Here is a 57,671-nt window from a genome sequence, read left to right on the forward strand (position 1 = left end):
TTAGTAGGGGTGACAGCGTGCCTTTTGAAGAATGAGCCTGCGAGTTAGCGATATGTGGCGAGGTTAACCCGTGTGGGGTAGCCGTAGCGAAAGCGAGTCCGAATAGGGCGATCCAGTCGCATGTCCTAGACCCGAAGCGAAGTGATCTATCCATGGCCAGGTTGAAGCGACGGTAAGACGTCGTGGAGGACCGAACCCACTTCAGTTGAAAATGGAGGGGATGAGCTGTGGATAGGGGTGAAAGGCCAATCAAACTTCGTGATAGCTGGTTCTCTCCGAAATGCATTTAGGTGCAGCGTTGCGTGTTTCTTGCCGGAGGTAGAGCTACTGGATGGCCGATGGGCCCCAAAAGGTTACTGACGTCAGCCAAACTCCGAATGCCGGTAAGTGAGAGCGCAGCAGTGAGACGGTGGGGGATAAGCTTCATCGTCGAGAGGGAAACAACCCAGACTACCGACTAAGGCCCCTAAGCGTGTGCTAAGTGGGAAAGGATGTGGAGTTGCACAGACAACCAGGAGGTTGGCTTAGAAGCAGCCACCCTTGAAAGAGTGCGTAATAGCTCACTGGTCAAGTGATTCCGCGCCGACAATGTAACGGGGCTCAAGCACACCGCCGAAGTCGTAGATTTCATACTTTAGGTTAGCCTTCGTGGTTCAGCCGTATGGAGTGGTAGGAGAGCGTCGTGTGGCGAGTGAAGCGGCGGAGTGATCCAGCCGTGGACGCCACACGAGTGAGAATGCAGGCATGAGTAGCGAAAGACATGTGAGAAACATGTCCTCCGAAAGACCAAGGGTTCCAGGGTCAAGCTAATCTTCCCTGGGTAAGTCGGGACCTAAGGCGAGGCCGACAGGCGTAGTCGATGGACAACGGGTTGATATTCCCGTACCGGCGAAGAACCGCCCAAGCTAATCCAGTAGTGCTAAGAGTCCGAATCCCTTGACGGATCCCTTCGGGGCTATGTCTTGGGGCTAGCACTCGACCCCATGCTGGTGCGGCTAGCGTATTAACAGGTGTGACGCAGGAAGGTAGCTGAGCCGGGCGATGGTTGTCCCGGTGTAAGGACGTAGGGCGAGAGATAGGCAAATCCGTCTCTCACATAGCCTGAGATCCGATGCGTACCCCTCACGGGGGAAATCAGTGATCCTATGCTGCCGAGAAAAGCATCGACGCGAGGTTCTAGCCGCCCGTACCCCAAACCGACTCAGGTGGTCAGGTAGAGAATACCAAGGAGATCGAGAGAATCGTGGTTAAGGAACTCGGCAAAATGCCCCCGTAACTTCGGGAGAAGGGGGGCCTGAGGCGTGACGGAACTTGCTTCCCGAGCGCTGTACGGCCGCAGAGACCAGTGGGAAGCGACTGTTTACTAAAAACACAGGTCCGTGCCAAGTCGCAAGACGATGTATACGGACTGACGCCTGCCCGGTGCTGGAAGGTTAAGAGGAAGGGTTAGCGCAAGCGAAGCTCAGAATTTAAGCCCCAGTAAACGGCGGTGGTAACTATAACCATCCTAAGGTAGCGAAATTCCTTGTCGGGTAAGTTCCGACCTGCACGAATGGCGTAACGACTTCCCAGCTGTCTCAACCGCGAACTCGGCGAAATTGCACTACGAGTAAAGATGCTCGTTACGCGCAGCAGGACGGAAAGACCCCGTGACCTTTACTACAGCTTGGTATTGGTGTTCGGTGTGGCTTGTGTAGGATAGGTGGGAGACTATGAAGCGGGCACGCTAGTGTTCGTGGAGTCGTTGTTGAAATACCACTCTGGTCACTCTGGATATCTAACTTCGAACCGTAATCCGGTTCAGGGACAGTGCCTGGTGGGTAGTTTAACTGGGGCGGTTGCCTCCCAAAAAGTAACGGAGGCGCCCAAAGGTTCCCTCAACCTGGTTGGCAATCAGGTGTCGAGTGTAAGTGCACAAGGGAGCTTGACTGTGAGACTGACAGGTCGAGCAGGGACGAAAGTCGGGACTAGTGATCCGGCAGTGGCTTGTGGAAGCGCTGTCGCTCAACGGATAAAAGGTACCTCGGGGATAACAGGCTGATCTTGCCCAAGAGTCCATATCGACGGCATGGTTTGGCACCTCGATGTCGGCTCGTCGCATCCTGGGGCTGGAGTAGGTCCCAAGGGTTGGGCTGTTCGCCCATTAAAGCGGTACGCGAGCTGGGTTTAGAACGTCGTGAGACAGTTCGGTCCCTATCCGCTGCGCGCGTAGGAAATTTGAGAAGATCTATCCCTAGTACGAGAGGACCGGGATGGACGAACCTCTGGTGTGTCAGTTGTTCCGCCAGGAGCACCGCTGATTAGCTACGTTCGGACCGGATAACCGCTGAAAGCATCTAAGCGGGAAGCCGTCTTCAAGATGAGATTTCCATCCCTTAGGGGGAGAGGCTCGCAGCCAGACGACTGCGTTGATAGGCCGGATGTGGAAGTGGGGACTAAAGACCCATGGAGCTGACCGGTACTAATAAGCCGATAACTTGACAACAACATGTTTTCTGTTGCTGCTCGCGTCCACTTTGTGGTTCTCGATTTACGGTCGGGAACCGCTGCACTCAATCGAGTGCCGCAGACTATAAATCAATAGTGTTTCGGCGGCCATAGCGAAGGGGAAACGCCCGGTCACATTCCGAACCCGGAAGCTAAGACCTTCTGCGCCGATGGTACTGCAAGGGTGACCTTGTGGGAGAGTAGGACACCGCCGGACTTCTTCGAGAAATGGCCACCCATAGCTGGGTGGCCATTTTCTCGTTTAAGGACTTACGCTGCGCAGGCAGCCGATCGAGGAGAGCACCGTGTCGGATACCTCTGAGCCCGGGCGCACGCCCGGCGGCAAGCCGCGCAGCAACAAGCCGCGCTCGTCGACGCCGGACAACCGCGCCCCGCGTCGTGGCGCACCGAACGACCGAGGCGCCGGCCCGTTCCGTCCGGGCGCCGGCGATGCCGATCGCTCCGCCGCTCGTGGCGACCGCGATGATCGGCCCCGTCGTGATCGGGACGACCGTCCCCGCCGTGACCGGGACGACAAGTCGGCCGAACGTGGCGGCGCCGCCCGTCCGCGTCGCGATGGTGACGCGCGCCCGCGCCGGGAGGGAGACGCACGTCCGCGTCGAGATGGTGACGCCCGTCCGCGTCGCGATGGAGAAGCGCGTCCGCGTCGTGATGGAGAAGCGCGTCCGCGTCGTGATGGTGACGCGCGTCCGCGTCGAGATGGTGACGCCCGCCCGCAACGCGGCGGTGACGCGCGTCCGCGCCGCGAAGGTGACGACCGTCCGCGCAGCCAGGGCGGCGACCGTGCACGATCCGGCGATCAGCGTCATCCCAAGACCGGTGGCGATCGGCCGTACCGCGAGGGAGACCGCCGCGGAAGCGACGACCGTCGGGGCGGAGCGTCCCGCCGCGAGGGCGAGTCATACCGTGGGCGTCCGTCCGGTCCCCGTGACGGCGCCGGCTCGTACCGCGATCGCAACTCTGCTCCGCGGGAGGGTGGTTCGTACCGGGACCGCAACTCTGCTCCGCGGGAGGGTGGCTCGTACCGGGACCGCTCCTCCGCTCCTCGGGGAGACGGCGAACGCCGTCCGTTCCGCGACGGGCCCCGCTCCGGTGAGGGCCGCGGAGGCTTCCGGGCGCCCGAACGCGGTCGACCCGACCGCGGTGGAGTGGAACGCGAGCGCCCCGAATTCGATACGCGATCGGTGCGTCCGCGTCATGACGATCCGGAGCTGCCCGAGGATGTGAAGCCGAACCAGCTCGAGCGCGCCGCGCGCGCGGAGCTGAAGACCCTCAGCAAGGAGAACGCGGACGACGTCGCCCGCCACCTCGTGATGGTCGCCCGGCTCATCGAGGACGACCCGGAGCTCGCGCACCGCCACGCGGTCTCGGCCGCGCGGCGGGCCGGACGCATCGGCGTCGTGCGCGAGACGCTCGCGATCACCGCCTACGGGCTCGGGGACTTCGCCCTCGCCCTCCGCGAGTTGCGCACCTACCGCCGGATCTCGGGCAGCAACGACCAGCTGCCGATGATGGTGGACAGCGAACGCGGTCTCGGACGACCGGACCGTGCCCTCGAACTCGGACGTTCGGTCGACCGCTCGACACTGCCGCCGGCCGTGCAGGTGGAACTCGCGATCGCCATGTCCGGCGCGAGACTCGACCTGGGCCAGCCCGAGGCGGCTCTCGCGGAACTCGAGATCCCGCAGCTCGACCCCACCACCGCCTACCCGTACAGTCCCGCGCTGTTCGACTCGTACGCGACGGTGCTCGACGAGCTCGGACGCACGGAGGACGCCGAGCGCTGGGGTCGCCTCGCCGACCGCGCCGCCCAGGCGCTCGCGGAGCTCGACCCCGACGGCGACGTCATCGAGGTCGTGGAGGAGGACGTCGAGCTCGACGACTCCGATCTGGACGGCATCCCGCTCGACGCCGCGGATGACGACGCCGCGGATGACGACGCCGCGGACGACGACGACGAAGACGACGGCGACGGGGATGACGACGACCCCATCGACGAAGCGCACGGCGAAGAGGACTGGCCCGGCTCGCCCATCACCGACGACGAAGAGGACGGACCCGAGTTGATGCGGTCCGATGACGCCTCGCCCGGGCACGCCGAGCCGCAGACCGCTGAAGCCGCAGACGACGAGGAGGACGGCTCGCGTGGCCCTGTTCAGGCGTAGGAACGGGTCGACCCCGCTCGACGGCGTCGACGTGGTGCTCGCCGACCTCGACGGCGTCGTCTACAAGGGACCGAACGCGATCCCGCACGCGGTCGACAGCCTCAACCGGGTCGCCCGCGACCGCCGCGTCGGGTACATCACCAACAACGCCTCGCGCACCGACGCCTCCGTGGCCGAGCACCTCACCGAGCTCGGCCTGCGCGTCGCGCCCGACGAGGTCGTCACCTCGCCGCAGGCGGCCATGCGTCTGCTCCAGCAGCTCGTCGAGCCCGGGTCCCTCGTGCTCGTCGTGGGCGGCGACGGCCTGACGCACGAGCTCGACCGCGCCGGATTCCGGGTGACCCGATCCGCCGACGACCGACCCGATGCCGTCGTGCAGGGTTTCGCCCCCGAGGTCGGATGGACGCAGCTCGCCGAAGCGGCGTTCGCGCTGCAGAAGCGCGAACCCGAGATCCCCTGGGTCGCGACCAACACCGACTGGACGATCCCCGTCGCCCGCGGCACCGCGCCCGGCAACGGCACCCTCGTGTCCGCCGTGCATACGGCGGTCGGTCGACTGCCCACCGTCGCCGGTAAGCCGGAGGTCGCCATCTTCGAGGAGGCCCGCGCTCGGTTCGGCGCCGAGCATCCGCTGTTCATCGGCGACCGGCTCGACACCGACATCCTCGGCGCGAACCGGGCCGGCATCGACTCGGTGCTCGTGCTGACCGGGATCGACCAGGCGAAGCAGGTGCTCGCCGCCAACGCCGATTCGCGTCCCACGTACCTGCTCGAGGACCTGCGCCAACTGCACGAGCCGTATCCCACGGTCGAGCATCAGGAGACCCCGGATGGGGCGGTCACCACGGTCGGAAAGGCCGTCGTGCGCCGCACCGCCAACGTGCTCGAGGTCGAACGCGGTACCGGGATCGACCTGTTGCGCGCCGGGTCCGCGGCGATCTGGCGTTCCGGACTCGCGATCTACGGGCTCGTCGTGCCGCCGGAGCTATATTCGTGAGCATGTCCGACGAGCACGAGCCGCGAAGCGATGAGTCCGACCACGACGGTCTCGTCTCGCGCCTGCGCGTGATCGAGGACCAGCCCCTCGAGACCCGGGCGGAGGCGTTCGGCCAGCTCTATGCGGAGCTGCGCGCCGAGCTCGACGGGCCGGACCAGCCCGCCCGCTGAGCTCCGAGCCCCTTCAGCGCTCGTCGGCGTGGTGCCGGCCGATCGGCAGCACGAGCGGAGTGCCCGCGACCGGGTCGACGATGACCCGCGAGCGCATCCCGAACACCTCGAGCACCATCTGCTCGGTCACGACGTCCTGCGGTGCGCCGTGCGAGTGCAGTCGCCCGTCGCGCATCGCCACGAGGTGCGTCGCATAGCGCGCCGCGAGGTTGAGGTCATGCAGCACCATGACGATCGTCGTGCCGCGCTCCCGGTTGAGGTCGGTGAGCAGGTCGAGCACCTCGATCTGGTGGGTCACGTCGAGGAAGGTCGTGGGCTCGTCGAGCAGCAGCACATCCGTCTGCTGCGCGAGCGCCATCGCGATCCACACCCGCTGCCGCTGACCGCCGGACAACTCGTCGACCGGCCGATCGGCGAGTTCGAGCGTGTCCGTCGCCGCGAGCGCGCTCGCGACCGCGGCGTCGTCCTCCGCGCTCCAGCGGCGGAACCATCCCTGATGCGGATATCGTCCGCGGCCCACGAGATCGGCGACCGCGATGCCGTCGGGCGCCACCGGCGTCTGCGGCAGGAGTCCGAGCATCCGGGCGACATCGCGCGTCGACAGCTCGGCGATCGCCCGGCCGTCGAGCAGCACCGTGCCCTCGCGGGGGGCGAGCAGGCGGGCCATGGCGCGCAGCAGCGTCGACTTGCCGCACGCGTTCGCGCCGACGACCACGCTCACCCCGCCGCGGGGCAGGGCGAGGCTGAGCTCGTGCACGACGGTGCGATCGTCGTAGGCGAGCGTGACGTCGCTCAGTTCGAGGGCATGCGCGGGGACGGTCACAACCGCCCTCCTTTCCGATTCGAGCGGGCCAGCAGCCAGAGCAGATAGGGCGCACCGACCGCGCCGGTGATCACGCCGACCGGCAGCGAGATCGGCAGCAGCCGGTCCCCGACGAAGTCAGCGGCGAGCACGAGCGCCGCCCCCACGAGGGCGGCGGGCACGAGAGGCAGCCGTCCGGGCACGAGCCGGGCCGCGATGGGGCCGCTGAGGAATGCGACGAACGCGACCGGCCCCGCGGCCGCCGTGGCGACCGAGGTGAGGCCCACCGCGACGATCAGGATGAACAACCGCGTGCCGTCCGCAGGCACGCCCAGCGCGGTGGAGCTGTCGTCGCCGAGCTGCAGCACCTCGAGCCGGCGCCCGAGCACCAGCGCGGCGGGGACCAGCACGGCGACCGCGACCGCGAGCGGATACACGTCGTCCCAGAATGAGCTGTTGAGGCTGCCGGTGAGCCAGCGCAGCGCCTCGTTCGCCTTGTACACGTCGGCGCGGGTGAGCACCCAGTCGATGACGGCGAGCAGCATCATGCCGACGGCGATCCCGATGAGCACGAGCCGCGAGCCGAGGATGCCGCCCCGGTACGACAGCAGGTACACCGCGAACGCGACGGCGAGTCCGCTCACGACGGCGATGACCGACACGATCGGTCCGCCCAGGCCGAGCAGCGCGATCGCGACCACCGCGGCGGCGCTCGACCCGTAGCTGATGCCGATGATGTCGGGGCTCGCGAGCGGGTTGCGCAGCATCGTCTGGAACAGGGACCCCGACAGCCCGAGCGCGAGTCCGACGAGCACCGCGGTCACCGCGCGCGGCAACCGCAGCCGGCCGACGGTGAACGACGCACCGGGCACGTCCTGACCCGTGATGACGGCGAGAACCTCGCCGAGCGGCGTGATCGACCTGCCGACGCTCAAGGTGAGCAGGAACAGCGCGACGATGACGACGGCGAGCGCGACGGCGACGACGAGCGAGCGGCGGCGCCGCCGCACCCGACCGGCCGCGATCACGCTCACAGCTCCCGCACCTTCGAACGCCGGATGAGCCAGATGAAGACGGGCGCGCCGATCACGGCGGTCATGATGCCGACCTGGATGTCGCTGGGGCGGCTGATGACGCGACCCACCACATCCGCCGCGACGAGCAGCACGGCGCCGAACAGGGCCGAATACGGCAACAGCCAGCGGTGTGCGGGCCCGGTGAAGAACCGTGCCGCGTGCGGCACGACGAGGCCGACGAACCCGATGGGCCCGGCGATGGCCGTCGCCGCCCCGCACAACAGCACGATCGCGAGCCCGGACCCGGCGCGGGCGAGCCCGACCCGTCCGCCGAGTCCGCGAGCGAGGTCGTCGCCGAGCGAGAGCAGATCCAGGCTGCGAATGCTCAGCACGGCGAGCACCGCGCCGGCGCCGACGAACGGCAGCACGTGCGTCATCTCGCCGAAGTCGGCGCCGCCGACGCCGCCCACCTGCCAGAACCGGAACACGTCGAACACGTCGGTGCGGGTGAGCAGCACGGCGCTCACGAACGACGACAGCGCGGCGGAGATGGCCGCCCCGGCGAGGGCGAGCTTGAGCGGGGTGGCGCCCTCACGCCCGATCGACCCGATCGCGTAGACGAGCACGGATGCGGCGGCGGCGCCGGCGAAGGCGAACCAGACGTACTCCTGCACCGATGCGATGCCGAACACCGCGATCCCGATGACGACCGCGAGGGCACTGCCCAGGTTGACGCCGAGGATGCCCGGGTCGGCCAGCGGGTTGCGGGTGAGACCCTGCATGATGGCGCCGGCGAGACCGAGTGCCGCGCCGACGAGCACGGCGAGCACCGTGCGGGGCACGCGGGTCGCGACGGCCGCCTCACCGAACCCGGTCGCATCCGGGTCCGTGAGCCCGCCGAGCACCTCGTCGAGGCTGACAGTGCGCGAGCCCAAGACGAGCGAGAGCGCGCACGCGACGACGAGCAGTCCCGCACCCACGGCGACGCCGGCGAGCAGGCGCCGTCGACGCGACGCCGGCCGCCCCGTGACGGGGGCGGCCGGCGTGGTCGACGGAGTGGGTGTCACTGCACCTTCGCGGCCGCGTCGCCGAACGCCGCGGCGTAGTCCTCGATCGCCCAGGGGATCGAGAGCACGGTGGGCGACGAGGTGGCAGAGGCGAGCGAGGTGCTGTCGTCGATCATCACGACGGAGCCGCGCTGGATGGCCGGGATGGCGCCGATGAGCGGGTCGGCCTGCAGCGTCGTGAGGGTGTCGGCGTCGCCGTAGCTCACGATGATGTCGGCGTCGGCCAGCACGTCGGCGTTCTCGGCGCTCAGCGTCACGAAGAACGCGGACTCGTCCTCGGAGCCGAGCTCCACGACGCTCGGGGCGTGCTCCATGCCGAGGTCGGTCATGAAGGCCGCCCGCGAATCGAGCGGCGTGTACACGTAGAACTGGCTCGTGTCGCTCGGGTCCATCCAGGTGTAGGCGACGGTCTTGCCGACGACGTCCGGGTACTGCGCCATCGTGTCGTCGATGAGCGCGTCGACCTCATCGATCTTCGCCTGCGCCTCGTCCTCGAGTCCGAGGGCCTCCGCATCGATGAGGGTCGTCTCCCGCCAATCGGTGCCGAACGGAGCGGTCGGCCACGACACGGTCGGCGCGATCTCGCTGAGCGTGTCGTAGTCCTCCTCGGTGAGACCGGAGAACGCGCCGAGCACCAGGTCGGGCTCGGTCTCGGCCACCGCCTCGAAGTCGATGCCGTCGACCTCGTCGAAGAGCACGGGCAGGTCGTCGCCGACCGCGCCGAGCTCCTCGAGCGCGTCGTACGTCCACGGAAGCACGCCGTCGCCGTTGTCGTCCGCGTAGGTCGAGAAGGCCATGCCGACCGGCACGACGCCGAGGGCGATCGCGACATCGTGATTGCCCCACGCGATGCTCGCGACGCGTTCCGGCTTCGCCGGGATCTCGGTCGTGCCGAAGCTGTTCTCGATCCGGACGGGGAATCCCTCGCCCGCGGAGGCCGCGTCGTCGGCCCCGCCGGTGGGGCCGCTCGCACAGCCGGCGAGCAGGGCGGCGGCGCCGAGCAGGGCGGCGGTGGACAGGATGGCGCGGCGGGCGGATCTCACGGGGGCCTCTCGTTCGATCGGACCCGGTCGGTCCGATTCGCTAGGTAAGGCTAACCTAACCGCGCCGATGCGCGCCATTCGAGGCGGTCGTCGCACAGGTACCGTGAACGGATGGCCCCGGATGACGCGTCGCTCGTGCGACTCGACGCCCTGCTCGCGGAACTCGGATCGGCGCGGAGCCGCACCCACGCCGCCCGCCTCATCGCCGACGGCCTCGTCTCGGTCGACGGGCGGCCCGCCCTCAAGCCCTCCCTGCGGGTCGCGCGATCCGCCGCCGTCGAGGTCGCCGCATCCGACCACTACGTCAGCCGCGCCGCGCACAAGCTCATCGCCGCACTCGACGGCTTCGGGGTCGACCCTCGCGGGAGCCGTGCTCTCGACGTCGGCGCCTCGACCGGCGGGTTCACGCAAGTGCTGCTCGAACGCGGTGCCCGGCACGTCGTCGCCCTCGACGTCGGTCACGGCCAGCTCCATCCGAGCATCGCGGGCGACGACCGGGTGCTCGTACTCGAAGGGGTGAACGCACGCCACCTCACCGCCGAGCAGTTGCGCGGATTCGCGGGGGAGGACGCAGAGGTCGACCTCGTCGTCGGCGACCTCTCCTTCATCTCGCTCACCCAGGTGCTCCCCGCGCTCGCGGCGACGGTCGGCACCGACGCGGAGTACGTCATGTTGATCAAGCCGCAGTTCGAGGTCGGCCGCGGCAACGTGCGCGAGGGGATCGTGCGCGACCGCGATCTGCGACTGGATGCGGTGCGCGACGTCGTCTGGGCCGCCTTCGATCTGGGGCTGCCCACCGCGGGCCTCATGTCCTCCCCACTCCCGGGCGGAGCGGGCAATCACGAGTACCTCGTGCGGCTCTCGGCGACTCACGGCATCGATCCGACAGAATGGGAGTCGCAGATCGCTGCGCTCGACTGACGACGAAGCTCGACCGACGAAGGAGTGCCGATGGGTTCGGACGACCGGCGCATCCTCGTCGTCGCGCACACCGGCCGGGAGGACTCCCTGCGCGCGGGCGCCGAGACGTGCCGCCGGCTGCTCGACGCGGGCGTCGGGGTCGTGGTGCCCGAGTCCGACCGCGACGACCTCGTCGCCGCCGACCCGGCGCTGTCGGCGACCGCCGTCTTCGGTCGCGACGCGTCCGCGGGTGACCTCGAACTCGCGATCGTGCTCGGCGGCGACGGCACGATCCTGCGCGCCGCGGAACTGACCCGCGGCTCGTCCGTGCCGCTTCTCGGCGTCAACCTCGGTCACGTCGGCTTCCTCGCCGAGAGCGAGCGCGACGACCTCGAGGCGACGCTCGCCCGCGCGCTCGACCGCGACTACCTCGTCGAGGAGCGCATGACACTCTGGGTGCGGGTCAAGGTCGACGCCGAGGTCGTCTACGAGACCTGGGCCCTCAACGAGGCGACCGTCGAGAAGGCGAGCCGCGAGCGGATGCTCGAGGTCGTCATCGAGGTCGACGGGCGACCGCTCTCGAGCTTCGGCTGCGACGGCGTCGTCATGGCGACCCCCACCGGGTCGACCGCCTACTCGTTCTCCGCCGGCGGACCGGTCGTCTGGCCGAGTCTCGAGGCCATGGTGCTCGTGCCGCTCTCCGCGCACGCCCTCTTCGCGCGGCCCCTCGTCGTCGGTCCCGACTCGTCGCTCGCCGTCGAGGTCGTGCACCGCAATCAGGGCACCGGCGTGCTCTGGTGCGACGGTCGGCGCACCCACGACCTCCCGCCGGGCGCTCGCGTCGTCGTGCGACGCTCACCCACCCCGGTGCGCCTCGCCCGATTGCGGCCCGGCCCCTTCACCGACCGGCTGGTCGGCAAGTTCTCCCTCCCGGTCGCCGGGTGGCGCGGTCCCGTCGGCGACGAGGGGATGCGTCCGTGATCGAGGAGATCGACATCCGCGATCTCGGCGTCATCGGTCGTGCGACCCTGCCGCTCGGTCCCGGATTCACCGCCCTCACCGGCGAGACCGGTGCGGGCAAGACGATGGTCGTGACCGCGCTCGGCCTGCTGCTCGGCGCGCGCGCCGACGCCGCATCCGTGCGTTCGGGCAGCGACGGCGCCGTCGTCGAGGGGCGCTGGATCGTCCCCCCGGACGGTCCGGTCGCCGAACGCGTGCGCGACGCCGGCGGGCAGCTCGACGACGCCGGGAACGCGGGCGCCGAGCTCATCCTCGCGCGCTCCGTCTCGAGCGAGGGACGCAGCCGCGCCACGGTCGGCGGACGCACGAGCCCCGTCGGCGTGCTCGCCGAACTCGGGGAACGCCTCGTGGTCGTGCACGGGCAGTCGGATCAGGTGCGCCTGCGCTCCTCGACCGCTCAGCGCGAGGCCCTCGACCGGTTCGGGGGCGCCGAGCTGGCGGCGGCGCTCGCCGCGTACCGCGATGCGTTCACGCGCTGGCAGTCGCTGCGCGGCGAACTCGACGTGCTCGAGGCGGAGCGAGACGACCGGGCCCGCGAAGCGGAGGAGCTGCGCGCCGCCCTCGAGGAGATCGAACGCGTGGCGCCTCAGCGCGGCGAGGACGACGAGCTCGCCGCCCGCGCCGAACGGCTCAGCAACCTCGAGGACCTCCGGCTCGCCGCCGCGCAGGCGCACGAGTACCTGTCGTCGCAGGCTCTCGACGACACCCCCGACGTGTCGACGCTCATCGACGCCGCGCGGCGCGCGGTCGACCGGGTGAGCGCACACGACGCGCAACTGCAGCCGCTCGCCGAGGCGCTCGCCGCGGTGTCGTTCCAGGTGGCTGAGATCTCCACCGATCTCGCCGGCTACCTCGCGGGGCTCGACACGGACTCCGGGCGCGAACTCGAGATCGTGCAGGAGCGGCGGGCAGAGCTCGCCTCCCTCGTGCGCAAGTACGGCGACTCCCTCGACGACGTCATCGACCGACTCGACAGCGGGAGCGGCCGGCTGCTCGAGCTCGACACCGACGAGGAGCGCATCGAGACGCTGCGCACCGGGGTCGAGGCGGAGCACGCCCGCGTGATCGAGCTCGGCGAACGGGTGAGCGCGCTGCGGCGGGATGCCGCGGAGCGCTTGGCGGAACGCGTCACCGCCGAACTCGGGGCGCTCGCGATGCCGGATGCCCGGCTGAGCGTGACCGTCACCGATCGCGCCGACCACGGCGCAACGGGCAAGGACGACGTCGCGATCCTGCTGCAGCCGCATCCGGGCGCCGAACCTCGGCCGCTCGGGCGGGGCGCGTCGGGCGGGGAGCTGTCGCGCGTCATGCTCGCGATCGAGGTGGTCGTCGCGGCCGACGACCCCGTGCCGACCTTCGTGTTCGACGAGGTCGACGCCGGCGTCGGCGGAGCGAGCGCGATCGAGATCGGCCGACGGCTCGCCCGCCTCGCCGCGAACGCGCAGGTGATCGTCGTCACCCACCTCGCGCAGGTCGCCGCGTTCGCGACGAACCACCTGCGTGTGGTGAAGGACGGCGACGGGAGCGTGACCACCTCGAGCGTGCAGCAGCTCACCGGCGACGAACGCGCCGCCGAGATGGCGCGCCTGCTGAGCGGGTTGCCCGACTCGGAGAGCGGCCTCGCCCACGCCCGCGAGCTGCTGGACCTCGCGCGGTCCACCGCCGCCTGACGCGTCGCCGCTTCTGCGCGCCCGGCGAACGGGGTACACCACGGCGCACTTCCGCGCACCATTTGCCGAAACGCGGATCCAGCCCTAGGGTCATAGTTTGTAAGTACAAAGCCCTCCACCGCCGATCGAAGAGGATCGTCCGCCTTGAGTTCACCGCCCGTCGTCGACCACCTCGACGTCCTCGCCATCGGTCGTCTCGGCGTCGACCTCTACCCGCTGCAAGACGGAGTGGGTCTCGAAGACGTCTCCTCCTTCGGCAAGTACCTCGGCGGGTCCGCCGCCAACGTGTCGGTCGCCGCGGCCCGCTACGGCCGCTCGGTGGCGCTCATCTCGCGCACGGGCGACGACCCCTTCGGCAGGTACCTGCGGCGCGAACTGACGCGGCTCCGCGTCTCCGACCGCTACCTCGGCGTCGAGCCCTCGCTCAACACGCCCATCACGTTCTGCGAGATCTTCCCGCCCGACGACTTCCCGCTCTACTTCTACCGCGACCCGATCGCGCCCGACCTCACGGTGCCGGCGGAGGATCTCGATCTCGACGCCGTGCGCGAGGCGGGCCTCTACTGGTCGACCGTCACCGGGCTCAGCCGGGAACCCAGCCGTTCCACGCACTTCGCGGCGTGGGAGGCGAGGGGACGACGCCGTCACACGGTGCTCGATCTCGACTACCGGCCCATGTTCTGGGCGAGCGCCGACGAGGCGCGCGCGCAGGTGGGCCTCGCGCTCGAGCACGTCACCGTCGCCGTGGGCAATCGCGAGGAATGCGAGATCGCGGTGGGGGAGACCGATCCCGAGCGGGCCGCCGACGCGCTCCTCGAGCGCGGGGTCGAGCTCGCCGTCGTGAAGCAGGGCCCCAAGGGCGTGCTCGCGAAGACCCGCGACGAACGTGTCGAGGTCGCTCCGTTCGCGGTCGACGTCGTCAACGGCCTCGGCGCCGGTGACGCCTTCGGCGGCGCGCTGTGTCACGGGCTGCTGGCCGGAGAGGGACTCGAGCGCATCATGCGCCGAGCGAATGCGGCCGGCGCGATCGTCGCCGGACGGCGCGAGTGCTCCACGGCGATGCCGGACCCGGCCGAGGTCGACGGGCTTCTCGCACGGGCGGCCGCAGATGTCTGACGTCGACGACCTGCGGAGGATCCGCGCGGAGGAGCCGGAACGCATCGCCGAGGCGCTGCGCGCCCGCCGGCGGCGCCCGCTGCTGACCGGCGACGGGCGGCTCTTCATCGTGGCGGCCGACCATCCCGCGCGCGGGGCTCTCGGAGTCGGGCGGCGCCCCGCCGCCATGGCGGACCGGGTCGACCTGCTCGAGCGGCTCGCGGTCGCGCTCGAGCGACCGGGCGTCGACGGCGTGCTCGGCACGCCCGACATCATCGACGACCTCGCGCTGCTCGGGGTGCTCTCCGACAAGATCGTCGTGGGCTCGATGAACCGCGGCGGACTGCAGGGCGCCTCCTTCGAGATGGACGACCGCTTCACCGCCTACGACGTGCCGGCGATGACCCGGGACGGCATCGACGCCGCGAAGCTCCTGCTGCGCATCAACCTCGACGACTCCGGCACCGCGACCACGCTCGAGTCGGCTGCGGCCGCGGTGAGCCGGGCCGCCGACGCGGGGTTGCCGATCATCCTCGAACCGTTCATGAGCCGGTGGGAGGACGGACGCATCTGCAACGACCTGACGACCGAGGCGGTCGTCAAGTCCATCGCGATCGCCGCGGGACTCGGCAACTCGTCGGCGTACACCTGGCTGAAGGTGCCGGTCGTGCCCGGCATGGAACGCGTGGCCGAGGCCTCGACCATGCCGACGCTCCTGCTCGGCGGCGACCCCGTATCCGGCCAGGATGAGACCTTCGCGTCGTGGGAGCAGGCCCTCGCGCTTCCCGGCGTGCGCGGACTCGTCGTCGGTCGCACCCTGCTCTACCCCGAAGACGACGACGTCGTCGGAGCCGTCGACACCGCCGCCGCACTGGTGCATGCCGGTGCGGTCGTGCCGCATCCTCGAAGAAGTTGAAGGAGAGAACATGACCACGACATCGGCCGAGGCCGAAGCCCCCGCCGCCGACGGGCTCCCCTCGGTACCGCACTGGATCGCGGGCGCCGTGACCGCAGGATCGGGCGAGCGCAGCGGCGAGGTCTACGACCCCGCCCTCGGCGTCGTGACCAAGCGCGTGGCCTTCGCCGAGCAGGCGGACATCGATGCGGCCGTCGCCGCGGCGTCGGCGGCGTATCCCGCATGGCGCGACCTGTCGCTCGCCCGTCGCCAGTCCATCATGTTCCGCTTCCGCGAACTGCTCGACGCCCGCAAGGGCGAACTCGCCGAGATCATCACGAGCGAGCACGGCAAGGTGCTCTCCGACGCGCTCGGCGAGATCACCCGCGGACAGGAGGTCGTCGAGTTCGCCACCGGACTCGCCCACCACTTGAAGGGGGAGTTCTCGGAGCAGGTCTCCACCGGCGTCGACGTCTACTCGATCCGGCAGCCGCTCGGCGTCGTCGGCATCATCTCGCCGTTCAACTTCCCCGCCATGGTGCCGATGTGGTTCTTCCCGATCGCGATCGCCGCGGGCAACACGGTCATCCTCAAGCCGAGCGAGAAGGACCCGTCGGCGGCGATCTGGATCGGGCGTCTGCTGCAGGAGGCCGGTCTGCCGGACGGTGTCTTCAACGTGCTGCACGGCGACAAGACCGCCGTGGACGGTCTGCTCACGCACCCCGACGTGCGCTCGATCTCGTTCGTCGGATCGACGCCGATCGCCCAGTACATCTACGAGACCGCCGCGAAGCACGGCAAGCGCGTCCAGGCGCTCGGTGGGGCGAAGAACCACATGCTCGTGCTCCCCGACGCCGACCTCGACCTCGTCGCCGACTCCGCGGTGAACGCGGGCTTCGGCTCCGCGGGCGAGCGCTGCATGGCGATCTCGGTCGTCGTCGCGGTCGAGCCGGTGGCCGACGAGCTCGTCGCGAAGGTGCGCGAGCGCATGGCCGGGTTGCGCACCGGCGACGGTCGCCGCTCGTGCGACATGGGACCGCTCGTCACGAAGCAGCACCGCGACAAGGTCGCGTCCTACATCGACATCGCGATCGCCGATGGAGCCGAGGTCGTCGTCGACGGTCGCGACGTGCAGCCCGACGGCGACCCGAACGGCTTCTGGCTCGGCCCGACGCTCATCGACCGGGTGTCGACGTCGTCGCGGGTGTACAGCGAGGAGATCTTCGGCCCCGTGCTCGCGATCGTCCGGGTGTCCTCGTACGAGGAGGGCGTCGCCCTCATCAACTCGGGGGCCTTCGGCAACGGCACCGCGATCTTCACGAACGACGGCGGCGCCGCCCGGCGCTTCCAGCACGAGGTCGAGGTCGGCATGATCGGCGTCAACGTGCCGATCCCGGTGCCGGTGGCGACCTTCTCGTTCGGCGGATGGCGTCAGTCGCTCTTCGGGGACACGAAGGCGCACGGCGCAGAGGGCGTCAAGTTCTTCACCCAGCAGAAGGCGGTCACCGCCCGATGGCTCGACCCGTCGCACGGCGGCGTCGACCTCGGCTTCCCGCAGAACTGACCCGCGGCGCACGCCGGTGACGGCGGCGCCTTCCCGTGAGGACGACATGACCAACGAATGGCTGTACCCCCGCGGCACGCTCACGAGCGGCCCGTGGGAGAGCGTCGTGGACGACCGGATCCCGGGATGGGCGCACACCGGTCTGCGCATCGCCGAGCTGCGGGGTGGCGTCGACCTCCCCTCCGCGCCGGTGGAGCGGATGATCGTGCCGCTCTCCGGCGCGGTGTCGGTGATCGGCGACGACGAGCGGTGGGACCTGGGCGGCCGCGAGTCCGTGTTCGACGGACCGACCGACGTGCTCTACCTCGGGCTCGGCACCGCGGCACGTCTCGAGGGTGAGGGCCGGGTGGCGATCGCCGAGGCGCTCGCGACGGTCGCGCTTCCGCCCGCCCTGATCGTGCGCGACGACGTGCCCGTCGAGATCCGCGGTGCCGGTCGGTCGACGCGCCAGGTGCACAACTTCGGGGTTCCGGGAGCGCTCGAGGCGCAGAAGCTCATCGTGTGCGAGGTCGTCACCCCGGCCGAGAACTGGTCCTCGTACCCGGCCCATCGCCACGACCGCGCCGGCGCGACCGAGTCCGAGCTCGAGGAGATCTACTACTTCGAGGCCGCGGTCTCCCGCGGCGTGGCGGCCCCGGCGCATCCGTCGCCCTTCGGCATGTTCGCCACCTACGCCTCCGACGACCGCGCGATCGACACGAGCGCACGGGTCGGCACCGGCGACATCGCCCTCGTGCCCTACGGCTATCACGGTCCCGCCGTCGCAGCGCCCGGGTACGACCTCTACTACCTCAACGTGATGGCGGGCCCCGGTGCCGAGCGCGCCTGGCGTATCACCGACGATCCCGCCCACGGCTGGATCCGGGACACCTGGGCCGGCCAGGAGCCCGACCCCCGACTGCCGTATCTCGCGAAGGAGCGCACACGATGACAGCCGACGAGCGGATGCCGCAGACCCGCACCATGACCGTCGCGCAGGCGCTCATGACGTTCCTCGCCAACCAGTGGACCGTCGACGGCGACGTGCGGGAACGCACCATCGCCGGCACGTTCGGGATCTTCGGCCACGGCAACGTCGCCGGGCTCGGACAGGCGCTCCTGCAGCTGCACGTCGAGCAGCCCGGGCTGATGCCCTATCACCAGGCGCGCAACGAGCAGGCGATGGTGCACCAGGCGGTCGGCTACGCCCGCATGCGGCGGCGGCGGGCGACCTTCGCCGCCGCGGCCTCCGTCGGACCCGGCGCGGCGAACATGCTGACGGGAGCGGCGCTCGCCACCGCCAACCGGCTGCCGGTGCTGCTGTTGCCGTCCGACACCTTCGCGACCCGCGTCGCCGACCCCGTGCTGCAGCAGCTCGAGCACCCCCACGACCCCGGCATCCAGGTGACCGACGCGTTCCGTCCGGTGTCGCGGTTCTTCGACCGCGTGCAGCGCCCCGAGCAGCTCTTCTCGATCGCGCTCTCGGCGATGCGCGTGCTCACCGACCCGGCCGAGACCGGTGCGGTTACCATCGCGCTGCCGGAGGACGTGCAGGCGGAGTCGATCGAGGTGCCCGTCGAGTTCCTCGCGCCGCGGGAGTGGCACATCCGCCGGCCCGTGCCGGAGCCGGGCGAGCTCGCGCGGGCGGTCGCGGCGATCCGCGGCGCCGAGGCTCCGTTCATCGTCGCCGGCGGGGGCGTGCTCTACTCGGGCGCGGAGGACGCGCTGCGCTCGTTCGTCGAGGCCACGGGCATCCCCGTGGGAGCCACGCAGGCGGGCGTCGGCTCGCTGTCCTCCGCCCATCCGCAGTACCTCGGCGGTGTCGGGGCGACCGGAAGCACCGCGTCGAACCGCATCGCGGCGGACGCCGACGTCGTCATCGGCATCGGAACCCGGTACAGCGACTTCACGACGGCCAGCCGCAGCGCATTCCAGAAGCCGGGGGTGCGCTTCGTGAACGTCAACGTCGGCTCGTTCGACGCCTACAAGCACGGGACGCAACTCCCCGTGGTGGCCGACGCGCGCCGCACCCTCGAGGCCCTCGCCGCGGAGCTGCGGGGCTGGAACGTCGCACCCGGGTACGCGCGCCGCATCGCCGAGGAGAAGGCGGCGTGGGACGCCGTCGTCGACCGCGCGCTCGCACCGACCGGAGCCGAGCTGCCCGGACAGCCCGAGATCATCGGCGCCGTGAACGCCGCGAGCGACCCGACCGACGTGCTCGTGCAGGCGGCGGGCTCGCTGCCCGGCGACCTGCACAAGCTGTGGCGGGTGCGCGATCCGCTCGGCTACCACGTCGAGTACGCCTTCTCGACCATGGGCTACGAGATCGCCGGAGGGCTCGGCGTGCGGCGTGCGGCGCCCGATCGGGATGTGCTCGTGCTCGTCGGCGACGGCTCCTACCTCATGCTGCACACCGAGCTCGTGACCGCGGTCGCCGAGGGGATGAAGATCGTCGTCGTGCTGGTGCAGAATCACGGATTCGCGTCCATCGGTCATCTCTCCGAGACCGTGGGCTCCGACCGCTTCGGCACGAAGTACCGCTCGCAGGATCCGGCGACGCTCGACTTCGCCGAGGATCGGTACCTGCCCGTCGATCTCGCCGCGAACGCCCGTTCGTACGGCGTGGACGTGATCGAGGTGCGACCGGGTCCCGATGTGGCGCAGCGCCTGCACGACGCGGTGCGCACGGCGAAGGCGTCGTCGACGACGACGCTCATCCACGTCGACGCGGACCCGCTCGTGTACGGGCCCGACGGCGAGGGGTGGTGGGACGTGCCGGTGGCCGCGCAGTCCACGCTCGAGAGCACGATCGAGGCCCGGGCCGTCTACGAGCGCGAGCGCACGAAGCAGCGTCCGCTACTCGGCTGAACGGCGATGGCGGTGGCCCGAGGGGCCGCCGCCTTCACCGTGCCGATCTTCCACGCGGACCCCGCGACTTGGTTTCCAGCGCTGCAAATCAGCTCGCCGTACTGCCGCGCACCACCAGGTCGAATCCGACGAGTTCGTGACGCCCGGGTCCGCTCGCGCCGTCCATGCGCTCGCGCAGCATGCGGAACGTGGTCCGCACGAGCGCCGCCTTGTCGGGCCGGATGGTCGTGAGCCCGGGATTCGTGAACTGCGCCATGAGGATGTCGTCCCATCCGACGACCCCCACGTCGTCGGGCACGATCCGTCCCGTGCGTGCGAGCGCCTTCATGGCCCCGATCGCGGAGAGGTCGTCGAAGCACACGAGCCCGTCGAAGCGCACGCCCGCCTCGATCGCGTCGACGACCGCGGCCTCGGCGGAGAACGCCCCGAACCGGGTCATCGGGATCAGGAGATCGTCGTCGCGAAAGGCGCCGAACTCCTCCAGCGCCGAGCGGTATCCGCCCATGCGCAACCTCGTGGTGGCGTGCTCGGTCCAGGCGGACTGTCCGAGGAACGCGACCCGCGTGCGCCCGGACTGGAGCAGGTGGAGGGTCGCCGCGCGCGCGGCGGCCGTGTTGTCGACCATCACGTGGTCGACCGTCGGAGGCGCCGCGATCTCCCCGAGCAGCACGAGCGGGGTGGACCCGCGGAACTCCTCGATCGCCGCGGCGTCGAGCACCGTCGGCTGGAAGATCAGGCCGTCGATGAGGCCCCGTTCGCGACCCCGGAGGACGGCGCGTTCGTCCTCCAGGCTGCCGGCGGTCTGCTCGATCAGCAGGCGGTAGTCGAAGCCGTCGGCCTCGGTCGAGACGAGCGCCGCGAGCTCGGCGAAGTAGGGGGCCTCGATCGCGGGCAGCGCGAACGCGATCATGCCCGTCCTCCCGGTCGCGAGGCGACGGGCGATGCTGTGGGGCACGTAACCGAGCCGATCGATGGCGTCCTGCACCCTCGCCCGGGTGGACGGGCGCACGTGCTGGTACTCGCGCACCACGTTCGACACCGTCTTGATGGACACGCCGGCGAGCGCCGCGACATCTTGGAGTGTGACCGAGGCGGGCCGCGTCATCGGTCGACGAGGGTCATCTCGAAGCCGTAGAGGTCGGGCCGGTAGCAGTGATGCCCGTACTCGACGGCGACACCGTCGGCGTCGTACGCCGTCCGGTCCATGGTCAGCACGGGCGCGCCGCGTCCGATGTCGAGCAGGAGGCCCTCGTCGACGCTCGCGCGCCGTGCGCCGATGCGCTGGCGCGCGACCCGCAGCGTCACCCCCCGGGCGCGCAGCTCGTGATAGAGACCGACCTCCTTGAGCGTCTCCGCGGTGATGTCGGCGAACGTCTCGGGCAGGTAGTTCTCGAGGATCGCGATGGGCACCGCGTCGGCGAACCTGACCCGGCGGATCTTGAGCACCCGTGCGTCGGGGGCGAGTCCCAGCTGTTCGATGATGTCGGATGACGCGTGGGCGAGCGTGACGTCGAGGACGCGCGTCGACGGCACCCGCCCCGAGCGTTCGAGATCGTCGTGGAGGCTCGTCAGGTCGATCTGCCGGGCGACGGATCCGTGGACGACCTGCGTCCCGATGCCGCGGCGGCGCACGAGGAGCCCCTTGTCGACGAGTTCCTGGATCGCCCGACGGACGGTCGGGCGGGACAGGGAGAGGCGCTCGCTCATCGACACCTCGTTCTCGAGGCGCGCACCCGGCGGGAGCGCCCCCGACGAGATCGCGTTCTCGAGTCCGGCGGCCAACCGCACCCAGAGCGGGGATCCTTGCGTCGTAGGCTGGAGCAACTGCTCGACGGGCAGGACGACGGCTTGCGCGACATCGAGCATGCGACCCCCCTCATTCTGAACTGACATGATGGTCGTATGTCATGTTAGTACAAATGTTGACGGCCTCGCCTCGAATGTCCTAACATGCGGAACGGGACAGGCCCGACGGATCGGCGAAGCAGCCGACGGGGTGAGCCCAGGAGAGGCATCGCAATGAAGCGCACTCATGTCATCGCTGCGTTCACGGCAACCGTGGTCGCCGCGGCGGGACTCGCCGGCTGCTCCGCAGGGGGCGGCGAGGGAAGCGACGGCCCCGTGACGATCACCATCATGGAGACGAAGCAGACGAACATCGACGCCATCGGGAAAGAGATCCCGGGCTTCGAGGCCGAGATGAAGAAGCAGGGCAAAGACATCAAGGTCGAGCTCATCGCCGACATCCTGACCGACGAGCAGTTCAAGACCAAGATGACGCAGCAGCTCATCGCCGGTCAGGCGCCGGACGTGCTCGACATCGGCGAGAACATGGCCATCGCCTGGTCTTCGGCCGGCTACCTCGAGCCCCTCGACGACCACCTCGAGGAGTGGGACGGCTGGGACCACTACTACCCGGCCGTCAAGGAGGCGATGACCCGCCAGGACGGTTCGATCTACAGCCTGCCCTCGGGCGCGGGCGTGCTGAACCTGTTCTACCGCCAGGACATCCTGACTGAGCTCGGCGTGGACACCTCCCAGCCCGAGACCTGGGACGACCTGATCGCTCGCCTGGTCGAGGTCAAGGAGAAGACCGGAGGCACCCCGATCGTGATCCCGGCGGGTACGGCCTGGGGCGGCGGCACCTGGGGCGAGGGGTTCCAGCCTCTGCTCGGCGGCACCGACACGGAGTACTACGACCCCGAGACCGACACCTGGGATCTCGAGAGCCCCGGCTGGCGCGCCGTCTTCGACCTCTACGCCGACCTGGTGAGCGAAGGCCTCCTGCCGGTCGCGGACCTGCAGAACCCGAACCCGTGGGAGCCGACGAAGTACGAGAAGTTCCCCGCCGGCGAGATCCAGGTCGCGGCGCAGGGCACCTGGGGCTGGAAGTTCGACTGGGGCCCCGAGGGCGCGACGCCCATCGAGGGACTCACCGAGAAGGTTTCCACCTGGCAGTGGCCCGGGCTCCGCGACGGCGACGAGCCCTACGGCTGGAGCAGCACCGGCGGCGGTTACGCCATCTCGGCCGACTCCGAGCACAAGGAGGCGGCGTTCGAGTTCATCAAGTACCTCTCGAGCGGCAAGCCCCTCGCGGAGCAGCTCGTCGCCTCGGGTGCGGCGTCCGCCCGCGACGACCTCGACGACGTGGCGCCCTACTCGGAGGAGCCGCAGCTGCTGCAGGCCGGTGAGGATCTCGCCGACAGCGTGTACGTCGTGACCGGAGACGGCGCCGACCAGATCGCCCAGGCCGTCGCGACCGCGACCGAGATGATCCTCAGCGGACAGGCCGACGGCGAGCAGGCCTACGAGGCGTTCGTGAAGGACGCCACGGAGCTGCTCGGCCCCACTCTGGTGAAGGAGTGACGTCGATCGTCGACGCACCCGCCGCGGTGCAGACGGCCGTGAGGCCGCCTGCGCCGCGGCGCCGCCGCGTCCAGAAGACCTGGCCGCTCGTGCTCCTCCTGCTGGGGCCGTCGGCGGTGCTCATCGTCCTCTTCATCGTGCTGCCCGCCGTCTACGGGATCTGGCTCAGCCTGACGAACACCCAGCTGACCGGGTTCGCGGCGAGGAACCCGCAGTTCATCGGCATCGACAACTACACCTATCTGCTCGCGAGCGCCGACTTCCTCAACTCGCTCGGGCAGACCGGCACGTTCCTGCTCTTCTCGGCGATCATCGGCCAGACCGTGTGCGGCATGATCGCCGCCGTCCTGCTCAGCCGCCCGTGGATCCGCGGCAAGGGCTTTTTCGGCGCCGCCCTGCTCATGCCGATGGTCGTGCCGGAGGTCGTCGCGTCGCTCACGTGGGCGAGCGTGCTGGCGACGAGCCCGGAGGGCACGCTGAACCGTCTCACCGGCGTGTTCGGCGGGGAACCGACCGCGTGGCTCCAGACGGCGCCGATGCTCGCGATCATCCTCGTGAACATCTGGCGCGGGCTCGCGTTCGCCATGATCATGTTCCAGGCCGCGCTCGAGGACGTCCCCGCAGAACTGATCGAGGCGGCCCGGGTCGACGGGGCGAGCGCGGTGCAGGTGTTCCGTCACGTCACCCTCCCCCTCATCCGCGGCCCGGTGTTCCTCTACCTGCTCCTCACGACGATCAGCACGGTCGGCGTGTTCGGGCTCGTGTACTTCCTCACCCGCGGTGGGCCCGGCGGGCAGACGCGCATCGCCGCCATCTACATCTACGAGCGGGCCCTGCAGTTCTCGCAGATCGGCATCGGCAGCGCCGCGTCGATCATCCTGCTCGTCATCGTCATCGTGCTCGGAGTCGTCTACGTGCGCCTCGCGAAAGTGGAGGTGTGACATGACCGCCGTCGAGAGCCGCTCCGCGGCATCCCTCCAGGCATTGCGCCGCGGTCGCCGTTCGCTCCGCCCGATCGACGTCGTGCAGCGGTCCATCGGCTACGCGCTGATCGTGTTGCTCGCGCTGTTCTGCCTCGTGCCGTTCGCGTGGGTCGTGTTCAGCGCGGTCGACGCGGACGCGGGGGCGACGGTGCAGTGGCCGGAGTTCTCGTTCGACAACTTCGTGCGGTTCTTCACCGCCTCGGGCACGCCGCTGCTGCTCGTCAACAGCCTCGTGATCGCCATCGCCTCGACCGCGCTCAACCTCGGGCTCGGGATCGCGGGCGGATACGCGCTGTCGCGATTCGTCTTCCCCGGTCGCCGGTTCTTCATGTTCGCGATCCTGCTCATCCGCGTCATCCCGGCGCCCGCCACGATCGTCGCGCTGTACCTCATCATGGTGAACCTCGGGCTCGCAAACACGCTGCACGGGCTGATCCTCGTGCAGGCCGTCAGCGGCCTGCCGGTCACCCTGTGGCTCATGAAGGGCACCATCGACGCCGTGCCCGTCGAGCTCGAGGAGGCGGCCTGGACCGACGGCAACACGCGACTGCAGGCGGCGCGCCGCATCGTGCTCCCGCTCATCGGCCCGGGACTCGGCGCCGCGGCGATGCTCATGTTCATGGGCTCGTGGGGTGACTTCCTCACGCCGCTCGTGATGCTGCAGAACCAGGACCTGTACCCGCTCGCCATCGGGTTGTTCCGCGCGTTCAGCGAGCGCAACGTCGTCGACTGGGGTCTGCTCGCCGCGAGCGCGGTCGTCTACGTGCTGCCGCCGGCGGTGCTGTACATGCTCGTGCGCAAGCATCTGCTCAAGTCGAGCCTCGGTGGAGCGTTGAAGGGATGACGATGAACGAATCCGCGCGACTCCCCGTTGTCGTGGTGGGTGCGGGGGCGATGGGTGGCGAGTGGATCCGCATGCTCGCCCGGTCGCCGCACGCCGAACCGGTCGGCGTCGTCGACCTCAACGTCGACCTCGCCCGCGAGACCGTCGCCTCGGCCGGTCTCGACGTCGCTGTCGGCGCCTCGCTCGTCGGGGTGGCCGAGGCGTCCGGTGCTCGCGCGGTCGTCAACGTGACCGTGCCGCAAGCGCACCGCGTGGTGAACGAGCAGGCTCTGCGCGCGGGCCTGCCCGTGCTGTGCGAGAAGCCGCTCGCTCCGACGGTGGCGGAGGCGCTGCGCCAGGTCGCGCTGGCCGACCTCACCGGCGGTCTGCTCATGGTCAGCCAGTCCCGGCGGTACTTCAACCACCTGGCGGCGTTCCGTCAGGCGGTCGCCGCGCTCGGTCCGCTCGGGGCCGTGCACGCCCAGTTCTTCCACGAGGACCACGAACCCGGATTCCGCGAGCAGATGGCGCATCCGCTGCTCGTCGACATGTCGGTGCACCACTTCGACATGCTGCGCTACCTCAGCGACGATGAGCCGGTGAGCGTGCGCTGCGACTCGTGGAACCCGTCGTGGAGCTGGTTCGCCGGCCACGCCGCGGCGACCGCGACGTTCGAGCTCGCGTCCGGCGCCCGCTTCATCTACTCGGGCAGCCGGGCGACCCCCGGGCTGCAGACCTCGTGGAACGCGGACTGGCACGTGTACGCCGAGAAGGGCGCCGCGCACTGGGACGGCGACTTCGTCGTCGAGACGGATGCCGAAGGCGTCGAGTTCGAGGTGCCGGACCGCAGCGAGAGCATCGAGGGGTCGCTCGAGGAGTTCGTCGGTGCATTGCGCACGGGCACGACCCCGCAGAACGAGGTGCGCGCCAACGTGCTCACCCTGGCCATGATCGAGGGGGCGATCCGCAGCAGCGACCGCGGTGGCGAGAAGGTCGTCATCGCGGACCTCCTCGAGGAGTCGCTCGCCCAGGCCATCGCCGACGAGCAGCGCGACGACGTCGCGGGCCTCCTGCGCTCATGGACCAGTGCCGCCGACGGCATCGCCACACCGGCCTGGGGATCGATCCCGGCCCCGATCGCGTCAGGAGGCGCCCATTGACCACCTCAACCACCGAGAAGAAGGCCATCCGGGTCGTCGTCTGGGGCGAGAACCGGCACGAGCAGGTCAACGCGGTCGTGCGCGGCATCTACCCGGACGGCATGCACAGCACCATCGCGGAGGGCATCACCCGCCTGCTCGGCGACGACGTCACCGTCACGACGCGGGTGCTCGACGACCCGGAGCACGGCATGACCGAGGAGCTGCTCGCGCAGACCGACGTGCTGCTGTGGTGGGGGCACACCGCCCATGAAGAGGTGTCGGACGAGGTCGTGGACCGCATCCAGAAGCACGTGCTCGAAGGCATGGGCATCATCGTGCTGCACTCGGGGCACCACTCGAAGATCTTCCGGCGCCTCATGGGCACCACCTGCAGCCTGCGCTGGCGCAACGACAACGACGGCGAGCTCATCTGGACCGTCTCGCCGCGTCATCCCATCGCCGAGGGGGTGCCGCAGCCGCTCGTCATCCCCGGACAGGAGATGTACGGCGAGTTCTTCGACATCCCCGAACCCGACGAGCTCATCTTCATCAGCAGCTTCTCGGGCGGTGAGGTGTTCCGCAGCGGCATCACCTACCGCCGCGGCTACGGCAAGGTGTTCTACTTCAGCCCGGGCGACGAGATCTTCCCCGTCTACCACCACCCCGACGTGCAGCGCGTTATCGCGAACGGCGTGAAGTGGGCCCACTCCGAGCGGGCGCGCGAGTCGTACCTGATCACGCCGATGTACGTCTCCGGCGAGTTCGACCGCCCCGTGCTCACCTCGCCCGAGGGCCTCGTCGACTACTACACCCGTGAGCTCATCGCGCCGCGGGAGACCGCCGACTGACGCGCTGGGCGCGCAGATCACGTCGAGCGTGCCCGTTCCGGACGCCTCGGCGCCGGAATCGCACCGTTCACGTCCGGAACGGGCACGCCGGGCGTGCCGACCACGTCGAGCGTGCCCGTTCGCGACACTTTTCCGCTGTTTCGGTGCAATTTCTGTCGCCAACGGGCACGCTCGGCGGTGGGACGACACGGGACGCGACGCACGCACGCCGCGGGGCCCGCGGGCGGACGACCGGCGTGCGGCGTCAGTCCTCCCAGAACCGCGGGCCGGGGCCCTCGCGGCCGTGCTCGTCGCGCGGGTTCTGCAGCGCGCACACGCCGAGGCTGAGGCACCCGCATCCGATGCAGTCGGTCAGGTCGCTGCGCAAGTGCTCGAGCTGGCGGATGCGCCGGTCGAGGTCGTCGCGCCACACCGCACTCAGCCGCTCCCAGTCGTGCCGGGTCGGGGTGCGCGCCGCGGGCAGGGTGCCGAGCGCGTCCCGGATCTCGGCGAGCGAGATGCCGATGCGCTGCGCGGTGCGGATGAACGCGATCCGTCGCAGCACCTCGCGCTTGTACCGCCGCTGGTTGCCCGCCGTGCGGGTGGAGTGGATGAGGCCCTCGCGTTCGTAGAAGTGCAGCGTCGAGACGGTGACCCCGCTGCGCCGGGCGACGTCGCCGACCGTCAGGATCGCGCGCGGGCCGCCCTCGATGTGCACGTCGCCCATCCGGCCTCCTTGACCTCAACCATAGTCGAGGTTCTAGCGTGGACGGCATGTCCTCTCCGCCGACCTCCCCGCTCACGCCCGGTTACCGCCTGCTCACCGTCGGCATGATCGCCCTCGTCGCGCTCGGCGCCTTCGAGGCGCTCGCCGTGACGACCGCGATGCCGACGATCGTGCACGAACTCGACGGACTCGCGCTCTTCGCCTTCGCGTTCGCCGGGCCGCTCGCGAGCGGGGTCGTCGGCATGGTGGTCGCCGCGAACTGGTCCGACCGGTCCGGACCGCGTACGCCGCTGCTGGTCATGGTCGCGCTGTTCCTCATCGGGGTGCTCGTCGCCGGATGGGCGGGCGACATGCCGACGGTGGTGGCCGGGCGGCTCGTGCACGGCGCCGGCGGCGGCGGTCTCATCGTGGCCCTCTACGTCGTGGTCGGCCGCGCGTACCCGCAGCCGATGCATCCGCGGGTGTTCGCGGCCTTCGCCGCGGCCTGGGTGGTGCCCTCGCTCATCGGTCCGCTCATCGCGGGGCTCGTGACCGAGCACCTCGGTTGGCGCTGGGTGTTCCTCGGGGTCGCCGCGCTCGTCGTGCTCGCCCTCGCGGCCGTGCTGCCGGCACTGCGCCGGCCCGAACTGCGCACTCCGCCCTCCGGCGAACCCGAACGCTGGCGCTGGGGCCGCATCCTCGTCGGCTGCGCCCTCGCCCTCGTCGTGCTCGCGCTGCACCTCGTCTCCGGCGCGGCCGAGCGGCTCGACTGGCCCGTCGTGGCTGGCGCGATCGCCGTGGGCGTCGTCGGCGTGGCGTTCACCCTCCGCCCGCTCGTGCCCGCCGGCACCTTCACCGTCCGCCGCGGACTGCCCGGGGCGGTCGCGTTGCGCGGGCTCTCCGCATCCGCCTACCTTGCGACCGAGGCGTACGTGCCGCTCCTGCTCACCGAGCGCTTCGGTTTCACGCCCTCCCTCGCCGGCCTCGCGCTCACCGCCGGGGCGGTGACGTGGTCGCTCGCGTCGTGGGTGCAGACGAAGGTGCCTGCCGACCGGGGCGACGGCGCCATCGTGCGGGTCGCCTCGGTGCTGCTCGCGGGGGCGATCGCGCTCGTGCTGTTCGTGTCGGTGACGGATGCCCTGCCCTGGCTCGCCCTCGGCGGATGGGCGCTCGCCGGCGCCGGCATGGGGCTCATGACTCCGCGGTTCTCGGTGCTCGTGCTGCGGCACTCCCCGGAGCGGGAACAGGGGTTCAACTCCGCCGCGGGCACCATCGCGGAGTACACCGGCATGGCGGTGCTGCTCGCCTTCACCGGGGCCCTCCACCTCGCCCTGCTCGCCGTCGGCGGGGTCGCGCCGTTCGTCGGAGTGTTCGTCGCCGGGCTCGTCGTCGCCGTCGTGCTCGTCGCCCTCGCCGGGAGAGTGGATGCGGTCGCGCCGACCGGAGCCGAGGAGGTGGCGGATGCGCGCCGTCAGACAGCGTGAGTTCGGCGGACCCGAGGTGCTCGTCGTCGAGACCGTCGACGACCCCGCGCCCGGCTCCGACGAGGTCGTCATCGCGGTGGAGGCCGCCGGGGTGCACGCCCTCGACACGACGCTGCGCGCCGGAGCCGCCGGACCGGCGGGCGCGGCGACGCTCCCGATGACACCCGGGCGCGAGGTCGCGGGTCGTGTCGTCGCCCTGGGGGCCGACGTCGATGCCGCCTGGTCGGGGGCGCGCGTCGTCGCGCACCTCGGATGGCGCAGCGGCGGCTACGCGGAGCGGGCGGTGGTCGCGGCGTCGGCGCTGCACCGCCTGCCCGACCGGCTCGACGCCGCCTCCGCGGTCGCGCTCATCGGCACCGGCCGCACGGCCCACGCCGCGATCGACGCGGCCGCGCTGTCACGCCGGGATCTCGTGCTCGTCCCCGGCGCCACCGGTGGCCTCGGTTCGCAGATCGTGCAACTCGCCGTCGACGTCGGCTGCACCGTCGTCGCCCTCGTCGGGGGCGAGCGCAAGGCGGAGATCGCCCGCGCGTCCCTCGCCCACTCCGTGGTCGACTACGCGGAAGAGGACTGGCCGGACGCCCTCCGGCGGGTGCTGGGCGACCGACGCGCCGACGTGCTCTTCGACGGAGTCGGGGGAGCGGTCGCATCGACCCTGTTCGACGCGCTCGGCACACGCGGCCGGACGGTCGTGATCGGCTGGTCCTCCGGTACGCCGCTCACCGTCGACGGGGCGGCGCTCGCCTCGCGCGGGCTCACCGTGACGGCGGCGATCGGTCCCGCGGTCCTGGCGCGCCCCGGCTACCTGCGCGAACTCGAGACGCGCGCCCTCGCGAGCGGCGCCGACGGCACCGTCGTGCCGGCCGTGCACCGCTTCACCCTCGACGAGGCCGCCGACGCCCACCGCGCGATCGAGCAGCGTCGGGCCCTCGGCAAGGTCGTGCTGCTGCCTTGACCGAGCTCGTCAGCGCGCCTCGAGCCCGCGACCCACGCGGGAGTGGCGTCGACCGTAGGCGAGGTAGATCACCATCCCGATGAGCAGCCACACCAGGAAGCGCACCCAGGTGAGCGTCGTCAGGTTGAGCATGAGCCAGACGCACAGAGCCGCGGAGACGAGCGGCAGCACCGGGGAGAACGGCACCCGGAAGGCGCGCGGCAGGTCGGGCCGGGTGCGACGCAGCACGATGATGCCGACGCTCACGAGCACGAACGCCGAGAGCGTGCCGATGTTGATCATCTCCTCGAGCAGCCCCACGTCGGTGAAGGCCGCGACCACGGCGACGAGCGCTCCGGCGATGATCTGAACGCGCGCCGGCGTCTTGCGGGTGGCCGAGGTCTTCGACAGCCAGCGCGGCAGCAGACCGTCGCGGCTCATCGAGAACACGATCCGCGACAACCCCAGCAGCAGCACCATGATGACGGTCGTGAGTCCGGCGAGCGCGCCGATCGAGATGATCGCGGCGGCCCAGTCGGCACCGACGAGCGTGAACGCGGTGGCGAGCGAGGGCTCCTCCGAACTGGCGAGATCGCGGTACGACACCATGCCGGTGAGCACGATCGAGACGAGCACGTAGAGCAGCGTCACGATCGCGAGGCCCAGGAACACGCCGCGCACGAGCGTCTTCTGCGGGTTGCGCACCTCCTCGGCGCTCGTCACGACGACGTCGAAACCGATGAACGCGAAGAACACCAGGGCCGCCGCCGCGAGCACCCCGAAGGCGCCGTACTGCGCCGGCGCGGCACCCGAGAGCCACGAGAAGAGCGACTGGCTCCACACATCCGAGGCTCCGCCCTCGGTCGGCTCCGACGCGGGCACGAACGGCGTGTAGTTCTCGACGCGGATGAAGAAGAAGCCGGCGACGATCACGAACAGCACGATGCCGACCTTGATGATCGTGAACACGCTGCCGACGCGCGCGGTGAGCTTGGTTCCGGCGACGAGCAGCGCGGTGAAGACGGCGACGACGAGGAACGCCGGCCAGCTGACGTCGATGCCCGCGATCTGCACCGTGGCCGGGATCGGCACGTTCCACACCTGGAACACCTCCGCGAGGTAGACGCCCCAGTACTTGGCGAGCACGGCGGATCCGGTGAACATCTCGAGGATGAGGTCCCAGCCGATGATCCAGGCGAGGAACTCGCCCATCGTCGCGTAGGTGAACGTGTACGCACTCCCGGCGACGGGGATCGTCGAGGCGAACTCCGCGTAACACATGATCGCGAGCGCACAGGTGAGGGCTGCGAGCACGAACGAGAGGGTGACCGCGGGGCCGGCGAAGCTCGCCGCCGCGTTCGCTCCGACCGAGAAGATGCCCGCGCCGACGGCGACGGCGACGCCCATGAGCGTGAGGTCCCAGGTGCCGAGGGTGCGCGTGAGACTGCGCTCCGCATCGGTGGTGTCGGCGATGGAGGCTTCGACGGACTTCGTTCGCCAGTTCATGCGGCCCTTTCCGGTGGTACGTGGTGCGGCGTCGCCGTCCCGCGGCCGACGCGGCACCCATGGTGGCATCCGGAGCGGCGTCGCGCGACCCGGGGGGCCGTCTTCCGGGGCGTGCGCTCAGCGTCGCGTTCGGCGCCGCAGCAGGTGACGCAGGCGCCCCCGCAGCACGGCGAGCGGCCGGCGCCGCCGTTCGCGGTGCAGCCGCTCCACGTCGCGGCGGACGGCGGCCATCCGCTCGCGTCGTCCATGCTCGTCGTCGTCGACGGGCGCGACGGCGGGCAGCTTCGAGCGCAGGATGTCGTCGAGTGCCGCGCGCCGGGCGACCGTGAGCTGCGCGTCGAGGTACTCGTCGTCGTCGGCGCACTGCCGGAGCCGGCGCGCCATCAGGCGATTCACCTCGGCGCGCAGGATGAGTGTGGGCGCGTCCTCTTCGCGGTAGTCGTCCTGGCTGCGCGCGGGCCCGCGTCGTCCGCGTGCCCCCTCGCGAGCGCGCTCGAGCCGCGCGGCCTCGACCTGGCGCTCGCGCGCGAGCTCGAGCAGCCGGTCGCGCACGGCCAGTCGCAGCACCGGAGCGCTCGCGGCGTCGCCCTCGCGGAATGCGGCCACGATGATGAGGTTCTTGATCGCGAGCCGCAGCGCCGACCCGGCGATCAGCATGCCCTCCTCGACGAGCACCTCGACCGGCGGAGGCTCCGGGCGGGGCCGCGCAGCACGCCGCGGCTTGTCGGTGCCGTCGGTCATCCGCCGCCTCCTCGCCCGCTCCTTCCGAACGTACCAGCGGGCACCGCGACGGCGCCCGTGCATAATGGTGGCGACCGGATGTGACCGTACACATTCGCCGACGACGCCGGGGGTTCCGTGACAGCCGAAGGGCAGAAGCCGGCGCGATCCCTCAACATCCGTGACATCGCCAAGCTCGCCGGAGTGTCGTACCAGACCGTCTCGCGCGTGCTCAACGACTCCCCGAGCATCCGGCCCGAGACGCGTCAGCGCGTGCTCGACGTCATCGAGCAGACGGGGTTCCGGCCCAATCAGGCGGCGCGCGCCCTCGTCACGAGCAAGACCGGCACGATCGGCGTGCTCGTCGCCTCGCAGGATGCGTCGTACGGCATCCAGACGATGACGTACGCGGTCGAGGCGGCCGCGCGCGAGGCGGGCTATCGCGTGAGCATCACGAGTTGCGCGAGCGACGACGCGTCGGTGCACGAGGCGCTGGACCGGCTCGTGCAGCAGGCCGTCGAGGCGGTCGTGGTCGTCGCGCCTCAGGTGCGCGTCTTCCGGGCGATGTTCGCGGCGTCGCTGCGCGTGCCGTTCGTGACGCTCGACTCGACCCGCCGCGACATCGGCCACAGCATCTCGGTGGACCAGTTCGCGGGCGCGCGACTCGCGACCTCGCACCTCATCGAGCTCGGACACGAGCGGATCATCCACCTCGCCGGCCCGCAGGACTGGATCGAGGCGGAGGCCCGGATGCAGGGCTACCTCTTCGAACTGACCGAGCGCGACCTGCCCGTCACCCCGCCGATCCTCGGCGACTGGACCGCCGACTTCGGCTACCGCGCGGGGGTGGAGCTGCTCTGGCGGCGCGACTTCACCGCGGTCTTCGCCGCGAGCGACCTCATGGCGCTCGGCCTGCTGCACGCGTTCCGCGAGGCGGGCGTCGACGTGCCCGGCGAGGTGAGCATCGTCGGCTTCGACGACATCCCCGAATCCGCGCACTTCTGGCCGCCGCTCACGACGATCCGGCAGAACTTCGCCGAGACGGGGCGCCGCGCGGTCGGGCTGCTCGTGGCCGAACTCCGCTCGGAGCGCGTCGCCCAGCCGTCCCCGATCCAACCGGAACTCGTGGTGCGTGACACCACGGCGCACGCACCCTGACGCGGGGTTTGACAGCGCGCAGATGGCGCATTACCGTTGCTCCATCATGTGACCGGTCACATGGAACGGGATGCGGATCGCGCATCCGGCCGACATCGGCGTCGAACGCAGGAGGAAACGGTGCGAACCACGACTGGGCCGACCGTGCATCGCAACGGGGGTGACCCGGATGCCCGCTGAACCGACCATCCTCGAGATGCGTTCGATCACGAAAGAGTTCCCGGGCGTCAAGGCGCTCTCGAACGTGTCGCTCAAGGTCGCCGCGGGAGAGATCCACGCCATCTGCGGCGAGAACGGCGCCGGCAAGTCCACGCTCATGAAGGTGCTGTCGGGCGTATACCCCTACGGCAGCTACACCGGCGAGATCGTCTACCAGGGCCAGGAGGTCCGGTTCCGCGACATCCGCTCGAGCGAGGCCGAGGGCATCGTCATCATCCACCAAGAGCTCGCGCTCATCCCCGAGCTCTCGATCACCGAGAACATCTTCCTCGGCAACGAGCCGCGGCGATTCGGCGTGATCGACTGGCAGGCGGCGAAGAGCCGGGCGGTCGAACTGCTCGCCCGCGTCGGCCTCCGCGACGACCCCGACACCCAGATCAAGCACCTCGGCGTCGGCAAGCAGCAGCTCGTCGAGATCGCGAAGGCCCTGCACAAGTCGGTCAAGCTGCTCATCCTCGACGAGCCGACCGCCGCCCTCAACGAGAGCGACTCGCAGCACCTGCTCGACCTCATCCTCGGCCTCAAGGGCAAGGGGATCAGCTCGATCATCATCAGCCACAAGCTCAACGAGATCGAGCAGATCGCCGACTCGATCACGATCCTGCGCGACGGCAAGAGCATCGAGACCCTCGACGTGAAAGCCGACGGTGTCGACGAGGACCGCATCATCCGCGGCATGGTCGGCCGCAGCCTGCAGAGCCGGTTCCCCGACCACACCCCCGAGATCGGCGAGGTGTTCTTCGAGGTGCGCAACTGGACCGTGCGGCACCCGCAGGTGCCCGAACGGCTCGTGTGCAAGAACGAGAGCCTCGTGGTGCGGCGCGGCGAGATCGTCGGTCTCGCCGGTCTGATGGGCGCCGGTCGCACCGAGCTCGCGATGAGCCTCTTCGGCCGTTCCTACGGCATCTACGAGTCGGGCACGATCATCAAGGACGGCAAGGAGATCGAGCTCCGCAGCGTCTCCGACGCGATCGACCACGGTCTCGCCTACGTGAGCGAGGACCGCAAGGTGCTCGGACTCAACCTGCTCGACGACATCAAGCGGTCGATCGTCTCCGCGAAGCTCGGCAAGATCTCGCGCGGCGGTGTCGTCAACGACTTCAAGGAGCGCATCGCCTCCGAGGAGTACCGCAAGAGCCTGCGCATCAAGACCCCCACGGTCGACGAGGGGGTGGGCAAGCTCTCCGGCGGCAACCAGCAGAAGGTCGTGCTGGCGAAGTGGATGTTCACCGACCCCGACCTGCTCATCCTCGACGAGCCGACGCGCGGCATCGACGTGGGCGCCAAGTTCGAGATCTACGGCATCATCCAGCAGCTCGCCGCCCAGGGGAAGGGCGTCATCGTCATCTCCTCCGAGCTGCCCGAACTGCTCGGCATCTCCGATCGCATCTACACGATCTTCGAAGGCGCCATCACCGCCGACATCCCGGCCTCCCAGGCCGACCCCGAATCCCTCATGCGCAGCATGACGAGCAACCAGAAGAAGGTCACCCAGCGATGAGCGACACCACCGCGAAGACCAAGTCCGGAGGCATCCGCGACCTCCGCAAGATGTTCGGCGGCTCCCAGTCGTCGGGACGCCAGTTCGGCATCCTCGGCGCCCTCGTCGCGATCATCGTGCTCTTCCAGATCCTCACCGGCGGCAAGACGCTCGAGCCGGGCAACCTGATCAACCTCGTCAACGGCAACGCCTACGTGCTCGTGCTCGCGATCGGCATGGTGATGGTGATCATCGCCGGCCACATCGACCTGTCGGTCGGATCGGTCGCGGCCTTCGTCGGCATCGTCGTCGCGAAGGCGATGACCGAATGGGGGATCGCCTGGCCGCTCGCGATCATCCTCGGACTCGTGCTCGGCGCGCTCGTCGGAGCGTGGCAGGGGTTCTGGGTCGCCTACGTCGGCATCCCCGCGTTCATCGTGACGCTCGCCGGCATGCTCCTCTTCCGCGGAGCGAACCAGGCGATCGGCGACTCGACGGCCGTCGCGGTGCCGCGTGACTTCACCTTCATCGGCGGCGGCTTCCTGCCGGAGGTCGGCCCGAACACCGGCTACAACAACCTCACGCTGCTGCTCGGTCTGCTCGTTGCGGCCGCGATCGTCTGGCAGGAGTGGCGACTGCGTCGCACCCAGACCCGCATGGCGGCGGACAAGGCTCCGCTGTGGGTCAGCGTCACCAAGGTCGTGCTGCTGCTCGCCGTCGTGGTCTTCGCGACCCTGCTCTTCGCCGGTGGCCGTGTCGGCACGAGCTACCCGATCGCGGGCATCATCCTCGCCGTGCTCGTGCTCGGCTACTCGTTCCTCACCAACAGCACCACGATCGGCCGCCACATCTACGCGGTCGGCGGCAACTGGCGTGCGGCCGAGCTCTCCGGCGTCAAGATCCGTCGCGTCAACTTCTTCGTCATGGCGAACATGTCCGTCATCGCGGCGCTCGCCGGGATGCTCTGGATCGCCCGTTCGGTGGCCTCCGGCCCCGGCGACGGCACGGGCTGGGAGCTCGACGCGATCGCCGCGGTGTTCATCGGCGGCGCCGCCGTCGCCGGCGGCATCGGCACGATCGTCGGGTCGATCATCGGCGGTCTCGTCATCGCGGTGCTCAACAACGGCCTGCAGCTGCTCTCCGCGGGTGCCGACGTCGTGCAGATCACGAAGGGACTCGTGCTGCTGCTCGCCGTCGCCATCGACGTGCTGAGCAAGAGCCAGGGCCGCCCGTCGATCATCGGCCGCCTGCAGCGCTCGCGCTCGAGCGAGACGCCGGCCGGACCGCAGCCCCCGGCGCCCACCGCGACCTCGGGTGCCACCACCCCGAACGCTTGATCTTCTCCTCGCACCACCAACCCCAACCACACAAGAAAGAGATGCACATGCGAAAGATCGCATTGGCGACGGTCGCCGTCGCCGCCACCGCAGCACTGGCGCTCGGCGGATGCTCGTCGCGCACCGACGAGGGAACCTCCGGCGGAACCGAAGAGGGTTTCGCCGCTGACTCCTCGATCGGCGTCGCGCTGCCCGACAAGACCTCGGAGAACTGGGTGCTCGCGGGCGACCTGTTCACGGAGGGCCTCGAAGAGGCCGGGTTCAAGGCGGACGTGCAGTACGCGCCGGCCAACAACACCGTGCCCGAGCAGCAGAACCAGATCAGCTCGATGGTCACCAACGGCGCGAAGGTCATCATCATCGGCGCGAAGGACAGCGCCCAGCTCTCCGCTCAGGTCGAGCAGGCCAAGCAGTCCGGCGCCGTCGTCATCGCCTACGACCGTCTGATCACGAACACCGAGGCCGTCGACTACTACCTCGCGTTCGACAACTTCAAGGTCGGCCAGCTGCAGGGCCAGGCGCTCCTCGACGGTCTCGCCGAGAAGTACCCGGACGCCGACACTTACAACATCGAGCTGTTCGCCGGTTCTCCCGACGACAACAACGCCAAGGTGTTCTTCGACGGCGCCATGGAGGTGCTCCAGCCGAAGATCGACGACGGCACCCTCAATGTCGTGTCGGGCCAGACCGGCTTCGAGCAGGTCGTGACCCAGGGCTGGCTCGCGCAGAACGCGCAGAGCCGCATGGACACCGTCCTCGCCGGCAACTACACCGGCACCGAGCTGCACGGTGTGCTCTCGCCGAACGACACCCTCGCCCGCGCGATCATCGAGTCGACCCGCGCCGCCGGCAAGCCGCTGCCCGTCGTGACCGGTCAGGACTCCGAGGTCGAGTCGGTCAAGTCGATCGTCGCCGGTGAGCAGTACATGACCATCTACAAGGACACCCGCGCCCTCGTGCAGGCGGCCATCGACATGGTCAAGACCCTGCAGGCCGGCGACGAGCCCGAGGTCAACGACACCGAGACGTACGACAACGGCGTGAAGGTCGTGCCGTCGTTCCTGCTCGACCCGGTGGTCGTCACCAAGGAGAACGCCGCCGACGCGTACGCCGACAACGACACGCTCTCCGCGCTCACCAAGTAAGCCCGCGCTGCCTCCGGGCAGCAGCATGACGGACGCCCCGGCCGCACGGCCGGGGCGTCCGTTCTTTGCCTCGACCGAGGGGTGGCGGGGCGCCCGGAGTGCTCCTAGGTTGGGCGGATGACGCCGGATGACGCCGCCCTCGATCCGTCGACTCTCGCGCTCGCTCTCGTGACCGAAAACTCCTTCCTCACCCTCGCCACCGCGGGGTCCGACGGTGCGCCGTGGGCGTCTCCCGTCTGGTTCGCGGCGCGCGGGCTCGACGAGTTCGTGTGGGCGTCGAAACCGGGGGCGCGCCACTCCCGCAACATCGCCGAGAACCCGCGGGTGTCGCTCGTCGTCTTCGACTCCTCGGCCGCGCCGGGGGCGGGGAGCGCGCTCTACGTCACCGCCCACGCCGCCCTCGTCGATGAGGCGGTGTTCGCCGATGCGCTCGCGGTCTACAACGCCCGGTCCGTCGAGCGGGGGCTCGGCGAATGGGATGCGGAGAAGCTGCGGGCACCGGCGCGACATCGGCTGTACCGCGCCGTCGTCCGCGAGGCGTTCGTGCTCGACGACCACGACGAGAGGATCCCGCTTCCCTGACGGAGGCCGCCCCCGCGCCCAGTGCGCATCCGCTGCCGTGACGCACCGCATCCGCAGCGGCCCATAATGGGCAGTCACAGCGGAAGGACGCGCGGGGTGACGATCGAGGTGCGGCGGCGGCCGAACATGCACGACGTCGCCGCGCGCGCCGGGGTGTCGCACCAGACCGTGTCGCGGGTGCTGAACGGCTTCGCCGGCATCCGCCCCGACACGCGTGCCCGGGTGCTCGCCGCGATCGACGAGCTCGGCTACCGCCCGAACCAGGCGGCGCGCGCCCTCGTCACGAGCCGGTCGCGCACGATCGGCGTGTTGAGCGAGTCGTCGGCGCAGTACGGACCGGCGACCGCGCTGCACGCGCTCGAGGTCGCGGCACGCAGCGCCGGATACCGCGCGCTCGTCACGAGCAGCACGGGCGACGACGAATCCGTGCGGGCCGGGCTCGAGTTCCTGCTCGGGCAGTCCGTCGAGGCGCTCGTCGTGATCGCCTCCCAGCGGTCCATCCGTGACGCGCTCGCGGGAACCGCGGTGCCCGTGCCCATGGTCACCCTCGACTCGCTCGACGACGACGACCACGACGCGCTCTACGTCGACCAGTACGAAGGCGCGCTGTTGGCGACCCGCCACCTCGTCGAGCTCGGACACTCGCGCATCCTGCACCTCGGCGGTCCGCCGGAATGGGGCGACGCCCGCGCGCGGCGTCAGGCGTACACCGACGTGCTGCGCGAGGCCGGGCTCGAGCCGCTCCCGGTGCTGCTGGGCGACTGGATGCCCGGAGCCGGGTACGCCGCGGGGGAGCAGTTCGCGCGCCGCCGGCCGGCGACGGCGGTGTTCTGCGCGAACGACCAGATGGCGCTCGGGTTCGTGCACGCCGTCACGGCGGCCGGACTCAGTGTGCCCGGCGACGTCAGCGTCGTCGGGTTCGACGACATCCCGGAGGCCGCGCACTTCCTGCCGCCGCTGACGACCGTGCGGCAGGACTTCGCCGAACTCGGCCGCCGCGCGATCGACGTGCTGCTCGCCGAGCTCTCGGGCGACCGCGAGGCCGTGCACGCCCCGGTGCCCGCCCGCTTCGTCGAACGCGCCTCCACCGCCCCGCCCGCCTGAGCGGCACCCTCTGGGGGGCGGCGGCGGCGGCCGCTGCGCGCGCGGTCCGGTGCGCCGTCGTCCGGAGCGCGCCGGTCTGGTGCGCCGCCATCCGGAGCGCGGCGGTCTGGTGCGCCGCCATCCGTGCAGCGAGAGCGGAGGATCGCGGCGACGCGCCGTGCGGCGGTGCTGTCCCCCGGCGTGGCGGCTCTGCCATCCGCTCTCGCTGTCGGTCGCTGCCGGTCGACGGCAACCGCCCGAGCGGCCGGGTGCCGCTGTCTCCCGCTGGCGGCCGACCCCTTCTGGCGGGAAGTGAGTCGGCCGCCGCCATCCGTGCAGCGAGAGCGGATGATCGCGGCGGCGCGCCGTGCGGAGGTGCTGTTGCCCGGCGTGGCGGCTCTCCGATCCGCTCTTGCTGCCGGTCGTTGCCGGTCGACGGCAACCGCCCGACCGCCCCGATGCCGCTGTTCCCCGCCGGCGGTCGGCCCCTTCTGGCGGGGAGAGCGAGCCGGCCGCCGCCGTCCGCTGCAGTGAGAGCGGATGACCGCGGCGGCGCGCCGTGCGGCCGTGCTGTTCTCCGGCGTGGCGGCTTCCGGATCCGCTGTCGCTGCCGGTCGGCGGTGGGCGCCCGACCGCCCCGAGAGGTCACGATCGCCCGAGTGTTGGGGAGAAGCGGTGACACGGATGCGGCTCGGGGAGCAGGATGACCCGGGCGCGCTCCGGCGTGCCGCACACCGGTGTGCGGCGGCACCCGCAACGCCCGGATGGTGGACGGATTGGGTGAAACGGCGCCGAGCAGGCACAATGGTCCGGCACTGATGTGAACGTGAACATCGCGGACGCGGCGCGAGCCGGAGAGCGACGAAGGAGTCGGAGTGGTCGACGAGGAGGTCGGGGTGGCTGAAGCCGCGCGGCGGGTCGGAGCGGGAAGCTCCGACGGTGAGAAGTACGTGATCGGCATCGACTACGGCACCCTGTCGGGTCGTGCCCTCGTCGTGCGGGTGTCGGATGGGGCGGAGCTCGCGAGCGCCGTGCACGAGTACCCGCACGCGGTCATCGAGGACGCCCTGCCGGCGACCGGACGCAAGCTGCCCCCGGAGTGGGCGCTGCAGGTGCCGGCCGATTACATCGAGGTGCTCAAGACCGCCGTGCCCGAGGCGGTCCGCGCCGCCGGCATCGACCCGGCCGACGTGATCGGTGTCGGGACGGACTTCACCGCATCCACCCCGCTGCCGGTGCTCGAGGACGGCACGCCGCTGTGCGAGCTCGACGAGTTCCGTGAGAACCCGCACGCCTACGTGAAGCTGTGGAAGCACCACGCCGCATCCGGCCAGTCCGAGCGCATCAACACCCTCGCGGCCGAGCGCGGGGAGTCGTGGCTGCCCCGCTACGGCGGATTCATCTCGAGCGAGTGGGAGTTCGCGAAGGGCCTGCAGGTGCTCGAAGAGGCACCCGAGGTCTACGAGCGGATGGACCACTGGGTCGAAGCGGCCGACTGGATCGTCTGGCAGCTGAGCGGCCGCTACGTGCGCAACGCCTGCACCGCCGGCTACAAGGCGATCCTGCAGGACGGCGAGTACCCGAGCGAGGAGTTCCTCGGCGCACTCAACCCCGACTTCTCCCGCTTCGCGATCGACAAGGTCGCCCACGAGATCGGGCAGCTCGGCGACGCCGCCGGCACCCTCACCGCCCAGGCCGCCGAGTGGACGGGACTGCCGGAAGGCATCGCGGTCGCCGTCGGCAACGTCGACGCGCACGTCACCGCACCCGCCGCGCAGTCGGTCGACCCTGGGCAGATGGTCGCGATCATGGGCACCTCGACCTGCCACGTGATGAACGCCGAGTCGCGCGTCGACGTGCAGGGCATGTGCGGCGTCGTCGACGGCGGCATCGTGAAGGGCCTCTACGGATACGAGGCCGGCCAGTCCGGTGTCGGCGACATCTTCGCCTGGTACGTCAAGAACCAGGTGCCCGCCCGCTACGCCGAGCAGGCCGCCGAGCGCGGCATGAGCGTGCACGAGCTGCTCACCGAGCTGTCGCAGGACCAGCCGGTCGGCGGCCACGGACTCATCGCGCTCGACTGGCACAGCGGCAACCGCTCCGTGCTCGTCGACCACCAGCTCTCCGGACTGCTCGTCGGCGCGACCCTCACCACGCGCGCCGAAGAGGTCTACCGCGCGCTGCTCGAGGCCACCGCGTTCGGCACGCGCCGCATCGTCGAGGCGTTCGCGGAGGCCGGCGTGCCGGTGACCGAGTTCGTCGCCGCCGGCGGCCTCATCCGCAACCCGTTCCTCATGCAGACCTACAGCAACGTGTTGCGGATGCCGATCTCGGTCATCGGGAGCGAGCAGGGCCCCGCGCTCGGCTCCGCCATCCACGCGGCCGTCGCCGCCGGCGCCTATGCGGATGTGCGCGAGGCCGGACAGGCGATGGGTCGCGTCGAGCGGGCGAAGTACACGCCCGACGAGGCCGCGTCCGACGCGTACGACGAGCTGTACTCGCACTACCTGCAGCTGCACGACCACTTCGGCCGTGGCGGCCACCCGGTCATGCGCGAACTCAAGCGCATCAAGAGGGAGGCCCTCGCGTGAGCGACTTCACCCCCGAGGTGCAGGAGGCGATCGACCGCGTACGTGCGGACGTCGCGCGCCTGCACGCCGAACTCGTGCGCTACAACCTCGTCGTCTGGACCGGCGGCAACATCTCCGGCCGGGTGCCCGGTGCGGACCTGTTCGTCATCAAGCCGTCGGGCGTCGGCTACGACGACCTGACGCCGGAGAACCAGATCCTCTGCGACCTCGACGGCAACGTCATCCCGGGCACTCCCGGCAGCGACCGCAGCCCGTCGAGCGACACCGCCGCGCACGCCTACGTGTATCGGAACATGCCGGACGTCGGCGGCGTCGTGCACACCCACTCCACCTACGCCACGGCGTGGGCCGCGCGCGGCGAGGCCGTGCCGTGCGTCATCACCGGGCAAGCCGACGAGTTCGGCGGCGAGATCCCGGTCGGACCGTTCGCGATCATCGGCGACGACTCGATCGGCCGCGGCATCGTCGCGACCCTCACCGGTCACCGCTCGCGCGCCGTGCTCATGCAGAACCACGGGGTGTTCACGATCGGCAAGGATGCGAAGGATGCGGTGAAGGCCGCGGTCATGGCGGAGGACTCCGCACGCACCGTGCACATCTCCCGCCAGCTCGGCGAGCCGATCCCCATTCCCCCGGAGAGCATCGACCGGCTCTTCGACCGCTACCAGAACGTGTACGGGCAGACCCCGCAAGGCGCCCTCGGCGCATCCGGAACCGACGAAGGAGACCGACAGTGACCAGCATCGTCCCCGACCTCAAGCGCTACGAGGTCTGGTTCGTCACCGGCAGCCAGAACCTCTACGGCGAGGAGACGCTGCGCCAGGTCGCCGAGCAGTCGCAGGAGGTCGTGCGCGGACTGCAGCACACCACGGACATCCCTGTCACGGTCGTCTGGAAGCCGGTGCTCAAGGATGCGGACTCGATCCGCCGCCTCGCCCTCGAGGTCAACGCAGCCGACAACGTGATCGGCGTCATCGCCTGGATGCACACCTTCAGCCCGGCGAAGATGTGGATCGGCGGACTGGATGCGCTGCGCAAGCCCCTGCTGCACCTGCACACCCAGGCGAACGTCGACCTGCCGTGGGGCGAGATCGACTTCGACTTCATGAACCTCAACCAGGCCGCGCACGGCGACCGCGAGTTCGGCTACATCCAGGCCCGCCTCGGCGTCGCCCGCACGACGGTCGTCGGCCACGTCTCGAACCCCGCCGTCACCGCCCGCATCGGCACCTGGAGCCGCGCCGCCGCCGGCTGGGCGGCCACGCACGCGCTCAAGCTCGCACGGTTCGGCGACAACATGCGCTACGTCGCCGTCACCGAGGGTGACAAGACCGAGGCCGAGCTGCGCTTCGGCGTGCAGGTCAACACGTGGGGCGTGAACGAGCTCGCGGATGCGGTGCACGCGACCACGGATGCCGACATCGACGAGTTGGTCGGCGTCTACCTCGACTCCTACGACGTCGCACCCGAGCTGCTGCCCGGTGCCGACCGGCACGAGTCGCTGCGCTACGGCGCGCGCATCGAGCTCGGACTGCGCTCGTTCCTCACGGCGGGCGACTTCTCGGCGTTCACGACGAGCTTCGAAGACCTCGGCGCCCTCCGTCAGCTGCCCGGACTCGCCGTGCAGCGCCTCATGGCCGACGGCTACGGCTTCGGCGCCGAGGGCGACTGGAAGACCGCCATCCTCGTGCGCGCCGCCGCGGTCATGGGCGCCGGTCTGCCCGGTGGGGCGAGCCTCATGGAGGACTACACCTACCACCTCGAGCCCGGCAACGAGCTCATCCTCGGTGCCCACATGCTCGAGGTGAACCCCGCCCTCTCGAGCGAGCGGGCGCGCCTCGAAGTGCATCCGCTCGGCATCGGAGGCAAGGAGGACCCGGTTCGTCTGGTCTTCACCGCCGACGCCGGTCCGGCCGTCGTCGTCGCGATGAGCGACATGCGCGACCGATTCCGCCTCGTCGCCAACGTCGTCGAGAACGTCGCGCTGCCGGAGCCCATGCCGAAGCTCCCCGTCGGGCACGCGGTCTGGAAGCCCGCACCCGACTTCGCGACCTCCGCCGCCGCGTGGCTCACCGCGGGTGCCGCCCATCACACGGTGATGAGCACGCAGATCGGTGTCGACGTGTTCCGCGACTTCGCCGAGATCGCCCGCACCGAACTGCTCGTCATCGACGAGACGACGACCCTGCGCGAGTTCGCCAAGGAGGTGCGCTGGAACGCGGCGTACTACCGGCTCGCGCAGGGGCTCTGACTTGCCGGCAACCGCCGGAAAGGATCCGTCCCCCGACGGATCGCACCACCAAGAGGAATCACGAAAGGAACCACAGTGAAGAAGAGGAAGCTCCTCGCCGGCATCGCTGCCACGGGTGCTCTGGCCTTCGCTCTCGCCGGCTGCTCCGGCGGACGTGGCGGCGGCGGAGAGGCCGCAGAGGGATCGAACGAAGGCGCCCTCATCGGCGTCGCGATGCCCACCCAGACCTCCGAGCGCTGGATCGACGACGGCGACAACGTCAAGGCGAAGCTCGAGGATCTCGGCTACAAGGTCGACCTGCAGTACGCGGACGACAAGGTCGAAGACCAGATCTCGCAGATCGAGGCCATGCTCAACAAGGGCGCGAAGGCGCTCATCATCGCGTCGATCGACGGCACCGCGCTGACGCAGGTGCTCGAGACCGCCGCCGAGGACGACGTCAAGGTCATCGCCTACGACCGCCTCATCAACGGGTCGCCGAACGTGGACTACTACGTCACGTTCGACAACTTCGAGGTCGGCGTGCAGCAGGGCACGTCGCTCCTCACCGGCCTCGGTCTCGTGGACGAGAGCGGCGAGCCGACCGGCGACACCACCCCGAAGACGATCGAGCTGTTCGCCGGAAGCCCCGACGACAACAACGCCCGCTTCTTCTTCGACGGCGCCATGTCGGTCATCCAGCCCTTCATCGACTCCGGCCAGATCACGGTCGGCTCGGGTCAGACCGCCTTCGAGCAGGTCGCCATCCAGCAGTGGAAGCTCGAGGGCGCGCAGGCCCGCATGGAGAACCTGCTCGGCCTCGCCTACGGCGGCGGCGAGCAGCTCGACGGCGTCCTCGCGCCGTACGACGGTCTCTCGCGCGGCATCATCAACGCGCTGAAGGGCAACGGCTACTCGGCCGACGAGCTGCCGATCATCACGGGTCAGGATGCCGAGAAGGCCTCCGACCGCCTCATCCTCGAGGGCGAGCAGTACTCGACCATCTTCAAGGACACGCGACTGCTCGGCGACACCGCCGCCGAGTTCGTCGACGCCCTGCTGAACGGCGAGGAGCCCGAGGTCAACGACACCGAGACGTACGACAACGGCGAGAAGATCGTGCCGGCGTTCCTGCACGAATCGGTGATCATCACGAAGGACAACCTCATCGAGGAAGTGGTCGACAGCGGCTACTACACCCAGGAGGAAGTCGAGTCCGGGGAGTAATCCCCGCTCCACTCCGGCCGGCGGGAGCGCGAGCTCCCGCCGGCCGCCCCCACCCCACACCCGAGCTCCAGAAAGGCACGCCCATGGCAGGCCACATCCTCGAGATGCGCGGCATCACCAAGACGTTCCCCGGCGTGAAGGCGCTGCAGGACGTGACCTTGGAGGTCGAACGCGGCGAGGTGCACGCGATCTGCGGCGAGAACGGCGCAGGCAAGTCCACCCTCATGAAGGTGCTGTCGGGCGTCTACCCGCACGGCAGCTACGACGGCGACATCGTCTTCGAGGGCGAGACGGTGCAGTTCGCGAACATCCGCGACAGTGAACGCAGCGGCATCGTCATCATCCACCAGGAGCTGGCCCTCAGCCCCTACCTCTCGATCGCCGAGAACATCTTCCTCGGCAACGAGCGCCGCAAGAACGGCCTCATCGACTGGAACGCCACCAACCTCGAAGCGGTCAAGCTGCTCACGCAGGTGGGGCTCAAAGACAACCCGATCACCAAGATCACCGACATCGGGGTGGGCAAGCAGCAGCTCGTCGAGATCGCGAAGGCGCTGTCGAAGGACGTGAAGCTGCTCATCCTCGACGAGCCGACGGCCGCCCTGAACGACGAGGACTCCGCGCACCTGCTCGGCCTCATCGGCCAGCTCAAGGAACGCGGCATCACCTCGATCATCATCAGTCACAAGCTCAACGAGATCCGGGCCGTGGCCGACAAGGTCACGATCATCCGCGACGGACGCACCATCGAGACCCTCGACCTCGCCCACGACGAGATCAGCGAGGACCGCATCATCCGCGGCATGGTCGGCCGCGACCTCGAACATCGCTACCCGGAGCGCACCCCGAAGATCGGCGAGGAGGTGCTGCGCATCGAGGACTGGACCGTGCACCACCCGCTCGAGCACAGCCGCGTCGTCGTCGACAACGCGTCGCTCAGCGTGCGTGCCGGCGAGGTCGTCGGCATCGCCGGGCTCATGGGTGCCGGACGCACCGAGCTCGCGATGAGCGTCTTCGGCCGTTCGTACGGCGCCAACATCTCGGGCCGCGTCTTCGTGCACGGCAAGGAGGTGCGCACCCGCACCGTCGGCGAGGCGATCGCGAACGGCATCGCCTACGCGACGGAGGATCGCAAGCGGTACGGACTCAACCTCATCGACGACATCAAGCGCAACGTCTCCGGGGCCGGGCTGCGCAAGCTCGCGAAGGGCGGCTGGGTCGACGCGAACCGCGAGTTCCTCGTCGCGAACGACTACCGCAAGTCGATGAACATCAAGGCCCCGTCGGTCGGGTCGATCACCGGCAAGCTCTCCGGCGGCAACCAGCAGAAGGTCGTGCTGTCGAAGTGGATGTTCACGGATCCGGAGGTGCTCATCCTCGATGAGCCCACCCGCGGGATCGACGTGGGCGCGAAGTACGAGATCTACACGATCATCAATCAGCTCGCGGCGCAGGGGAAGGCGATCCTCGTCATCTCGTCCGAACTGCCCGAGCTGCTCGGCATCTGCGATCGGATCTACACCCTCTCGGAGGGCCGCATCACGGCGGACATCCCGATCGCCGAGGCCAACCCCGAGATCCTCATGACCTACATGACGCAAGAGAAGGAGAACGCGTAATGCCCGCCCTCACCGAGGCCGTCGGCTTCCTCACCAGCCGACTGAGGCAGATCGGCATCTTCATCGCCCTCGTGCTGATCGTCGTGCTGTTCCAGATCCTCACCGACGGTGCGCTGCTGCAGTCGCGCAACGTCACGAGCATCGTCGTGCAGAACAGCTACATCCTGATCCTCGCGATCGGCATGGTCATGATCATCATCGCCGGCCACATCGACCTGTCGGTCGGTTCGGTCGTCGCCCTCGTCGGCGCCATATCCGGTGTCTTCATCGTCACGTGGGGCTGGCCCTGGTGGGCCGGCATCCTCGGCGCCATCGTGGTCGGTGGTCTCGTCGGCGCGTGGCAGGGCTTCTGGGTCGCGTACGTCGGGATCCCCGCGTTCATCGTGACGCTCGCGGGCATGCTCACCTTCCGCGGGCTCGCCCAGATGGTGCTGCAGAACCGTCCGATCACGCCGTTCCCCGACGAGTACGTCGCGGTCGGCGCCGGATACCTGCCCGACCCGTCGAACGGCGAGTCGTACCTGGAGTGGGTCACCGTCGCGATCGGCGTCTTCGCGACCGTGTTCCTCGTGCTGCAGCAGCTGCGCGAGCGTCGCGCCCGGGTGAAGCTCAACCTCGAAGACGAGCCGTTCGCGTGGTTCGTCACGAAGATCTCGTTCATCGCGGTGCTCGTGCTCGGCGTCACGTATCTGCTCGCCGGATACCGCGGCACGCCGATCGTGCTCATCATCCTGGCCGTGCTCGTGTTCGTGTACACGGTCGTGATGAACCGCAGCGTGTTCGGCCGCCATATCTACGCGCGCGGCGGCAACCTCAACGCGGCGCAGCTGTCGGGCGTCAACACGAAGCGGGTCGACTTCTGGCTCTTCGTCAACATGGGCGTGCTGAGCGCCATCGCGGGTATCGCGTTCACCGCGCGCAGCAACTCGGCGCTGCCGGGTGCGGGCAACGGATTCGAGCTCGACGCGATCGCCGCGGCCTTCATCGGTGGCGCGGCGGTCACCGGCGGCATCGGCACCGTGACCGGCGCCATGATCGGTGGTCTGATCATGGGCGTGCTCAACAACGGCATGTCGCTGCTCGGCCTCGGAACCGACGTGCAGTCGTTCATCAAGGGCCTCGTGCTGCTGCTCGCCGTCGCGTTCGACGTGTTCAACAAGCGTCGCGCGGCCACCGCGAGCAAGTAGCGGTCGCTCATCCGTCGGGCCCCGGTCGCATCAGCGGCCGGGGCCCTCGGCGTTCCGGCGCCGTCGGCAAGTCGGTTTCCCGTCAGTAGATGCCCCCATCCGGCGGTCGTAAGGGCGCCTACTGACGGGAAACCGGGGCTGCGGGCGCGGGGTGACGCGGGCGCGGCGCGGGGTGGCGGGCGCGGCGCGGGCGGGCGGCGGCGATCCCGTCGCATTCTGCGGGTGGCGGGCGCCCGCACCCGCACTTCGGGACGGCAAACCGGCCCGACGCGGCCCAGTGGGCGCAGCGCGGCGCCGGCGGCAGGTCGGTTTCCCGTCAGTAGTCGCCCTCATCCGGCGGTCGTAAGGGCGTCTACTGACGGAAAACAGACCGACGCCGGCCAGCGGGCGCTGCGCCGCCGACCGACAGCGGCCAGCGGGGCCGGATGCGCGACGCGGGGTGACGCGGATGCGCGGCGGCGGGCATCCGTTCGCCAGAATGGCGGGATGGGGTTCTTCGACATGCCGCTCGAGCAGCTGCGCGACTACCGTCCGGACATCGCGGCACCGGATGACCTCGAGTCGTTCTGGCGCGACACTCTCGGGCAGGCCCGGGCGCTCCCCATCGACGCGCGGTTCGAGCGGGTGGAGACGGCGCTCACGCTCGTCGACACCTACGACGTGACCTTCACCGGGTTCGGCGGCACGCGCGTGAAGGGCTGGCTGCACGTGCCGGCGGGCACCGACACGGCGCTTCCCGGGGTGGTCGAGTACATCGGGTACGGCGGGGCACGTGGACTCGCCCACCAGAACGTGACGTACGCGCTCGCCGGGTACGCGCACCTCATCATGGACACCCGCGGCCACGGCTGGTGGGCCGCCGGCGACACCCCCGACGACAGCGGCGAGCTCGGCACCCCCGGGGTGCCGGGACTCATGACGCGCGGCATCTCGGATCCGAGCAGCTACTACTACCGGCGGCTGTACACCGACGCGGCGCGCGCCGTCGACGCGGCCCGCTCGGTACCGCTGATCGATCCCGAGCGCGTCGTGGTGACCGGCGGCAGCCAGGGCGGCGCGCTCGCGCTCGTCGCGGCATCGCTCGTTCCGGATGTCGCCGGCGTGATGTCGGACGTGCCGTTCCTCAGCCACTTCGACCGGGCCATCGGGCTGACCGGTCGCGACCCGTACAACGAGATCGTGCGCTACCTCTCGCGGTACCGCGACCAGGTCGCGACGGTGCGTCGCACCCTCTCGTACTTCGACTGTGCGACCCTCGTCGGCTGGGCGACCGCCCCCGCCCTCTTCTCGACGGCGCTCATGGATGAGACGTGCGCCCCGTCGACGGTGTTCGCCGCGTTCAACCGGTACGCCGGCGACGACAAGCGCATCGAGGTGTACGAGTTCAACGACCACGAGGGCGGCGCCGAGCACCACCAGCTCGTGAAGTTCGCCTGGCTGCGGGAGCTGCTCGGGCGCCTCTGACGCTCGGCGCTGCAGAGCCGCGCGGCGCCTCTGACGCTCGCGGGCCCTGCCGGACGCCGGGTCGACCGGTGAGTTGCGGACTTCTGCGGCTATGCGGGCCGGGATTCCGGCGGAAGTCCGCAACTCACCGGTGGGCCGATGTGAGCCCTCACATCGGCCGCGCGAGCCCGCTCGTGCTCGGGAGACCGCGGTTGCTCCCGCCCGAGCAGCCGTGTGCCGTTATGCAACCGTGACCACGGGAGCATTGCGGGGCGCGTGGTTGTGAGCGCTAACATTCGAGGGCCAGGACGGACTGGCTGCCCGAGTGGCTCGCCCCGGGAACGTACTGAACAAGGAGGTTTGGTCCATGAAGAGATTCGCGCCGATCGCGGCAGCTGGAGCTCTGCTCGTCGCCCTGGCCGGTTGCGCCGGGGGAGACGCCGGTCCCGGTGCGGGAGGTGACGACGACATCGTCGTCGGCTTCGCCCAGGTGGGCGCCGAGAGCGGCTGGCGCACGGCCAACACCAAGTCGATCCAAGGCGCCTTCGAGGAGGCGGGGATCGAACTCAAGTTCTCCGACGCGCAGCAGAAGCAGGAGAACCAGATCAAGGCGATCCGCAGCTACATCCAGCAGCAGGTCGACGTGATCGCGTTCTCGCCCGTCGTCGAGTCGGGTTGGGACACCGTGCTCAAGGAGGCGAAAGACGCCGGTATCCCCGTCGTGCTCACCGACCGTGCGGTCGACTCGAAGGACGACTCGCTCTACGTCAGCTTCCTCGGCTCCGACTTCATCGAAGAGGGCAAGAAGGCCGGCGAATGGGTCGTGCAGGAGTTCGCCGACGCCGACAGCGTGAAGATCGTGCAGCTCGAGGGCACGACCGGAGCGGCCCCGGCGAACGACCGCGCCGAGGGTTTCGCCGACGTGATCGGCGCCGACCCGAAGTTCGAGATCGTCGCGTCGCAGACCGGTGACTTCACCCGTTCCGGCGGCAAGCAGGTCATGGAGGCGCTGCTGAAGTCGAACCCCGACGTCGACCTGGTCTACGCCCACAACGACGACATGGGGCTCGGGGCGATCGAGGCCATCGAGGCCGCCGGTCTGGTGCCCGGTCAGGACATCAAGATCGTCACGGTGGATGCGGTCAAGGACGGCATGCAGGCACTCGCCGACGGCAAGATCAACTTCATCGTGGAGTGCTCGCCCCTGCTCGGTGAGCAGCTCGTCGACATCGTCCGCAAGGTCGTCGCCGGCGAAGAGGTCGAGAAGCGCATCGTGACCGAGGAGACCACCTTCACCCAGGAGCAGGCCGTCGAGGCCCTGCCCGACCGGCAATACTGATCCCGCTCGCGGGTGCGTTCCCTCCGGGGAGCGCACCCGCGCCCATCCGCACTCAATGACGAGCTGCACGCGATGCAGAGAAAGGCGTGGGCCATGGCATCCGCCCCCGTCGTCGAGATGACCGGCATCTCGATCGAGTTCCCCGGCGTCAAGGCGCTCGACGGCGTCGACTTCCGCATGTTCCCCGGAGAGGTGCACTCGCTCATGGGCGAGAACGGCGCCGGCAAGTCGACGCTCATCAAGGCGCTCACCGGCGTGCACCGCATCGACGAGGGCAGCATCACCCTCGACGGCGAGCCTCTCGTCATCCGCTCCACCGCCGAGGCGCAGGATGCCGGCATCAGCACCGTCTACCAGGAGGTGAACCTCCTGCCCAACCTCTCCGTCGCCGAGAACATCATGCTCGGCCGCGAACCCCGCCGACTCGGGGTGATCGACTGGCGGGCCACGCGCGCCGCCGCCCGGGAACGGCTCGCGGAACTCAACCTCGACGTCGACCCCGCCTCAATGCTCGGCGCCCACTCGCTCGCCGTGCAGCAGCTCGTGGCCATCGCCCGGGCGACCGCGGTCAATGCGCGGGTGCTCATCCTCGACGAACCCACCTCGAGCCTCGACGCCGACGAGGTCGCGGAGCTCTTCCGCGTGATCGAACGGCTCAAGCTGCGCGGCGTCGCGATCCTCTTCGTCTCGCACTTCCTCGACCAGGTGTACGAGATCGCCGACCGCCTGACCGTGCTGCGCAACGGCAAGCTCGTGGGGGAGTACCTCACGCAGGAGATCCTGCGCATCGAACTCGTGCACAAGATGATCGGCAAAGAGCTCGCCGCCCTCGACGACCTGGAGAGCCGCACCCGCTCGAGCGCCGCCGACGACACCGGCACCCCCTTCGTCACCGCGAAGGGGCTCGGCCGCAAGGGCGCCGTCGAACCGACGGACCTCGTCATCCACGAGGGCGAGGTCGTCGGCCTCGCCGGGCTGCTCGGCTCCGGTCGCACCGAGATCGCGCGCCTCATCAGCGGCGTCGATCGAGCGGATGCCGGTGAGCTCACCGTCTCGGGACGCACCGGGCGGCTGCGCTCGCCGCGTCAAGCGCTGCGCGCCCGCATCCTCTACTCGTCGGAGGACCGCAAGAAGGAGGGCATCGTGCCCGACCTCACGGTGCGCGACAACATCGTGCTCGCGCTGCAGGCCGACCGCGGGTGGTTCCGGCGAATCCCGCGTCGACGGCAGGACGAACTCGTCGCGAGCTACATCGAGGCGCTCGGCATCCGGCCCGGCAACCCCGAGGCGCTCGCCGGCACTCTGAGCGGCGGCAACCAGCAGAAGGTGCTGCTCGCCCGCTGGCTGGCCGTCGCGCCGCGCCTGCTCATCCTCGACGAACCGACGCGCGGCATCGATGTGGGCGCGAAGGCCGAGATCCAGCGACTCGTCGCCAACCTCGCCGAAGAGGGGATGAGCGTGCTGTTCATCTCCGCCGAACTCGAAGAGGTGTTGCGGCTCAGCCATCGCGTCGCGGTGATGCGCGACCGCCGCAAGGTCGCCGACCTCGAGAACGAAGACCTCACCGTCAGCCAGATCATGACCCTCATCGCGAGCGGAGCCGACGCATGACCCCCCTGTTGCATCGACGCCTGTTCTGGCCGATCGCGGCGCTCGCCGCCCTCCTGCTGCTCAACGTCATCGTCGAACCCACCTTCTTCGCGGTGCGCATCCAAGACGGACACCTGTTCGGCAACATCATCGACATCCTGCGCAACGGCGCCCCCACCCTGCTCGTCGCGCTCGGCATGACGCTCGTGATCGCCACCCGCGGGATCGACCTCTCCGTCGGCGCCACCGTCGCCATCTCGGGAGCCCTCGCCTGCTCGATCATCGCCGGGTCGAGCGATCCGGCCGGCATCGGCACCGTCGCCACCGCAGTCGGCGTCGCCCTCGGCGTCGCCCTCGTGCTCGGCGCGTGGAACGGCCTGCTCGTCGCGGTCTTCGGCATCCAGCCGATCATCGCGACGCTCATCCTGATGACCGCCGGTCGCGGCATCGCGATGCTCATCACCGAGGGCCAGATCATCACCGTGTCGAGCCCGACCTACCGGGTGATCGGCGGCGGATTCTGGTTCCTGCTGCCCGCATCCATCGTGATCGCGGGCGTCGTCTTCGCGATCACCGCGCTGCTCACCCGCAAGACGGCGCTCGGTCTGCTCATCGAATCGGTCGGCATCAACCCCGAGGCGAGTCGGCTCGCGGGGGTGCGCAGCCGCAACATCACCTGGACCGTCTACGTCTTCAGCGCCGTCTGCGCGGCGATCGCCGGCCTCATGATCAGCTCGAACGTGACCGCGGCGGACGCCAACAGCGCGGGACTGTGGATCGAGCTCGACGCGATCCTCGCCGTCGTGATCGGCGGCACGTCGCTCGCCGGCGGCCGCTACTCGCTCACCGGAACGCTCGTGGGTGCGTTCGTCATCCAGACCCTGACGACCACGGTCTACTCCGTCGGCATCCCCTCGCAGATCACCCTCGTGTTCAAAGCGCTCGTGGTCATCGCGGTGTGCCTGCTGCTCTCCCCGGTGTGGCGTCGCCGCCGCGCCGTCCGCCCGTCGCCCCGGAAGGTGATCGCATGACCGGCACCCTGCTCGCCCCGCCCCCCGGCAAGACGCGGCCGCGCACCTCGCGGCTCGTGCCCTCCGGGCGTTACACCGCCGTGCTCGTCACGCTCGGACTGCTCGTCGCCATGTACCTGATCGGCATGACGCGCTACCGCGCGTTCTCGTCGCCGCAGGTGGTGCTCAACCTGCTTGTCGACAACTCGTTCCTCATCGTGCTCGCGGTCGGCATGACGTTCGTCATCCTCACCGGCGGCATCGACCTGTCGGTCGGTGCGGTCGTCGCCCTGTCGACGATGATCGCCGCCTCCCTCGCGCAAGCCGGATGGTCGCCGGTCGCGATCATCCTCGTCGTGCTGCTCGCCGGCAGCACCCTCGGACTGCTCGTCGGCCTCGTCATCCACTACTTCGACATCCAGCCGTTCATCGCCACGCTCGCGGCGATGTTCCTCGCGCGCGGCCTCTGTTATGTGATCAGCCTCAAGTCGATCTCGATCACCGACCCGTTCTTCGTCGCGATGGCGCAGACGCGCATCCCGCTCGCGCCACGGGTGAACCTCTCGCCGAGCGTGATCATCGCCGTGCTCGTCGTGGTCATCGGCTTCGTGGTGCTGCACTACTCGCGCACCGGCCGCACGGTCTACGCGATCGGCGCGGGCGGACAGTCCGCATCCCTCATGGGACTGCCGGTCACGCGCACGAAGATCCTCGTCTACGCGATCAGCGGCCTGTGCTCGGCGATCGCCGGCATCCTGTTCAGCTTCTACACCCTCTCGGGCTACAGCCTCACCGCGGTGGGCATGGAACTCGACGCGATCGCGGCGGTCGTGATCGGCGGCACGCTGCTCACCGGCGGATCGGGGTTCGTGCTCGGATCGCTGCTCGGCGTGCTCGTGCTCGGCCTGATCCAGACCATCATCAGTTTCGAGGGCACCCTGAGCTCGTGGTGGACGAAGATCGTCATCGGCGGTCTGCTGCTCGTCTTCATCCTGCTGCAGCGCGTGTTGACGCTCCGCCGCCGGTGACGGCACCGGGGATAATCGAGAACACCCCGTGCAGCCGCACGGCCGACCCGAGGAGCCGATCTGCCGGTGAGCAACGGTGATCAGAGGGCCCGGGTGGCGACGATCTTCGATGTGGCGCGGCTCGCCGGAGTGTCGCACCAGACCGTCTCCCGCGTGGTCAACGGCCTGCCGAACGTGCGGCCGGCGACCCGGCAGCGGGTGGAGGACGCGATCCGGCAGTTGCGGTATCGACCCAGCGAGACGGCGCGCGCGCTCGTCACGCGCCGGTCGCGCACCCTCGGCGTGATCACGACGGGCAGCCCGGACTACGGTCCCTCGAGCACGCTGCTCGGTCTCAACCAGGCGGCGCGCGAGGCGCGCTACAACGTGATCATCTCGAGCATGCTCGAGGCGGATCGCGTGTCGATGCGCACCTCCGTCGACCAGCTGCTCGCGCAGAGCGTCGAGGCGATCGTGCTCATCGCGGCGCACATCGAGGCGCTCGAGGCGATCCAGAGCATCGACCTCGGGGTGCCGCTCGTCGCCGTCGACAGCAGCTCCCGCGCCGGGTTCCACTCGGTCGCGATCGACCAGTTCGAAGGTGCCCGCCTCGCCACCGAGCACCTGATCGCGCTCGGGCACCGGGCGATCGTGCACGTCGCCGGGCCGACGACCTCGATGGACGCGGCGGAGCGCATCCGCGGCTGGCGATCGGCGCTCGGCTCCGCCGGGCTCGTGGTGCGGGAGCCCCTGCAGGGGGACTGGTCGCCGCGGTCCGGTTTCGAGGCGGGGGCCGCTATCGCGGCGGAGGGATGGGCGACCGCGGTGTTCTCCGCGAACGACCAGATGGCCCTTGGCCTCATGCGCGCGCTTGCGCTGCGGGGGCTGCGGGTTCCGGATGACCTCGCGATCGTCGGCTTCGACGACATCCCCGAGGCCGCCTACCTGACCCCGCCGCTCACGACGGTGCGGCAGGACTTCCGCGCGCTCGGCGCCGACGTCATGGCGCGGGTGCTCGCCCTGCTCGGAGACGACACCCCGGACGGCGCCGCGCACACGCTGCCGGTGCTCGTCGTGCGGGAGTCGTCGGTGCCGTCGAAGTCGACCGACGCCGACGGCTCACCGGCCGTGGTCGACGTGCCGGCGCCTGCCCCGTAGCGCGATCGCGTTCGGGTCGCACGCGCTCGCCACCATTCGTGAGTTGCGGACATCTGTGGCTATTCGCGCCGGGATTCCCGCAGAAGTCCGCGACTCGAGGGGCCCACTCGCGCGGTCTCCCGCGACGGTCGGTTCAGGCGGCGCGGTGGGCGGCGTACTGTTCGCGGATCACCGGACGGTGGTCGGGCGCGGGCTCCGCGCTCACCTGCACGTGCCACTCGGGCCGTGAACCGGAGAGCGCCCACGCCGCTTGCGCCGCGGCACCGAGGGCCACGTACTCCGCGGGCTCGGGCACGACGACGGGCACGTCGAACACCTGCGCGGCGATGCGCGCGACCGCCTCGTTCTGGGCCGCTCCGCCGACCAGCAGGATGCGCTGGGCGACGACTCCCTGGCCGCGCACCGCATCCAGGCCGTCGGCGAGTCCGCACAGCAGCCCCTCGATCGCGGCGCGGGCGAGGTTCTCGCGCGTCGTCGACGCGAGGGTCATGCCGAACAGGGTGGCGGTGGCGTCGGGGAGGTTCGGCGTGCGCTCGCCCTCGAAGTAGGGCTGCAGCACGAGCCCGGCGCTGCCGGGTTCCGCGTCGAGCGCGAGGCGGCCGAGCTCGACGTGGTCGACGCCGAGCAGCGCGCTCACCGAGTCGAGGATGCGGGCGGCGTTGAGCGTGGCGATGAGCGGCAGGTACCCGCCCGCCGCATCCGCGAAGCCGGCGACCGTGCCGCTCGCGTCGCGCGCCGGGGTGTCGGTGACGGCGAACACGGTGCCGCTCGTGCCGATCGACACGACGACGTCGCCCGTCGCCGCCCCGAGTCCGAGCGCGGCGCCGGCGTTGTCGCCCGCCCCCACCCCGACGACGAGGTGCGTCGGGAAGTCAGGAGTCCCGTGCGCGACGGGGCGCGAATCGCCCGGTGCGAGCACCGCGGGCAGCGCGACTCCTGAATTTCCGACATCGCCGGCGGCGTCGTCGCGGCGGAGGGCGCGTGCGAGCAGGTCGCGGTCGTACTCGCCGCGCTCGCCGTCGAAGTAGGCGGTGCCGCTCGCATCGGAGCGGTCGGTGACGAGTTCGGCGAGGTCGGGCCGTTCGGGGCCGAAGCCGCGCAGGCGCCAGGTGAGCCAGTCGTGGGGCAGCGCGACCGCGGCGACGCGGGCCGCGTTCTCGGGCTCCGCGTCGGCGAGCCAGCGCAGCTTCGTCGCGGTGAACGACGCGACCGGCACGACGCCGGTGCGGCGCGCGTACTCCTCCGCGCCGACCTCGGCGATGAGGTCCGAGGCGGCGCCCGCCGAGCGGGTGTCGTTCCAGAGCAGCGCGGGACGGATCACCCGCCCCTGCGCGTCGAGCACGACCATGCCGTGCTGCTGACCCGCCACGGAGACCGCGGCGACGTCGTCGAGACCTCCCGCGTCGTGCACCGCGGCGAGGAGGGCATCCCACCACGCCTGCGGGTCCACCTCCGTGCCCGTGGGGTGCGACGCGCGCCCCGTGCGCACGATCGCGCCGGTCTCGAGGTCGCGCACGACCACCTTGCAGCTCTGGGTCGACGAGTCGACGCCGGCGACGAGGGTCACGTCAGGTCCTTTCCGCGAGCCGGCGGCGTCGCCGGCGGATCCGGGGTGGTCGGCGGGGGAGCCGACCGTGTTTCATCATCTCGTTGTGGACGCACCCGAGGGCGGCGGGGCGGATGCGCATCCGCCCCGCCCGTCCCGGCCCGGGTGGGCGAGGAGGAGCGGGGCGGATGCGGTGGAGCGGGGGCCGGGTCAGCGCGCGCCGAGCAGGTGCTCGGTCGCGAGCTGCTGCAGGCGCACGAAGCCGAAGCCGTGGCCGCCGAGGTACGCGTCGGCGTCGAAGTCCTCGTAGGCGCTGCGGTCGCCGAGCAGGTCGTCGTAGCTCTCGCCCTCGCCGAGCGTCGGCTGCGCGAGCTCGAGCACCTTCGCGGCCTGCAGCGCCTCCTGCACCTCGGGGTCGGCGCGGAAGGCCGCGGCGCGCTCCTTGAGCAGCAGGTAGGTGCGCATGTTGG

47 protein-coding genes and 2 rRNA genes (2 of these 49 only partly in view) are annotated in these 57,671 nt (G+C 70.0%); 38 read left to right on the top strand and 11 right to left on the bottom strand.

Features of this window, described 5'->3' with window-relative positions:
- From CLV46_RS02825 to CLV46_RS16765, 5 genes are all read left to right on the top strand, one after another.
- A 23S ribosomal RNA gene (locus CLV46_RS02825) occupies positions 1 to 2,485 on the top strand; it begins 629 nt to the left of the window's first position.
- Between the two features lie 102 nt (positions 2,486 to 2,587).
- Positions 2,588 to 2,704 (top strand): 5S ribosomal RNA (gene rrf / locus CLV46_RS02830).
- A 988-nt stretch (positions 2,705 to 3,692) separates the two neighbouring features.
- Positions 3,693 to 4,673, top strand: coding sequence for a hypothetical protein (locus tag CLV46_RS02840; protein WP_211282133.1), 981 nt, complete (start codon positions 3,693 to 3,695; stop codon positions 4,671 to 4,673).
- Positions 4,654 to 5,670, top strand: coding sequence for an HAD-IIA family hydrolase (locus CLV46_RS02845; RefSeq protein ID WP_100363384.1), 1,017 nt, complete (start codon positions 4,654 to 4,656; stop codon positions 5,668 to 5,670). The genes CLV46_RS02840 and CLV46_RS02845 overlap by 20 nt, the downstream gene beginning before the upstream one ends.
- A gap of 2 nt (positions 5,671 to 5,672) precedes the next feature.
- Positions 5,673 to 5,840, top strand: a complete 168-nt coding sequence (locus tag CLV46_RS16765; protein ID WP_170028515.1) for a hypothetical protein — start codon at positions 5,673 to 5,675, stop codon at positions 5,838 to 5,840.
- A 13-nt stretch (positions 5,841 to 5,853) separates the two neighbouring features.
- Here the strand turns inward: CLV46_RS16765 and CLV46_RS02850 are convergent, their stop codons facing one another.
- The 4 genes from CLV46_RS02850 to CLV46_RS02865 are packed head-to-tail and all read right to left on the bottom strand — an operon-like array spanning position 5,854 to position 9,768.
- Complete coding sequence (locus tag CLV46_RS02850) at positions 5,854 to 6,663, bottom strand: ABC transporter ATP-binding protein (RefSeq protein ID WP_211282134.1); 810 nt, start codon at positions 6,661 to 6,663, stop codon at positions 5,854 to 5,856.
- Positions 6,660 to 7,676, bottom strand: a complete 1,017-nt coding sequence (locus tag CLV46_RS02855) for an iron chelate uptake ABC transporter family permease subunit (protein ID WP_100363386.1) — start codon at positions 7,674 to 7,676, stop codon at positions 6,660 to 6,662. The genes CLV46_RS02850 and CLV46_RS02855 overlap by 4 nt, the downstream gene beginning before the upstream one ends.
- On the bottom strand, positions 7,673 to 8,725 hold the full coding sequence (locus tag CLV46_RS02860; protein ID WP_100363387.1) for a FecCD family ABC transporter permease: 1,053 nt from the start codon (positions 8,723 to 8,725) through the stop codon (positions 7,673 to 7,675). Before CLV46_RS02860 ends, CLV46_RS02855 begins: the two co-directional genes overlap by 4 nt.
- A complete protein-coding gene (locus CLV46_RS02865; RefSeq protein ID WP_100363388.1) occupies positions 8,722 to 9,768 on the bottom strand; it encodes an iron-siderophore ABC transporter substrate-binding protein in 1,047 nt (348 codons plus the stop codon). Before CLV46_RS02865 ends, CLV46_RS02860 begins: the two co-directional genes overlap by 4 nt.
- Before the next feature lie 111 nt (positions 9,769 to 9,879).
- Between CLV46_RS02865 and CLV46_RS02870 the strand changes: the two genes are divergently transcribed.
- The 8 genes from CLV46_RS02870 (at position 9,880) to iolD (ending at position 19,759) form a co-directional block, all read left to right on the top strand.
- The gene (locus tag CLV46_RS02870) at positions 9,880 to 10,689 is read left to right on the top strand and encodes a TlyA family RNA methyltransferase (RefSeq protein ID WP_100363389.1); all 810 of its coding nucleotides are present in this window, start codon (positions 9,880 to 9,882) and stop codon (positions 10,687 to 10,689) included.
- A 30-nt stretch (positions 10,690 to 10,719) separates the two neighbouring features.
- Positions 10,720 to 11,649 (top strand): NAD kinase, encoded by a 930-nt coding sequence (locus CLV46_RS02875; protein ID WP_100363390.1) that lies wholly within the window; start codon positions 10,720 to 10,722, stop codon positions 11,647 to 11,649.
- On the top strand, positions 11,646 to 13,358 hold the full coding sequence (gene recN / locus CLV46_RS02880; RefSeq protein ID WP_100363391.1) for a DNA repair protein RecN: 1,713 nt from the start codon (positions 11,646 to 11,648) through the stop codon (positions 13,356 to 13,358). The genes CLV46_RS02875 and recN overlap by 4 nt, the downstream gene beginning before the upstream one ends.
- A gap of 144 nt (positions 13,359 to 13,502) precedes the next feature.
- Positions 13,503 to 14,474 carry a 5-dehydro-2-deoxygluconokinase gene (iolC, locus tag CLV46_RS02885; RefSeq protein ID WP_100363392.1) on the top strand — a complete coding sequence of 324 codons (972 nt, stop codon included), beginning with the start codon at positions 13,503 to 13,505 and terminating at the stop codon, positions 14,472 to 14,474.
- Positions 14,467 to 15,369 carry a Cgl0159 family (beta/alpha)8-fold protein gene (locus CLV46_RS02890; RefSeq protein WP_100363393.1) on the top strand — a complete coding sequence of 301 codons (903 nt, stop codon included), beginning with the start codon at positions 14,467 to 14,469 and terminating at the stop codon, positions 15,367 to 15,369. Before iolC ends, CLV46_RS02890 begins: the two co-directional genes overlap by 8 nt.
- Positions 15,370 to 15,379: 10 nt before the next feature.
- Complete coding sequence (locus CLV46_RS02895) at positions 15,380 to 16,912, top strand: CoA-acylating methylmalonate-semialdehyde dehydrogenase (protein ID WP_100363394.1); 1,533 nt, start codon at positions 15,380 to 15,382, stop codon at positions 16,910 to 16,912.
- A gap of 46 nt (positions 16,913 to 16,958) precedes the next feature.
- Positions 16,959 to 17,843 carry a 5-deoxy-glucuronate isomerase gene (gene iolB, locus CLV46_RS02900; RefSeq protein WP_100363395.1) on the top strand — a complete coding sequence of 295 codons (885 nt, stop codon included), beginning with the start codon at positions 16,959 to 16,961 and terminating at the stop codon, positions 17,841 to 17,843.
- A gap of 14 nt (positions 17,844 to 17,857) precedes the next feature.
- A complete protein-coding gene (gene iolD, locus CLV46_RS02905) occupies positions 17,858 to 19,759 on the top strand; it encodes a 3D-(3,5/4)-trihydroxycyclohexane-1,2-dione acylhydrolase (decyclizing) (RefSeq protein ID WP_100365853.1) in 1,902 nt (633 codons plus the stop codon).
- Positions 19,760 to 19,847: 88 nt separating this feature from the next.
- On the opposite strand, the gene CLV46_RS02910 is transcribed toward iolD, so the two are convergent.
- Positions 19,848 to 20,864, bottom strand: a complete 1,017-nt coding sequence (locus CLV46_RS02910) for a LacI family DNA-binding transcriptional regulator (protein WP_100363396.1) — start codon at positions 20,862 to 20,864, stop codon at positions 19,848 to 19,850.
- The gene (locus CLV46_RS02915) at positions 20,861 to 21,625 is read right to left on the bottom strand and encodes a GntR family transcriptional regulator (RefSeq protein WP_100363397.1); all 765 of its coding nucleotides are present in this window, start codon (positions 21,623 to 21,625) and stop codon (positions 20,861 to 20,863) included. Before CLV46_RS02915 ends, CLV46_RS02910 begins: the two co-directional genes overlap by 4 nt.
- Before the next feature lie 153 nt (positions 21,626 to 21,778).
- On the opposite strand from CLV46_RS02915, the gene CLV46_RS02920 reads away from it, so the two are divergent.
- The 5 genes from CLV46_RS02920 to CLV46_RS02940 are packed head-to-tail and all read left to right on the top strand — an operon-like array spanning position 21,779 to position 26,921.
- The gene (locus tag CLV46_RS02920) at positions 21,779 to 23,125 is read left to right on the top strand and encodes an ABC transporter substrate-binding protein (protein WP_100363398.1); all 1,347 of its coding nucleotides are present in this window, start codon (positions 21,779 to 21,781) and stop codon (positions 23,123 to 23,125) included.
- Complete coding sequence (locus tag CLV46_RS02925) at positions 23,122 to 24,066, top strand: carbohydrate ABC transporter permease (RefSeq protein WP_211282136.1); 945 nt, start codon at positions 23,122 to 23,124, stop codon at positions 24,064 to 24,066. The genes CLV46_RS02920 and CLV46_RS02925 overlap by 4 nt, the downstream gene beginning before the upstream one ends.
- Position 24,067: 1 nt before the next feature.
- Entirely contained in the window at positions 24,068 to 24,952 is an 885-nt protein-coding gene (locus CLV46_RS02930) for a carbohydrate ABC transporter permease (RefSeq protein ID WP_100363399.1), read from the top strand.
- A complete protein-coding gene (locus CLV46_RS02935; RefSeq protein ID WP_211282137.1) occupies positions 24,949 to 26,091 on the top strand; it encodes a Gfo/Idh/MocA family protein in 1,143 nt (380 codons plus the stop codon). Before CLV46_RS02930 ends, CLV46_RS02935 begins: the two co-directional genes overlap by 4 nt.
- The gene (locus CLV46_RS02940) at positions 26,088 to 26,921 is read left to right on the top strand and encodes a ThuA domain-containing protein (protein ID WP_245866455.1); all 834 of its coding nucleotides are present in this window, start codon (positions 26,088 to 26,090) and stop codon (positions 26,919 to 26,921) included. The genes CLV46_RS02935 and CLV46_RS02940 overlap by 4 nt, the downstream gene beginning before the upstream one ends.
- Positions 26,922 to 27,165: 244 nt before the next feature.
- Here CLV46_RS02940 and soxR read toward each other — a convergent pair whose 3' ends face one another.
- The gene (gene soxR, locus CLV46_RS02945; protein ID WP_100363402.1) at positions 27,166 to 27,627 is read right to left on the bottom strand and encodes a redox-sensitive transcriptional activator SoxR; all 462 of its coding nucleotides are present in this window, start codon (positions 27,625 to 27,627) and stop codon (positions 27,166 to 27,168) included.
- Between the two features lie 47 nt (positions 27,628 to 27,674).
- Between soxR and CLV46_RS02950 the strand changes: the two genes are divergently transcribed.
- Together CLV46_RS02950 and CLV46_RS02955 are read left to right on the top strand one after the other, a co-directional pair.
- Positions 27,675 to 29,090, top strand: a complete 1,416-nt coding sequence (locus CLV46_RS02950) for an MFS transporter (protein WP_100365855.1) — start codon at positions 27,675 to 27,677, stop codon at positions 29,088 to 29,090.
- Positions 29,068 to 30,045: a zinc-binding dehydrogenase gene (locus CLV46_RS02955; protein ID WP_100363403.1), complete on the top strand. Its 978-nt coding sequence runs from the start codon at positions 29,068 to 29,070 to the stop codon at positions 30,043 to 30,045. Before CLV46_RS02950 ends, CLV46_RS02955 begins: the two co-directional genes overlap by 23 nt.
- Positions 30,046 to 30,054: 9 nt before the next feature.
- Here CLV46_RS02955 and CLV46_RS02960 read toward each other — a convergent pair whose 3' ends face one another.
- Both CLV46_RS02960 and CLV46_RS02965 read right to left on the bottom strand, forming a co-directional pair.
- Positions 30,055 to 31,530 carry an APC family permease gene (locus CLV46_RS02960; RefSeq protein WP_100363404.1) on the bottom strand — a complete coding sequence of 492 codons (1,476 nt, stop codon included), beginning with the start codon at positions 31,528 to 31,530 and terminating at the stop codon, positions 30,055 to 30,057.
- A 117-nt stretch (positions 31,531 to 31,647) separates the two neighbouring features.
- On the bottom strand, positions 31,648 to 32,271 hold the full coding sequence (locus CLV46_RS02965; protein WP_100363405.1) for a hypothetical protein: 624 nt from the start codon (positions 32,269 to 32,271) through the stop codon (positions 31,648 to 31,650).
- A 117-nt stretch (positions 32,272 to 32,388) separates the two neighbouring features.
- Here CLV46_RS02965 and CLV46_RS02970 point away from each other — a divergent pair, with 117 nt between their 5' ends.
- The 18 genes from CLV46_RS02970 (at position 32,389) to CLV46_RS03055 (ending at position 55,655) form a co-directional block, all read left to right on the top strand.
- Complete coding sequence (locus CLV46_RS02970) at positions 32,389 to 33,408, top strand: LacI family DNA-binding transcriptional regulator (protein ID WP_100363406.1); 1,020 nt, start codon at positions 32,389 to 32,391, stop codon at positions 33,406 to 33,408.
- A gap of 169 nt (positions 33,409 to 33,577) precedes the next feature.
- On the top strand, positions 33,578 to 35,128 hold the full coding sequence (gene mmsA / locus CLV46_RS02975) for a multiple monosaccharide ABC transporter ATP-binding protein (protein WP_100365856.1): 1,551 nt from the start codon (positions 33,578 to 33,580) through the stop codon (positions 35,126 to 35,128).
- The gene (mmsB, locus tag CLV46_RS02980) at positions 35,125 to 36,444 is read left to right on the top strand and encodes a multiple monosaccharide ABC transporter permease (protein WP_100363407.1); all 1,320 of its coding nucleotides are present in this window, start codon (positions 35,125 to 35,127) and stop codon (positions 36,442 to 36,444) included. Before mmsA (CLV46_RS02975) ends, mmsB (CLV46_RS02980) begins: the two co-directional genes overlap by 4 nt.
- A 47-nt stretch (positions 36,445 to 36,491) precedes the next feature.
- Positions 36,492 to 37,589 carry a substrate-binding domain-containing protein gene (locus CLV46_RS02985; RefSeq protein WP_100365857.1) on the top strand — a complete coding sequence of 366 codons (1,098 nt, stop codon included), beginning with the start codon at positions 36,492 to 36,494 and terminating at the stop codon, positions 37,587 to 37,589.
- Positions 37,590 to 37,706: 117 nt separating this feature from the next.
- Entirely contained in the window at positions 37,707 to 38,171 is a 465-nt protein-coding gene (locus CLV46_RS02990; protein WP_100363408.1) for a pyridoxamine 5'-phosphate oxidase family protein, read from the top strand.
- Between the two features lie 96 nt (positions 38,172 to 38,267).
- Entirely contained in the window at positions 38,268 to 39,275 is a 1,008-nt protein-coding gene (locus CLV46_RS02995) for a LacI family DNA-binding transcriptional regulator (protein ID WP_245866457.1), read from the top strand.
- 875 nt (positions 39,276 to 40,150) lie between these two features.
- Positions 40,151 to 41,845, top strand: coding sequence for a ribulokinase (araB, locus tag CLV46_RS03000; RefSeq protein WP_100365858.1), 1,695 nt, complete (start codon positions 40,151 to 40,153; stop codon positions 41,843 to 41,845).
- On the top strand, positions 41,842 to 42,582 hold the full coding sequence (locus tag CLV46_RS03005) for an L-ribulose-5-phosphate 4-epimerase (RefSeq protein ID WP_100363410.1): 741 nt from the start codon (positions 41,842 to 41,844) through the stop codon (positions 42,580 to 42,582). The genes araB and CLV46_RS03005 overlap by 4 nt, the downstream gene beginning before the upstream one ends.
- Positions 42,579 to 44,096, top strand: a complete 1,518-nt coding sequence (gene araA, locus CLV46_RS03010) for an L-arabinose isomerase (RefSeq protein ID WP_100363411.1) — start codon at positions 42,579 to 42,581, stop codon at positions 44,094 to 44,096. Before CLV46_RS03005 ends, araA begins: the two co-directional genes overlap by 4 nt.
- Before the next feature lie 75 nt (positions 44,097 to 44,171).
- A complete protein-coding gene (chvE, locus tag CLV46_RS03015) occupies positions 44,172 to 45,302 on the top strand; it encodes a multiple monosaccharide ABC transporter substrate-binding protein (RefSeq protein ID WP_100363412.1) in 1,131 nt (376 codons plus the stop codon).
- A gap of 83 nt (positions 45,303 to 45,385) precedes the next feature.
- Positions 45,386 to 46,921: a multiple monosaccharide ABC transporter ATP-binding protein gene (mmsA, locus tag CLV46_RS03020; protein ID WP_100363413.1), complete on the top strand. Its 1,536-nt coding sequence runs from the start codon at positions 45,386 to 45,388 to the stop codon at positions 46,919 to 46,921.
- Positions 46,921 to 48,108, top strand: a complete 1,188-nt coding sequence (gene mmsB, locus CLV46_RS03025) for a multiple monosaccharide ABC transporter permease (RefSeq protein ID WP_100363414.1) — start codon at positions 46,921 to 46,923, stop codon at positions 48,106 to 48,108. Before mmsA (CLV46_RS03020) ends, mmsB (CLV46_RS03025) begins: the two co-directional genes overlap by 1 nt.
- 486 nt (positions 48,109 to 48,594) lie before the next feature.
- Complete coding sequence (locus CLV46_RS03030; protein WP_100363415.1) at positions 48,595 to 49,572, top strand: acetylxylan esterase; 978 nt, start codon at positions 48,595 to 48,597, stop codon at positions 49,570 to 49,572.
- 346 nt (positions 49,573 to 49,918) lie between these two features.
- Complete coding sequence (locus tag CLV46_RS03035; RefSeq protein ID WP_100363416.1) at positions 49,919 to 50,890, top strand: ABC transporter substrate-binding protein; 972 nt, start codon at positions 49,919 to 49,921, stop codon at positions 50,888 to 50,890.
- A 93-nt stretch (positions 50,891 to 50,983) separates the two neighbouring features.
- Positions 50,984 to 52,501, top strand: a complete 1,518-nt coding sequence (locus CLV46_RS03040; RefSeq protein WP_100363417.1) for a sugar ABC transporter ATP-binding protein — start codon at positions 50,984 to 50,986, stop codon at positions 52,499 to 52,501.
- Entirely contained in the window at positions 52,498 to 53,511 is a 1,014-nt protein-coding gene (locus CLV46_RS03045; protein WP_100363418.1) for an ABC transporter permease, read from the top strand. The genes CLV46_RS03040 and CLV46_RS03045 overlap by 4 nt, the downstream gene beginning before the upstream one ends.
- The gene (gene yjfF / locus CLV46_RS03050; RefSeq protein WP_100363419.1) at positions 53,508 to 54,518 is read left to right on the top strand and encodes a galactofuranose ABC transporter, permease protein YjfF; all 1,011 of its coding nucleotides are present in this window, start codon (positions 53,508 to 53,510) and stop codon (positions 54,516 to 54,518) included. Before CLV46_RS03045 ends, yjfF begins: the two co-directional genes overlap by 4 nt.
- A gap of 93 nt (positions 54,519 to 54,611) precedes the next feature.
- Positions 54,612 to 55,655 carry a LacI family DNA-binding transcriptional regulator gene (locus CLV46_RS03055; RefSeq protein WP_245866460.1) on the top strand — a complete coding sequence of 348 codons (1,044 nt, stop codon included), beginning with the start codon at positions 54,612 to 54,614 and terminating at the stop codon, positions 55,653 to 55,655.
- A gap of 133 nt (positions 55,656 to 55,788) precedes the next feature.
- On the opposite strand, the gene xylB is transcribed toward CLV46_RS03055, so the two are convergent.
- Positions 55,789 to 57,222, bottom strand: coding sequence for a xylulokinase (xylB, locus tag CLV46_RS03060; RefSeq protein WP_100363421.1), 1,434 nt, complete (start codon positions 57,220 to 57,222; stop codon positions 55,789 to 55,791).
- Positions 57,223 to 57,411: 189 nt separating this feature from the next.
- Positions 57,412 to 57,671: the 3' end of a xylose isomerase gene (gene xylA, locus CLV46_RS03065; RefSeq protein WP_100363422.1), read on the bottom strand. Its footprint extends 928 nt past the window's final position; 260 of the gene's 1,188 nt are visible here — the last part of the coding sequence; the start codon falls outside the window, past its right edge; it ends in the stop codon at positions 57,412 to 57,414.

The sequence above is a fragment of the Diaminobutyricimonas aerilata genome (assembly GCF_002797715.1).
Taxonomy (GTDB): domain Bacteria; phylum Actinomycetota; class Actinomycetes; order Actinomycetales; family Microbacteriaceae; genus Diaminobutyricimonas; species Diaminobutyricimonas aerilata.

What these genes read in the sequence shown, in the direction of transcription:
- iolB (WP_100363395.1), top strand. Translation starts at nt 16,959, where the DNA reads ATGACCAACGAATGGCTGTACCCCCGCGGCACGCTCACGAGCGGCCCG.
- CLV46_RS02910 (WP_100363396.1), bottom strand. Translation starts at nt 20,864, where the DNA reads ATGACGCGGCCCGCCTCGGTCACACTCCAAGATGTCGCGGCGCTCGCC.
- CLV46_RS02985 (WP_100365857.1), top strand. Translation starts at nt 36,492, where the DNA reads ATGCGAAAGATCGCATTGGCGACGGTCGCCGTCGCCGCCACCGCAGCA.
- iolD (WP_100365853.1), top strand. Translation starts at nt 17,858, where the DNA reads ATGCCGCAGACCCGCACCATGACCGTCGCGCAGGCGCTCATGACGTTC.
- CLV46_RS02935 (WP_211282137.1), top strand. Translation starts at nt 24,949, where the DNA reads ATGACGATGAACGAATCCGCGCGACTCCCCGTTGTCGTGGTGGGTGCG.
- CLV46_RS02870 (WP_100363389.1), top strand. Translation starts at nt 9,880, where the DNA reads ATGGCCCCGGATGACGCGTCGCTCGTGCGACTCGACGCCCTGCTCGCG.
- CLV46_RS02875 (WP_100363390.1), top strand. Translation starts at nt 10,720, where the DNA reads ATGGGTTCGGACGACCGGCGCATCCTCGTCGTCGCGCACACCGGCCGG.
- mmsA (WP_100365856.1), top strand. Translation starts at nt 33,578, where the DNA reads ATGCCCGCTGAACCGACCATCCTCGAGATGCGTTCGATCACGAAAGAG.
- CLV46_RS02950 (WP_100365855.1), top strand. Translation starts at nt 27,675, where the DNA reads ATGTCCTCTCCGCCGACCTCCCCGCTCACGCCCGGTTACCGCCTGCTC.
- CLV46_RS03035 (WP_100363416.1), top strand. Translation starts at nt 49,919, where the DNA reads ATGAAGAGATTCGCGCCGATCGCGGCAGCTGGAGCTCTGCTCGTCGCC.
- CLV46_RS03045 (WP_100363418.1), top strand. Translation starts at nt 52,498, where the DNA reads ATGACCCCCCTGTTGCATCGACGCCTGTTCTGGCCGATCGCGGCGCTC.
- CLV46_RS16765 (WP_170028515.1), top strand. Translation starts at nt 5,673, where the DNA reads ATGTCCGACGAGCACGAGCCGCGAAGCGATGAGTCCGACCACGACGGT.
- CLV46_RS02915 (WP_100363397.1), bottom strand. Translation starts at nt 21,625, where the DNA reads ATGCTCGATGTCGCGCAAGCCGTCGTCCTGCCCGTCGAGCAGTTGCTC.
- CLV46_RS03040 (WP_100363417.1), top strand. Translation starts at nt 50,984, where the DNA reads ATGGCATCCGCCCCCGTCGTCGAGATGACCGGCATCTCGATCGAGTTC.
- CLV46_RS02960 (WP_100363404.1), bottom strand. Translation starts at nt 31,530, where the DNA reads ATGAACTGGCGAACGAAGTCCGTCGAAGCCTCCATCGCCGACACCACC.
- CLV46_RS02965 (WP_100363405.1), bottom strand. Translation starts at nt 32,271, where the DNA reads ATGACCGACGGCACCGACAAGCCGCGGCGTGCTGCGCGGCCCCGCCCG.
- mmsB (WP_100363414.1), top strand. Translation starts at nt 46,921, where the DNA reads ATGCCCGCCCTCACCGAGGCCGTCGGCTTCCTCACCAGCCGACTGAGG.
- CLV46_RS02955 (WP_100363403.1), top strand. Translation starts at nt 29,068, where the DNA reads ATGCGCGCCGTCAGACAGCGTGAGTTCGGCGGACCCGAGGTGCTCGTC.
- CLV46_RS02930 (WP_100363399.1), top strand. Translation starts at nt 24,068, where the DNA reads ATGACCGCCGTCGAGAGCCGCTCCGCGGCATCCCTCCAGGCATTGCGC.
- yjfF (WP_100363419.1), top strand. Translation starts at nt 53,508, where the DNA reads ATGACCGGCACCCTGCTCGCCCCGCCCCCCGGCAAGACGCGGCCGCGC.
- CLV46_RS02890 (WP_100363393.1), top strand. Translation starts at nt 14,467, where the DNA reads ATGTCTGACGTCGACGACCTGCGGAGGATCCGCGCGGAGGAGCCGGAA.
- mmsA (WP_100363413.1), top strand. Translation starts at nt 45,386, where the DNA reads ATGGCAGGCCACATCCTCGAGATGCGCGGCATCACCAAGACGTTCCCC.
- CLV46_RS03030 (WP_100363415.1), top strand. Translation starts at nt 48,595, where the DNA reads ATGGGGTTCTTCGACATGCCGCTCGAGCAGCTGCGCGACTACCGTCCG.
- CLV46_RS02895 (WP_100363394.1), top strand. Translation starts at nt 15,380, where the DNA reads ATGACCACGACATCGGCCGAGGCCGAAGCCCCCGCCGCCGACGGGCTC.
- mmsB (WP_100363407.1), top strand. Translation starts at nt 35,125, where the DNA reads ATGAGCGACACCACCGCGAAGACCAAGTCCGGAGGCATCCGCGACCTC.
- CLV46_RS02990 (WP_100363408.1), top strand. Translation starts at nt 37,707, where the DNA reads ATGACGCCGGATGACGCCGCCCTCGATCCGTCGACTCTCGCGCTCGCT.
- CLV46_RS02920 (WP_100363398.1), top strand. Translation starts at nt 21,779, where the DNA reads ATGAAGCGCACTCATGTCATCGCTGCGTTCACGGCAACCGTGGTCGCC.
- soxR (WP_100363402.1), bottom strand. Translation starts at nt 27,627, where the DNA reads ATGGGCGACGTGCACATCGAGGGCGGCCCGCGCGCGATCCTGACGGTC.